Genomic DNA, 57,671 nt, shown 5'->3' with positions numbered 1-57,671 from the left:
TGCAGGGCGAGTGACTGTATCGTTTGTTGCAGCAGATGAAACGGTCACGGGTTTTTTTGATTTTAACTCAAGCGGCGGAGGCGGAACGGATTCTGGCGTGTCAGGAGATGTGACGTTAACGGTTTCAGTGGTGGATAAAGCGAATCTCCCTTTCACTGAAGGCAACCCTGTAACTCAAGACAACCCTGGGTTTATTAGAGCGACGTTGCAAAAAGACGGCAATGCTTTGGCGAGACAAATTGTATCATTTTCAACAGAGTTCACAGGTGAAATTAAAAATGGCACGGAGCGAGCGATTACAGATGAGCAGGGTCTGGCAGTACTTGAACTCGGCAGTGGTCAGTCAAAAGGAGCTGGTCGAGTAACGGTCACTTATCAAGATACCAGTACCAATGAAAGTATCAGTAAGTCGGATGTGTTTTTCTCATCTGGAGACACTAATCTTGAAGATGATACGAAATTTGTACTCGATGTTAAATTATTAACGGGGTGTAATGCTAACTGGGATGCTAACCGTGATGAGGTTTTGATTGACCCGTTAAATGCAGCATCGGGTTGTCAAGTTGTAAACTCTATTTCATCTAATGATTTAGCAGATATATATATACGTTTAACCAGCGCGCAAACAGGCGACGGTGTCGCGGTCGGTTTGGTAAATGTAGAAACAGGGTTAGGAACAACCTTACCTTCATCAGGCAATGCGTTAACAGACAATTTTGGTGTAGCTTTGTTAAAGCTGCAACCAGGCAATGAAGGTGGTGCTGGCACCTTAAAAGTAACGTCAGCGCAAGCTGACAATGTCGAAAGTACCATTAATTTCTCAGTGGGCATCGCTGACCTGGAATTATCAATCGATAACGGCTTGCCGATAGAAAATGGCAATGTGGTTTCGCTAAATGCAGGCGGCAGCACCGTTATAAGCGTCACGTTGCGCGACGAGTCTGGCAGCCTTTACAACATTCCCACTGATGTGGAGTTTTCATCGACGTGTGCAACAGCAGGTCAAGCCACATTAGATGCCATGGTTAAATCTGCTAACGGTATTGCAAGTTCTACTTATCGCGCAGTTGGGTGCCAAGGTAATGACGATGTCACGGTTAACGTACAAACTGGCGGTAAAAATTTCAACATACGTACGGTTATTCCTGTGCTATCAGCGCCAGTGCAAGCCATTAAATTTGAAAGTGTCACGGAGCAATTTATTGCCCTTCCGCCAGGCGAAGGGGGGATCCCAACGCAGTCTATAGTAAAGTTTACATTACTTGATGAAGACTCGTTAGCTGTACCTAGAGCGCGAGTTGATTTTAAATTATCGGATAATCAAGGTTTGGCAACGCTCACGCAAAGAACCAGTAATACCAACACTGAGGGCTCAGTGCAGACCACCGTTAAGTCTGGTATTGTGCCTGGGCCTTTGGTAGTACGTGCTTGTTATATTCAACAAACTGATCTAGATATATTGGCAGTTTCGGCTCCAACTGACGATTATTCTTGTTGGGCAGAAGATGTTGAACTTTGTAAAAATACGCCAGCTGATGCGATTTGTCCAACAGGAACATTGCATTTATATCCATTGTCAAAGCAAGTTTACAGTGTTTCTTCCCAAATAATATTAAGTTCTGGTGTTACAGATCAGAATACATTCGATGCAAGTGCGGATATTCTTAATAGTAACTCGTTAAATCACAATAATGTTATTTCAAATATCACGGTATTCTTTGGTGATCAGTTTAATCAATTTAATGCTGATGGTGTAACCGCAACGGTACTAGCCGAGCAAGGGGCAATAGGTAGCATTGATGGGACAAATACCTTTCAATGTATCACTGATAATGCATCGTGTACGGTGCAATGGCGAAGCCAAGGCGATAGGCCATATACTGATGCGAAATGGGGGAATCGCATCGGTGCGACTAACCCAAAAACGGGTGAAATAAACTGTGATCTCTATTTTGGTACCGCAGCCCCATGTTGGACTCGTATTCTTAGAGCCAAAAACGACCCCAATGGTGTGGTGATGGGAGGGCGTGTCAGTATACTTGCGGTTGCTAAAGGACAGGAGAACTTTCGTGACGAAGAGGCGAGCGATGGTATTACACGCAGAAATGGTTTATTTGACATTGGTGAGTACCGTCAAGAATTTGATTTAAGCGAAGCTTTCTTAGACACAAACGAGAACTCCGTGTTTGATAAAGAAAACTGTAGCAGTAACGGTACAGGCCCTTGTACACCTACAACAACGAAAAATGGGGGGCATGATGACGATTGGCGAGATTTGAACAACAATGGCGTATTTGATGCTGCTGATGGCAAATATAATGGCTTGCTATGCTCGGAAGCTGCACAAGCAGCAAACGAGTGTACGCGTGATTTGATTGAAGTACGAGATAATCTTGAGCTGGTTATGTCAGGAGACGTACCATATGTTCGTTTTTCTATTCCTAAAACGGCTTCGGGTGTTGAACCATACTTAATTCATGTTCCTGCAAATTGCCAATCTGTGCCATTTGATCCAACATCAACGAGAAGCGGCTTAGTGAAAGCGACTATAGAAAACTCTGATAACTCAGGGTTCTGCGATGTTAATACGATTGATTTATCGACGTCGACAATTGACGACCCAAATAGCGCAGACCCAGATGTAACAGTCGATGAAGGTGTAACGGGATTTGTTGTTTACATTCATTATTCTGATGTGTTTGGTAACCCTTTACCGGCAGGTACAGAAGTGACGATTACGGCAACGAATGGTGAGTTAAGCTTGAATTCACATCAGGAAACAATCCCAAATACGAACTCTGACCGTACTATGTTTTCGGTTGTCACCCTTACTCGAGAATTAGAAGGGAATAAAAAGTTTGATGGAGCACTATCTATTGAGTTTTTAATAAAAAATGGTGATACAGAAACAAAAATTACCAGAGCGATTAGTATAACGGATGATCGATAGCGGTCGCTTTAGAAAAATGCCAACCAGTCAGGTTGGCATTTTTGTATCTATTCCTTTATATTGCGCAGCTTAATTTAGGGTTTATAGTTTTTGAGTAAAATTGCAACAAAAGTTGTGTAATTAATCAGTGATCAGCTAAAAGATTGTATTTAAAGCTTGTAACAATAGGTGTTTGTAGATATACCTATAAATATTAGTCGTCCGTGATGGGCAAAAACGTAGACAAGAACGGTCAAAAATAGGCAGCTATGGGCAAATCGTTAGTAATTGTAGAGTCTCCCGCAAAGGCTAAAACAATTAATAAATATTTAGGTAAAGACTTTATTGTTAAGTCGAGTGTCGGTCACGTACGGGACTTGCCGACGTCAGGTGCAGGTAAAACCAAAGGAGTTGCCACCAAAAGCCCTGCGGAAGTGCGCAAAATGGCGCCAGAAGAAAAGGCCATTTACAAAAAAAACAAAGATTATGCGAATCTTGTTGCACGCATGGGAATTGACCCAGAAAAAGGCTGGGAACCTCATTATGAGGTACTGCCGGGTAAAGAAAAGGTAGTCCAAGAGTTACAAAAACTCGCTGAAGACGCTGACCATATCTATCTCGCAACCGATTTGGATAGAGAAGGGGAAGCCATTGCATGGCACCTCGAACAAATTATCGGTGGTGAACCTGAAAAATATAAACGCGTGGTGTTTAATGAAATTACCAAGAATGCGATTCAGCAAGCGTTTGAGGCACCTGGTCAGTTAAATACCGATATGGTTTATGCACAGCAAGCACGTCGTTTTCTAGACCGTGTTGTTGGCTTTATGGTCTCACCACTATTGTGGCAAAAAGTGGCGCGCGGGTTATCGGCAGGACGAGTGCAATCTGTTGCTGTGAGGCTGTTGGTCGAGCGTGAACGCGAAATCAAAGCGTTTATTCCTGAAGAGTTTTGGGATATTCATGCAGATGTAACTGCCAGTACACAACCAATTCGATTGGAAGTAACCAAGTTTCAAGGTAGTGCATTTAAACCTGTGAATGAACAGCAAACGACTGCTGCGGTCACTGTGCTTGAGAAGAGTGATTATAAAGTTGTTAAAGTTGAAGAAAAGCCCAGTAAAAGTAAGCCAAGTGCGCCTTTTATTACTTCAACAATGCAGCAAGCCGCCAGCACGCGTTTAGGATATGGCGTAAAGAAAACCATGATGCTAGCACAGCGTTTGTATGAAGCCGGTTATATTACGTATATGCGTACTGACTCAACAAACCTGTCGAATGATGCTGTGTCTATGTGTCGCGAGTATATTACGGAACAGTTTGGAGATAAGTATTTACCAGCTAACCCGATTAAATATAGCGCGAAAGACAACGCACAAGAAGCACACGAAGCGATACGTCCATCTAGCGTGACGGTATTGTCAGGCCATGTTGAAGGCGTTGATGCTGATGCCAAAAAACTGTATGAACTCATTTGGCGTCAGTTTGTGGCATGTCAAATGACGCCTGCAGAGTATGATTTAACCACGATGTCTGTTGCCGCAGGTGATTATACATTGAAGGCCAAAGGCCGAGTGATGCGCTTTGATGGTTGGACTGCGGTTCAGCCTTCGGTGCGTAAAAAGAATGAAGAAGATCAATCATTACCAGCCGTTGCTGTTGGCGATGAGATTAATTTAGTCGCGTTAGATCCGAAACAGCACTTTACTAAGCCACCGGCACGTTTTAGTGAAGCAAGTTTAGTAAAAGAGCTAGAAAAGCGCGGCATTGGTCGCCCTTCAACCTATGCCGCGATTATTTCAACCATTCAAGACAGAGGGTATGTGCGTGTTGAGAATCGCCGTTTCTTTGCTGAGAAAATGGGCGAGATAGTGACAGACCGTTTGGTTGAAAACTTTAATGATCTAATGAATTTTGACTTTACTGCGAAAATGGAAGGTCGTTTAGATGATATCGCAGAAGGCGAGCGTGTTTGGACGCAAGTCCTCGATAAGTTTTATGCAAACTTTTCTCAGCAGCTAACAACAGCTGGTGGTGAAGAAGCAGAAGGCGGTATGCGTCAAAATGTCATGGTTGAAACTGATATAGACTGTCCAACGTGTGGCAGAAAAATGGGTATTCGTACTGCGTCTACAGGCGTGTTCTTAGGCTGTACAGGTTATAACTTACCACCAAAAGAACGCTGTACAACGACGATGAACTTGGTGTCTGGTGATGAAGCCGTTGCAGCTGATGTGGAAGATGTTGAAACCGAAACCTTAATGCAAATGAAGCGTTGCCCAGTTTGTGAAACTGCGATGGATTCATATCTTATTGATGAAACACGCAAGATACACGTTTGTGGTAATAATCCTGCATGTGACGGTGTGGTTGTTGAGCAGGGTACCTTTAAAATTAAAGGCTATGACGGTCCAGTTATCGAGTGTGATAAATGTGAATCAGAAATGCAATTAAAGTCAGGCCGCTTTGGTAAGTACTTTGGATGTACCAATGAGGAATGTAAAAACACCCGTAAATTGCTTAAAAGCGGTGAAGCTGCGCCACCAAAAGAGGATCCTGTTCACCTGCCTGAATTGGAATGTGAAAAATCAGAAGCCTACTTTGTGTTGCGAGATGGCGCATCGGGGATCTTTTTAGCAGCGCATACATTCCCGAAATCTAGGGAAACCAGAGCCCCTAAAGTCGCTGAACTTAAGCGTTTTAGAGATCGGATCTCACCAAAGTTTTACTATTTGGCAGATGCACCTGAGCAGGATGATGATGGTAATTTGGCCGTTATTCGTTATTCTCGAAAAACGAAAACTCAATATGTTATGACTGAAGTTGAGGGCAAAGCCACTGGTTGGAAAGCGACACTTGATAAAGGTAAGTGGGTGATCGAACAAAAAGTGACTAAAAAGAAAAAGAAGTGATTTTAGTCATTAAAAAATAAAGCCGGGTTTATCCCGGCTTTATTGTATCTGATATAGGTTGGCTTTTGGCAATGTATTAAAGTGCAGAGTGAGAAAAAGTGGGAGGAGTTTTGGGTGGTTAAAAGCGAGGTGCTTAGCTATCAAGTTGACATTGTGCAGAGGCATCATTACTCTCATGTTTCTGTAATGATACACAGACCAAAACTAAAGCCAACTAAGCTGATGTTTAATGCAATTAGGAAAAATTAATAATGCATTCAGTAAAAAAATTCAAATTAGGTCTAGCACCGTTATCTATACTTTTTACCTGTTTAGGTATGAATGTGGCTGTGTTAGCAGACACGCATATTGACGAAAAGCCGACATTAACACCGTGCTACGTAGAAAACCTCGCAGATAGGTTACTTTGTGGCAGTATTAAACGACCACTCTCAGATGATAAGGCAAATGCTGGCGAAATTGACATTCATTTTGCAATTATTCCAGCAATTAAACAAAGTAACCCCACGGAAGCGGTGCTAGGTTTTGCTGGTGGACCAGGACAATCCGCGATTGAATTGGCTGCAATTTTCAATCGAAATTTGCGTTACGCGCGTGAGAATCGAGATATTTTATTAGTAGATCAACGTGGTACTGGGAAATCGTATAAACTTCAGTGCGAATCAGATGATTTAGTTGCTCAGTTTGCTTTTAATGATATGACAGCAGACCTGAATGGTTTAGGAAAAGAAGATACACTCCGTTGCAAAAGCGAGTTGAATATCGACTTAAGTTACTTTTCTACCCCCATAGCAGCGAAAGACTTTGAAGCGGTTCGTAAAGCATTGGGTTATAAAGGGCTGCACTTGTACGGTGTTTCTTATGGTACGCGTATTGCGCAAGAATATACTCGGCAGTTTCCAGATGCGGTATTAACTAGCACATTAGATGGTGTTGTGCCGATGCAGCAAAGCTTATCAGCGATAGGCAGTGCAATTGACGCATCAATGGCTGCGCTTTTTACTCGTTGTGCATCAGATAAAGCGTGTACGAAACAGTTCCCTAATTTGGATAAGCAGCTTGAGGTGTTGTTAACTAGGCTCGATGAAGCACCGGCAAAGATTACAGTGAGGCATCCTCGTACGCATGAAAAAGTTCAGCTGGTGGTTACAAGACTAAAGCTATTTTCAGCGCTTCGGATGGCACTATATAGCCACAGCACACGTGCTTTGATCCCTTTGACGATAAAACAAGCTTTAGCTGGTGATTATTCACCTTTGGTTGGGTTACTGTCATCATCCGATATGAATGACAGTATGGCACTTGGGATGCATAGCGCTATTGTTTGTGCTGAAGATTGGCCTCGGCTAACCGCCGCGTCAAGACAGCAATATGGACAGAATTATTTTGGCAAACTGATGATTGAAGGACTGGATGTCAGTTGCCCTATTTGGCAGGCTCAAGCTGTTGACGAGCGCTTTTATAAGCCATTAAATAATGATACGCCGACTTTGTTACTCTCTGGAGGAGTCGACCCTGCAACACCACCTAAGTGGGCGGACTTGACGATGGTTGAAATGAAAAATGCGCGCCATTTAATCGCACCGACTGCAACCCATGGCGTGGTATCACAAACATGTGCGGCAAAACTGGTCAGCGAATTTATTAATAAAAAAAGCGCTGAGACATTAGATGCCAGTTGCTTAGAGAAAAATAACACAAAACAATTTTTTATGAATTTAAATGGCGCGATACCGCAAGTAGATGTAAGCAATGATCCTGAGAAAAAAGGAGATAACTCATGATATCAGTCAATAATTTAACGAAGAAAATTGGTTCGGTGAATGCGTTAAACGGTCTGAGCTTTAGCGCCCAAAATGGCAAAATAACAGGGTTGCTAGGGCCAAACGGTGCAGGAAAAACAACCTGTCTTCGTACGGTGTTTGGGTTATTAAAAGCAGATAGCGGTAACACAGAAATTGATGGGATTGATGTTGCTAAAGATCCAATGCAAGCAAAGCAGCAGTTGGGTTTATTCCCAGATCCATGTGGTTTATATGAGCGTTTAACACCTCGTGAATATGTCGAGTTTTTTGCACAACTCAGTGGTATGGATATCGATGGTGCCAAAGAAGCAACAACTGACGTGTTATCGAAGTTGAAAATGGAAGATATTGCAGATAGACGTTGCCAAGGTTTCTCGCAAGGGCAACATATGAAAACTGCACTTGCCCAAGCAATTGTGCATAAGCCCACCAATATTATCTTAGATGAGCCCACTCGAGGACTTGACGTAATGAGCACACGTATATTGCGTGATTTGCTGCAGATGCTAAAAGAGCAGGGGCACTGTGTGCTTTTTTCGAGTCATGTGATGCAAGAAGTAGCGGCTTTATGTGATCACGTTGTGGTGATGGCGAAAGGTAAAGTAGTCGCAGAGGGATCTCCCGAGTCTTTATGTGAACGCACAGGCAAACAAACGTTGGAAGAAGCATTTATAGAACTGATCGGCAGTGATGAAGGAATAGCAGCGTAATGAAGTTACTTACTGTATTGTTTAAAAAAGAAGTGCTGGATGCAGGCCGTGATAAACGCTCAGTGATGGCTGGATTATACTATGCGATAGGCTCGCCTATTTTGATGTGTGTGTTATTTTCGATAATGTTAAAGCAATTTGCATCTCCGGATGAGCTCAAGATCACAATTAGTAACGCAGATGTGGCACCATCCCTCATTCAATATCTAGATGCTAAAGAAATAAAGCATAGTACAGATGAAGATGTTAAAGCTATAACCTTAGAGATCAGCGAGAATTACCGGCAAAAAATGAGTGAAGGGCGCAGTGCCCAAGTGACGATTATTGCGGATAAATCTGATGATAAGTTACGCAAATCGATTGCTCAATTAGAACGGTCACTGATGCAGTACAACAGCGAAATTGCGAGTCTTAGACTATTGTCGAGAGGGATTGACCCAACAGTAATGCGAGCCGTTAATGTGCAGGTGAATGATCAGGCAACTCCAGAGTCAAAAGGGGGGATGTTTCTAGGTATCGCGACCTTGTCTATTGTTCTTACACTGTTTTACGCGGCGATGAATCTTGCGATTGATACCAGTGCAGGTGAAAGAGAGAGAAATTCACTGGCGCTGCTCCTGAGTCATCCGTTGAGTAGTATGCAAATCGTATTGGCCAAGTCAGGCGCAATTGCAACATACTCAATGTTAGGGTTAGCACTCATTCTTGTGGTGTCTAAATTTGCTTACGCCATGGTGCCATGGGAGCAATTAGGGTTCAGTGTAAACCTCGGTATTGATTTTATATTGCTATGTATGGTGATTGGATTACCCATTGCGCTCATGTCTGCCAGTTTACAGGTATTTGTTTCTTTTATGGCTAAGTCATTCAAAGAAGCGCAAACGTATGTAACGATGGTATTGTTTGTGCCAATGGGATTGAGTATGGTAACGACGTATGACATTGGTACTGAGGTTGTTCAGTGGTTACCGATTGCTGCCCAGCAACACGCTATGATTGAGTTTATTAAAGGTAACCCGTTACCGGTGCCACAGCTAGTTATATCTACTATAGTGACTTTGTTACTCTTTGCACTGTTTAGCTGGCTAAGCAGTCGTATGCTAAAAAGTGAGAAGGTGGTATTTGGCTTATAGCTGACTTTATTTGACATAAAATATGAAAAAGCACTGCAATTGCAGTGCTTTTTCATGCTTGGTTATCCACAGAAAAAGTGGATAACTTGTCATTAAGTTGGGGTTGGTTAAGTTATATTGTTAACTTTATCAGCGAGATATTGGGGATTAAGGTTAATCATAGATTATGAGCATAGACCGTTATTCCACCAATCGCTTAAATTTGCTGCAAAGGTTTAAATTATTTTGTTAAATATGGACGCTAACTAATTTTATTAATGGAGTGGTTGAATGATAAAAATTAAGCTGGGTGTTGCTGTTAGTGTACTTTACAGTATAACAACCGGGATGTTGTCTTTTAGTACTACAGCGCTTGAAAAGCGAGAAGTCTACGTTCAAGCTTCGGCTGGTAGCTTCAATGATGCCGCAATAAACCAATTATTTGCGCAGCAGAGTGCTTTAAAAATGCCAGTGAATTTTGCAGGTACGCCCAGTCATACCTTTGAGCAAGCAGATAATACAAATACATGGGCATTTAGTGCTGTTGAAAATTCAACGATTCCAGGAAAGTTGGTGGATGCTACCATAACAGCGGTACAGCAATACCGCATAGTTGATGTCATTGGATTTATAACGACGCCAATTGAGATGTGTGCACTGATGCATATTGATGATGTTAATAATAATAAGGAGATCAGTGTTATTGCATCACACCCAGCAGCACTGAAACAAATTAAAGGGTGGAAAGCCAAGGTAGGTGTACCTGAGCTGGCCGTGCCAAACGGAACATCTGCAGCGGCTGAACGAGTGTCAAAACGGCTATTAGGTATCGGCGGTGTCGCAGTTGGTTCTTGTGTTTTGGTAGAAACGTACCCGAACTTATCTGTCATAGCAAAGGGCATTCAAGACAACAAACACAATGAAACAAGTTTCTTATTGATGAAAGTTAACAAGCGGACTGAGATGATCACCATAAACCAAGCACGGAAAGCGCTAAGTCATGCAATTACCCTAGGTAGAGCACTCTAAGCTGGGTTAGGTATTATCAATTCATGACTCAATCCATGAGTTACACGTAATAAATGGGGCTTAAGCTGTGATTCTGGTAAGATTGAAAATATCTCACAATCGTGTCGATTGTGAAGAACTAATTGAGTGTTCAGGATCTGTTTTGAATAATAATGATGTTTTACGACGTGTACGTTATACCTTTGATTTAAGCGATAGTCAGGTAATAGAAGTGTTTTCCTTGACGGGTGTTAAAGTGACAAATGAACAAGTGAGAAGCTGGCTCAAACAGGACGCTGCAGAGGGTTTTACTGTGTTGGCTGATCTAGAGTTATCGTCGTTTCTCAATGGCTTTATTGATTTGAAGCGCGGTAAACGAGCAGGTGAGCAAGCAAAGCCAGAAAATAGCTTGAATAACAATATGATTTTTCAAAAACTGCGGATTGCACTCAACTTGAAAGCAGAAGATATATTAGACCTTCTGCAATTGGTCGATGTTCAAATGAGTAAACATGAGCTGAGTGCATTTTTTCGTAAACCCGGTAATAAGCATTATCGAGTATGCAAGGATCAGATGCTCCATCACTTTTTACAAGCACTTCAGTGTCAATTTAACCCATCGGTTGACAATGTAGAGTGAATGAACAGCGCAGAGGCGATACACCTCTGCTACTGCAATAAACTTCATAGATATTCAATACCTGATTACAAATCTCCATACTGATGACGCGTTGTGTAGTATGGGTGTGGTTTTGCTCTTAAAGCCGAGGTTATAGGTCCCAAAAAGGTTGAGTCATTGATAAGTCAAATTGATTTAATTTTGTCGTGTGATTTTTTGTAACGGATAGAGTTATTAATTTTTCTTGCGCTGCCTTCCCATATAACAGGTTATGAAATTGGAGCGTGTTTTTCTGATAAGTCACGGGAAACATACCCATAATTATAATGTCTGTAATTTCAACCAGATCACTATTATTTTGATATTTATGAGGGCGTTGTGGTGCAAGCACGATGTTGTGTAAGAGAATCTTTTGCGTATGTGCCATAGTGAATATGGCGTTTTTTATTTGTGCGATCAATGATGAACGATGATTGTTGAACTCAATCAGTGTGACTTTACCGTCTTTATCACTATCCAACCCATCAAATGCTGAAATGGGTAATGACAGGACCATGTACGCCCCCGCATTGTTAAAATTTAATGTTCCATTTTGCGCCACCATTAAGTGGGCCGAGGAAGTTTGAGGTACAAATAGGCCCGTATAGAATATCAATATGGCGAATAAGTTAAAAGGCAGTGGTATATTCATGAGTGGCTCCTTAATCGAATCACTTAAGTGACGCTATTTAATTAACACAGGCGTATTTTATAAAGCGCCTTTAACACAGCGTTGAAAGTATGGGTAACTATCTGTGGCGTAATAGTGATAAATACCATTGGGGAATTCAGGCGTGACACCTTCTCGGCCGTTGCACTCATCTAAATCACCAGAGCCTGCAACGTAAACCCAATCCTCGGCAAATGTACCCAAAGGGTACGTATCAACGGAAGGACGGGTGCTATTTATGTTAGTGATCAGCTCATAACTTCCTTGTAGTGTTTTTAACGACGATGAGCTGTCATTTGCATCTGTGTAACCATATCTTGCGTATATAGGGAAGCCATCAGCAGCCCAGCCAATTAACGTCATGGTGGTTTCATTTCCGCCACGCAGTGCAATAAAACCCTCAGGCATGCCATGGTAGTGATAAGCGCCATTGGGTTGCACATGTGCATTGTTTTGGTCTGTACCAAAGTTAAAGCTCGTTTGACCGAGTGCTTCAATATGCCAACTTCCTGTGTTACCAACCAAACTACAACTATTACCTGAATCATCACAAGAGCCTGCAGTGTTTGCGTCAATTTTTACGCCGTTGAGTACATACCCTGTTGCGCCTTGTGGTCCCCCTAATGTCGTTGCTGTTGCGGTATGTGCTGGGGTTAAGGTATACGCAATGGAAACAGACTGCTCAGTTATTTCATTAGGATTGTTTTGATTTGGAAAAGTACCGACCATATGATCTGGAATACCGTTTGCGACCAGCGTTCGTTGTGTGCCTGTACATGCCCAGTCGGCGTTACTGGAGGTAGACACCGATTCTGAACTATTAAATTCATTGTAATGATAATCACACAAAATGGCGTCTGTTGAGTTGCTGTTTGATGTGCCTGTGTCTGTTGATATTGGGGTTGTAACTGTGGTGTCGGTACTTTGGGTTGCGGTGCTGCTTGCACTAGTAGAAGACGTGTCGCCACTACTGGAACCACACGCAAGCAAAAAGATAGATAGGCTACCTATAATGGCGTTTACGATACTATGTTTGAGCAAGTATGATTTTTTCATGTAATAAAATCCTCTGAAAAATGGGCATATGCAAACAATAGAAATGAAATGTGCAAATAGTATGCAAGGGCATTTAGTGATTGTGGTTTATTTCTATCCAGTAGATAGCTATTTTCACTCGTAATATATTTTGTCTGATTATTGATAGTATTTGTCATATTGGATAAGTGACGGGTGAGTTTGTTTAGTTATCATCATGCTAATTAAATCGAAATGGACGATAGGAACGTACATGCGTATTCACTTTTTGATACATGAATCATTCGAAGGACCTGGCGCTTTTGAACATTGGGCTGTCGATAATAGGTTTCATATAACGCGTACAAAATTTTACGAGGGGGAACGTTTACCTGAGCAGCTTGATTTTGATTTTTTGGTGATTTTAGGCGGACCACAGTCACCAAAAACAAGCGTCAGTGATTGCGCACATTTCAATGTCATTGAAGAAGTGCGTTTTATACGTGAATGTATTGCTTTAAATAAAGCTATTGTGGGTATTTGTTTAGGCGCACAATTGATTGGTGAAGCGCTGGGCGCTAAGTATGAGGTTAGTCCTCACAAAGAAATAGGTTACTTACCAGTCACAATAACAGCGGCAGGTGAAAACAATGTATTATTTGATCATTTCCAATCAACGGAAGTGGTTGGGCATTGGCATAATGATATGCCTGGGTTATTACCAACCTCAAAAATACTGGCGAGTAGCTTGGGGTGTCCGAGGCAAATCGTTGAATATGCAGATCTAATTTACGGTTTTCAGTGTCATTTAGAGTTCACCCAACAATGTGTAGAGTCGCTAATTATCGCGTCCTATGACGAGTCGCTATCGAGCACGCATCAGTGGGTACAAAAAGCAACAGATATACTGACCTTTGACACACAGCATATGAATAATTTACTCAGTGAGTTTTTAGATAAGTTATCATTGAAATACCAACGCACGCATGGTGATTAAATACTCGCAAAACTCAGCGTAATAAAGAAAGGAGTAACGGAAGTGGAAGTACTACTATATATTGCAGCATGTTTACTTATTGCAGTCTCAGGTGCACATTCTTATTTGGGGGAGCGTTACATTTTAAGTCGACTATTCAAACGAGACAATCTCCCTAAGCTTTTTGGGGGCACTGAATTTACCAGACATACATTGCGTTTTGCATGGCATTTAACCTCTATCGCATGGTGCGGTTTTGCTGCCATTTTATTTGTATTGGCGCAGCCTAGCATTACTAAAGCAGCCATAGCGAACATTATAATGGCGACGTTTACTTTACATTTTTTAATGGCTTTGCTTGGTTCAAAAGCAAAGCATCTATCTTGGTTGGTGTTTTTGTTAGTTGCGCTATGTTCAACGCTTGCAGTGCAAATAGGTTAAGTATTTTCAACTACGTGTGAATATCACGAGCTCATAGCTAGTCTTTTTATTGCTTCCTGCAATAAAGAGCGTTTTTTAGCGAATATAATATGGTAGACAACCCTATTTTCAGTCACTTAGTTTGCTTTAAGCCATGTATTTAGAGTAAATTAAGCGCTTATTTGATAAACGCGATTCAATTATAAAAACACCATAAGGATGATGAATGCGCCTCTTTTTATTACTCGTAAGTTTATGTTTTATATTGCTGCAAACTTCGTCAGCAAATGAGCCTCTGCAAAATACGGGTCAAAAACACACTCAGCAATTGAGTGCAATTCAAACAAAAATGGCCGTTTTAGATGAACAGTTAAAACAGCAAAAAGACCATGCCAAAGGGATTAAACAACAACTGGGTGGTGACTTCAAAAAGTTGGAAGAAACACAAACTAATTTAAAAATACAGTTAGCCAACATTAGTAATCAGATCATTCAGCAAGAGAAGGTTTTAAATTTTCAACTTGCTAAGCAGGAACAAAGTCAAAATAAAGAATTGAACGTTTTTGATGGGCGTATATCCGATTTATCTTATGAGTTAAATTTTTACAGTATCCTGATAACGATAATTGCTCTGATTTTAGGTTTTTCTACTTCATTTATTGCCATTTATAAAGCGAAAAGCGAAGCAAACATCGCCTCAAAAAAACATATGTCAGAATGGTTAAAAAACAACAGTGACGAATTAATAGCGCAAGCACAAGTAACATTCCAAGAAATCAATCAAGAGTTAAAAGGCAAGTTTGATAAGTTTGAACGTGATGAAAGTGAGCGGATGCAAAAATTCTCTGAAATCAGACAGGTGAAAGCAAAACTTATCGATTCTTTAAGCTTAGATATACAGAGCTTAACGTATAAAAGTTTCGAACATACCCGTTTGAATGTGGATGACTGGCTTGAGATTGGTACTGAACTTTTCTCTAACAATCAATTTAGCCTTTCTATCATCGCATGGGATGTTATAACCTCAAATATTTTTGAGGAAGTCGATGACTTAACCCTTGCAAGTGCGCTGTCTTATAAATCTACATGTCTTGATAAACTCGCGCAGCCTGAAGCAGAAATTAAAACCTATGATGAACTGATTACTCGATTCATTGACAACGACAATGACACGATACAAAGGCGAGTGGCTTTCGCAATGTTTAATAAAGGCGTGACGCAAGGCCAATTAAATCAGTCTGTAGACGCAATTAAAACCTATGAGGTACTCATTGCTCAATTTAAAGAGTTCGAGAATGAAGCTGTGCAAGAATCTGTTGCTAAAGCTATGTTTAATAAAGGGATTAGGCAAGGTATATTAACCCAGCCAAAAGAAGAAATTAAAACCTACGAGGCACTCATTACTCACTTTATAGAATCAGATAATGAAGCAGTGTTAGAGCAAGTAGCTAATGCAATGTTCAGTAAAGGGATAACACAAGGCCAGTTAGATCAACCAAAAGATGAAATAAAAACCTATGAAGAGTTAATCGCCCACTTTGGTGAATCAGACAACGAAGCCGTGCAAGAGCCGGTGGCTGAAGCAATGTTTAATAAAGGGGTTGTACACGGTGAATTAAACCAGTCAAAAGAAGCAATTAAGGCCTATGAGACATTAATCACTCATTTTGGAGCATCGGATAACGAAGCTGTGCTGGAGCTGGTTGCTAAAGCAATGCTTAACAAAGGGGTTAGGCAAGGTAAATTAAACCAATCAAAAGATGCAATTAAAACTCATGAGATGTTAATAACGCGTTTCATTGCGTCAGACAATGAGACCATGCAAGAGCGAATAGCTAATGCAATGCTTAATAAAGGGGTCACACAAGGCCAGTTAGAACTGCCAAAAGAAGAAATTAAGACCTATGAAGAGTTAATCGCCCACTTTGGTGAATCAGGCAACGAAGCCGTGCAAGAACGAGTGGCTAAAGCAATGCTTTATATAGGGATTTCGCAAGTTCAACTGAACTTACCAGATGATGCAATCAAAACCTATGAGGGGCTCATCAGCCGCTATGGTGATTCACACAACCCAGAAATAACGGTAATAGTGCTACAAGCAAAAAAGCGTTTAGATGAGTTATAACCCAACTAGCGCTATCAATGTAGGGCTTAGTAAGTTTTATGAAAATAAAGTTAAGACAAGCCTATTCTTCAAGTTTAAAGGCACAAGTGATGATGTAAACAGCGAATGTGAGCCGAGAATGTCTGAAGTTATCCACAGATTTTGTGGGGAAGGTGTGCATTAAATAATTTATCTATCTAATAAATAGAGTGTTTACGATGTTATATTAGTACGGGATAATACAGCGATTGCTACACAAGATATATACTACAAACTTAACAATGACACTCACTGTGACATTTAAAAATAAAAAGTATAAAGCTTGTTCTTTGTGTTCTGTTTATAAAGGAGTTTTTATTTAATGTGTGAGCTATTGGGTATGTCTGCGAATGTACCGACAGATATCTGTTTTAGTTTTTCAGGCCTACTAGAGCGCGGTGGTAATACGGGGCCGCATAAAGATGGCTGGGGGATCACGTTTTACGAAGGCAAAGGCTGTCGGACATTTAAAGACCCTGAACCAAGCTGTCAATCTGAAATCGCCAAATTAGTAAAAGCTTACCCAATTAAGAGTGTGTCGGTTATTAGCCATATTCGCCAAGGCAATCGCGGCCGAGTGTGTTTAGAAAACACTCATCCTTTTACCCGTGAGCTATGGGGGAGAGAGATCACCTACGCACACAATGGGCAGTTATCTAATTACACTGATCTGAAACCATCCTTTTATCGCCCTGTGGGTAATACAGACAGTGAATTGGCTTTTTGTTGGCTGCTAGATAAAATTAGAGAGAAGTATCCGAAAAAACCCTCAAATATGGCGGTGGTTTTTCGATATGCGGCTAAGTTGGCGGCGACATTGAAGGACAAAGGTGTATTTAATATGCTACTGACTGATGGAGTATACGTGCTGGCATATTGCACCAATAACCTGCATTGGATCACTCGTAGAGCGCCATTTGGCAAAGCTACTTTGATTGATGCTGATATGGTGGTTGATTTTAAAGAAGAAACCACGCCAAATGATGTAGTGAGTGTAATTGCAACACGGCCACTCACCAATGATGAGCAATGGCAAAAAATGGAGCCCGGAGAGTTTGTGTTATTTAAACTGGGTGAAAAAATATAACGGCTATCATGGCGTATATCTATTTATATCTTTTTAGCTAAGTGTAATTAGAGACAATAAAAATAGATGATACCGCAACTCAGCAAGTTACGGTATCAATGTTGAATCACTTACTTAATGTCGTACTTGGTCATTTGAACTTGAAATTGTTCAATGCCTTTTTTCCCTTTGTACATCTTTACCAACATATAGTCATATTCTGGCGCCAGCCATACCGTTGCTTGACGTTTATCGTTGTCATATAACCTTTTTATTCTGATGGTTTTGACATTGCCTATGGGTAGGGTGATGGTCTCTTCACCCTCAACTTCAAAGTCATAGTTGCGCTGATTGCCTTTTTTATCCACAATTGGGTAACTCAGCTTAGTTTTCCCCGCTTTAATATCACGACGTAGTTGAATTTGATAGGTTTGCGCATCTTGTTGCTCGGTTTGCCACGTAATATCAAGTGGGTACTTCTTTTTGTTTGACGTAATGGTTTTCTTTGTGTGGTCGAAACTGACTGTATATTCTTTATCAGGCCCAGTGCCGCTGCGAGTCATATCATAATGAATGGGCTGGGTGCGGTTATTGTCAAACGTAAACATCGATATTTCTGTGCGTTTATCATTAAAGATCATCCACTTAATATCACTTTGATATTCTAGCTGATATGTATTTCCATCAATTTTACTGAGGTCACGAGTGGCTGATCCTTGGACAGAGCCTTTACGAAGAATTTGGTATTCTGCGTGGTACGGAGTGAGTGTATTTGCAAGTAATGAGCATGAAAAGAAAGCGCTTAACCCGACAAGCCAAGCGCTAATTTTTTTATTCTGGGTACGCTGTGCCTTGAATTGGAAGGGGTTGGTCATCAAAAACGGCATAATCTGCTTCCATTGTTAGTCTGTGTTCGCTGAACCACTTGACCACCAAAGGATAAATAATATGCTCTTGCTCATGAACGCGCTTAGCGAGTGTGTCTGCTGTATCATTGTCTAAGATAGGTACCTTAGCTTGTAATACAACGGGTCCACCGTCTAGCTCTTCCGTTACAAAGTGTACGCTTACACCATGAACATCGTCTTTAGCATCTATTGCTCTTTGATGGGTATTCAGCCCTTGATACTTAGGCAACAAAGAAGGATGAATGTTCAACATTTTTCCCTTAAATTTTTGCACCAAGTGTGGGGTTAGAATACGCATAAATCCAGCTAATACAACTAAATCTGGATTAAAAGAGTCAATTAATGCGGCCAGTTCAACATCATAGTCTTCACGCGATGGATAATCTTTATGGCTCAGAATGCAGGTTTCTACTCCTGCATTTTGAGCACGAACTAATCCGTATGCATCAGCTTTATTGCTGATCACAGCGCAGATCTCGCCATTAATATCGTTGTTTTGGCAAGCATCGATGATGGCTTGTAAATTAGAGCCACTGCCAGAGATCAATACAACTAAGCGAGATGGCGTCATTAGTCTTTACCAGCAACGATTTCTACTTGTTCTTCACCAGCAGTCGCATCTTGAATTTCACCAATATGCCATGCTTGCTCACCTTGTGCGTTAAGTATGTCAAGGCTTGCTGCTAATTTGTCGGCAGGAACCACTAAGATCATACCTACGCCACAGTTAAATGTACGGTACATCTCGTGTGTACTGATGTTGCCGTTTTCTTGTAACCAATTAAAGATTGCAGGCCATTCCCAGCTATCGCCTTTTACTACCGCTTTTGCTGATTCAGGTAACACGCGTGGGATATTTTCCCAAAAGCCACCACCCGTAATATGTGAAAGGGCGTGAACGTCAACATCTTTTAGTAATTCAAGAATTGATTTTACGTAAATACGGGTTGGTTCAAGAAGGTGTTCGCCCAGCGTTTTACCTTCAAATTCGGCATTCGTATCGGCACCAGACACTTCAAGTACTTTACGAATTAAAGAATAACCGTTTGAGTGAGGGCCACTTGAAGCAAGTGCGATTAATTGGTTGCCCGCAGCTACTTTAGTACCATCAATGATTTTAGACTTTTCAACAACACCAGTACAGAAACCAGCCATGTCATAGTCTTCGCCTTCGTACATGCCAGGCATTTCAGCAGTTTCACCGCCGATCAGTGCGCAACCTGACAGTTCACAGCCTTTACCAATACCAGTTACTACATCGGCTGCTGTATCAACATCTAATTTGCCAGTTGCGTAGTAGTCCAAGAAAAATAGGGGTTCAGCACCTTGGACAATCAAATCGTTTACACACATGGCAACAAGGTCGATACCTACAGTGTCATGTTTTTTTAGGTCAATCGCTAGACGAAGCTTAGTGCCAACGCCGTCAGTACCAGCGACTAGTACAGGCTCTTTATAACCAGTAGGAAGTTCGCACAGTGCGCCAAAACCACCGATCCCACCCATTACTTCTGGACGACGAGTTTTTTTCACTACGCCTTTAATGCGCTCAACTAATGCATTACCGGCATCAATATCTACGCCTGCGTCTTTGTAGCTAAGAGACTGTTTTTGATCGCTCACGGGTTTTCCTCAAAAAATTGCTTTATGGATTGCTTAGAAACGCGCGTATTTTACAACAATTGACTAGGGGCGGCTAGCGTAAATATGACAGATCCCACCAGCAAGCGGTTGCACATATTTGTTTTTATTATATTTACTATTAATAACAATGAATTAGCTTGTGAATGCGATTTGGGTGGAGGTGGTAATTTACAAAGTAGGGACATTGACAGGCTGGTTTCATATGTGTCTTATGGCAGACACAGATGAAACCATTTAATTACAGACTAAATAAAATACGTATGGAGAGAGTTAGCGGGTATTTTATTTAGGTGATTATGCTTTAGCCGTGAGTATTGCACGCAAAGGGGCAGGGTAACCTTCGATGGTTTTAGTGTTATCATTAGGATCTAAAAAATCGGCTAATGATTCAGTTTCCATCCAAGGTGTTTGACGCTGTTCATCAAGTGAGGTTACATCGTTATTCACCACATTCACGTCTTTGAAGCCAACACGCTCTAGCCATAGGGTCAGTGCTGCGGTACTTGGAATGAACCAGACATTACGCATTTTAGCGTAGCGATCAGTTGGTACAAGTACCGTATTCACATCCCCTTCGATCACGAGTGTTTCTAATACGAGTTCGCCACCGGGACGTAATTGTGCTTTCAGTTGTGATAAAAAGTCGATCGGAGAGCGTCGGTGATACAGTACACCCATAGAGAATACCGTATCAAAACTTTTCAATGCAGGTAGTTGTTCAACCCCTAATGGCAGTAAATGAACACTTGGATCTGGGTTGAAGTGCTTAATCGCTTGAAATTGTGATAGGAATAAATCTGAAGGATCAATACCCACAACGAAGTTTGCTCCCGCACCACGCATACGCCATAAATGATAGCCAGAACCACAGCCAATATCGAGCACAGTGCGCCCTTGTAACGGACTGATATGTTCAACCAGTCGATCCCATTTCCAATCGCTACGCCATTCGGTATCAATATGAATACCATGAATATTAAAAGGACCTTTTCGCCACGGCATCATTTTCTTTAGCAAATGGGTTAATTGCTTGGTATGGCCGTCTGAGAGCTCGTTGGCTAACCCGAACTCGACTTTATCTGTTACATTGATGTGCTGCGTATTTGATTCAGGCAGATTTTTGAGTACTTTTTCCCACTTGGGCCAGTCCCCGTGCTGCGCTTCTTTTTGCCAATGACTTAATTGAGCTGGAAGTGTTTCTAACCAATGACTCAAAGCGGTTTTCGCAATGGCGGCATAAAAGTCTGTAAACCAAGAATTCATATGGACTCCGTTATTTGATGGCCACGAGTGAGCAAAAGTTAAAGCATTGATACCAAACTTGTGTTTGGCTAAAACCAATATTATGTAATCGCTCAATGTGTTTTGATAGGGGATCTGGGCGCATAACATTTTCTATGGCGGTACGCTTTTGACTTATTTCTAATTCGGAGTAACCGTTGTGACGTTTAAAATCGTGGTGTAAATCAATGAGTAAGTTATCAGTTAAATCATTTTCACCTTTCACTTTTTCACTTAATAATAATACCCCACCAGGTTTCAGGCTAGCATAAATGTGTTTAAGCACAGCTTCACGTTGTTCTTGCGGAATAAACTGTAAGGTAAAATTTAACGCTATTACACTGGCATTTTCCAATGTAAGCTCGGTGATATCACCTAATACCACATTAACCGGCACATCAGATTTAAAGCCTTTTAAATGCAGCTGACAACGCTCAACCATGGCTTTTGAGTTATCGACGGCAATGATTTGGCAATTTTGCTTTTCGATATTACGGCGCATGCTTAACGTAACTGCGCCAAGTGAGCACCCTAAATCATATAGATTCGAATTACTTTGTGCATATTGACCCGCGAGTTTACCCATCGTACTTACGATTGTCGCGTAACCAGGGACTGAACGCTGGATCATATCTGGGAATACTTCAACCACGTTTTCGTCGAAGCTAAAGTCTTTTATTTGTTGCTCGGTGGCATAAATACTGTCTTTGCCAGTCACAATTTATCTCTCTTTCTAAATAATCTCGCTATTTTAGCATTTTATACTGGATAGTCAGTGATAATTTCAGTAGCTTGGCTACTATTAATGATAAGAAGTAAAAAAGAGACTAAAAATGGCGAGAAATAAAGTGATTAGCACAGAAGATATCCTATCCACATTGTGCAACTCGGTGACTGAAGTATTGTCTTCCGCAAGTGGCAATAAAATTGCTTATTCAGCAATGGTTCAAAAAATCACGCGTACGTGTATGCGCCCAGATATAGGCTGTTTTGTGTTGTTTGATGGCGGTTTTACGGGGTTGGTAGTGACTAACTTTACCGCGCAATCGGCAATGGAAATTTATCAAGATTATATGCGTAACATGGGTATGCCTGAAGAAGAAATAGCACATAGTCACTTATCTGATGATGTATCAAATGTGATGGGTGAGTTGATGAACCAAATTGTGGGTGATTTTACAGGTAAAGTGCGTACGCAGCTACACACATCTATCACGCAAAACCAGCCAAAAATGATGGCAATAAATAAACAAGTGCAAATTTCTGTTGATACAACTATGGATAGACCGCAAGCACGTCGCGTGACATTTACCACACAAAACCAAAATATATTTTATTTAGAGCTTGCGATGGATAAAACTGAGTTTATTAAATTACATGATTTTGATATTGCTGAAGCTGCGGACCCAGATGCAATTATTGCTAATCAAGCTGCTGAGAGTAAAAATAAAAAGTCGGCGGCGCCTGAAGAAATAGACAGTGATGATGACTTTATGGCGGAACTTGGGTTATAAAGTGGCTCAAGCCCAGTTGTTTGTAAATGGTTAACAATTGATTTTTAAGGCAATTTTAATAAAGCTGTTTTTTAACACAAAGGTGAGATGCACTTTTTGTTATCGAGCAGCTTTGTCAGTTTAGGGCTTGTCATTCATTGGTGAATGTGAGCTATGTTCTTGGGGCATGTTGGCTTTTTACGTTAAGTTACTTGTCATAAAAGCTTAAACCTTGTTTTTGTAGTACCAAAAATAAACGTAGGTCCAATTCTAACTGATGGTAATCAGGCTCCATATGACAACATAGCTGATAAAAAGCTTTGTTATGATCTTTTTCTTTAAAGTGCGCTAATTCATGAATAATCAACATTTTTAGGAGCGGCTCAGGGGCACATTTGAGTTGTTCGGCAATGGCAATTTCGTGTTTGGCTTTGAGTTTCCCTCCGTGTTGTTGGCGTTTAAAGGTATGTGTACCAAGTGCGTTTTGTACTAAGTCTTTTTGTTTTTTATAACCGACGCTTGACAATTTTGGTGCATTTTTTAAATATCGTTGTTTAAAACGATTAGTGTACTCAAATAGGTGTTTTTCAGACTTTAGCTGATGCGCAGTGGGGTACTTATTTTTAAAGTAATCCACGAGTTTGTTTGAGCTGATGAGTTGTGCTACTTGTTGCTGAATGTTGTCAGGGTAATGTTGAAAATAATCTAAAAAGTTCATAAAACGGCAGGTTGGCTAAAAGTCAGCGGTATTATATGCTATTGAATATTCAGAAAACGAGTAGTTTTAATTAATATGTATAACGCGAGTTGTTTATGTGGTGCCGTAACAATAGAAATACATGGCGCTATTACCGACATTATTCATTGTCATTGTTCTTTATGCCGAAAGTCTACAGGGAGTGCGTATGCTACCAATGGCTTCGTAGACACTGAACAGTTTAAAATTACGCAAGGCATTAATCACATAGCACATTTTGAGTTTAAAACTGGTAGGAAGCGCCATTTTTGTCGTCATTGTGCATCACCCCTATATAGTTCTAACGCAGAGAATACGAAGAAGGTGAGGCTGCGATTGGGGATTTTAGATTCACCAATAAGTGAGCGGCCCATATCTCACAACTTTGTGACATCTAAAGCTGATTGGGATGAGATTAATGCGGATTTACCTTTAAATGACAGGTTTGAAGCGACTAGAAGCATAAAATAGCCCACTTGCTGTGAGCTATTTTGGGGTAACATGATTAATGTTCAGTCTCTAATGTACAGCAATCTGATGCGCGTGAATTACCGCCTCGTTGAATGAGGTGTGCATTTGCTTGTCGTGTTTCATCAGTGCAGCAGATGTGATCAGCAGAAATACCGCCGGCCACCTTTTTCGTCGCAGCACTTGGGAGTAAATTAGTATCTTGAGATAGTGTTTTAATGTTCTTTTTTTGTAGTTTTAATAACATGTCTATTTCCTTGATGTTTTTTTATTCAAGAGCAGTTTATGCATGTTGCACCTAAAAAAGCAATGTTAAATCAGAATAAGTCATTTTGACTGGGTTCCAAGTTTGCGGGGAAGTCCCCTAATATCGCTGCAGGGTGTGCTAAATCGGCGATAAATTGTTTGGCCAACAATGGCGCATCAAAATTATCGGCAGTATGAAAAAACAAATAGGGGGTTTTACCCTCGTTTAACCAGCCTCTAATTTTATCTAACCAGGGGTGATAGAGCTTTCTATTTGCTGCTAAGTCGGAGCAGCCAACATATCGAATAATAGGGGCATTTGCAGTGGCTATAACATGGAGGGGGACTTTCGGCTTCTTTCTTTGTGCATCAATGATAGCTGCAGTATTGGGTGGTTCGCTAAAAAGTGGGCGAGTATCCATCATGATCCGGTTGTATTTTTGTGTCATTAAAAACTGATTAAATCGCATTTCACTCTCTCCCTTATCAAAAAACCCGAGATGGCGAACTTCAATGCCTAACGGCAGGTCGCTAGGTAATAAGCGAGTGAAGTTACTAATGGTGGCGAGAAAATCAGGGCTACAGCTTTTAGGTAGCTGCAGCATAATTTGGCCGATGTTTTGATACAAGGGCTCAAATAGTGTAAGCCACGCGAGTAACTCACTTTGACAATGCTGTAATGCCATATCGTGGGAAAAGCGTCGCGGTATTTTAAAGGTAAACTTAAAGTGCTCTGGTACGTTTTTTTGCCACTTGAGAACTGTCTCAGGGGTTGGATCTGCGTAAAAGCTAGTATTGCCTTCTACTGAGTTAAAAATGTGACTGTATTGCTCGAGCATCTGTTTTGGTTGACAGTCACGTGTGAAAAATCGACCTTTCCAATGTGCTGAACTCCACTGAGGGCACCCAATATAAAGCATAAAATACAAGATCCGTGAACGATAAAGTATATTAATTGTATCAAAACACATTAATCGATGGGAAATTTGCATACTTGTGTCGATCAAGGATGACTTTAAGGGGGAATTTTATATAATTGGCGGTAATTTTTTCAAATTAACCTTATTGGTTGCAGCACGATGCAGCCGACTAACAGGAATACTATGCGCTCGATATATTGTGGGAACTTAAATAAAAGCCATGTTGGCGAAGAAGTAGAACTATGTGGCTGGATAAACAAACGCCGTGATCTAGGTGGTTTAATCTTTATCGATTTACGAGATCGTGAAGGCCTAGTTCAAGTGGTGTTTGACCCAGAAATAGAAGGGTTAATGGACACTGCAAATACACTTCGTCAAGAATTTTGCGTGCAGGTAAAAGGTACTGTTCGAGCGCGCCCTGATAGCCAAGTAAATAAAGATATGGCAACAGGTGAAGTTGAAATACTTGGTACAGGTTTGAACATAATAAACCGCTCAGAACCATTACCACTAGATTTTAATCAACAAAACTCAGAAGAACGCCGTTTAAAGTACCGTTATTTAGACCTTCGTCGTTTGGAGATGAGCGACCGTATTAAGCTAAGAGCAAAAGCCAGTAGCTTTGTCCGTCGATTCTTAGATGGAAATGACTTCCTTGATATTGAAACGCCGGTATTAACGAAAGCAACACCTGAAGGTGCGCGTGACTATTTAGTACCAAGCCGTGTGCATAAAGGCAGCTTTTACGCGCTACCACAGTCACCACAACTGTTTAAACAGTTGCTGATGATGTCGGGTTTTGATCGTTATTATCAAATAGTAAAGTGTTTCCGTGATGAAGATTTGCGCGCAGATCGCCAGCCAGAGTTCACTCAAATCGATTTAGAAACTTCGTTCATGAGCTCAGATCAAGTGCGTGCTATGACAGAGCGTTTAGTGACTGAAATGTGGCAAGATCTCCTTAATGTGGACCTAGGTGCATTTCCTGTTATGGCCTACAGCGAAGCAATGCGTCGTTTTGGCTCTGATAAGCCTGATTTACGGAACCCGATGGAATTGGTAGATGTTGCTGATTTAGTCAAGGAGGTTGAATTTAAAGTCCTAGCGGCACCTGCTAACGACGAAAAAGGCCGTGTTGCAGTGTTAACAGTACCTGGTGGTGCCAAACTTTCTCGAAAGCAAATTGATGAATACACTAAATTTGTTGGTATTTACGGTGCGAAAGGTCTTGCTTGGATGAAAGTGAATGACCGTGATGCGGGCATTGAAGGGGTTCAATCACCGATTGCTAAATTTTTAAATGAAGAAGTGATCAACGCTTTACTTGAGCGTACTAACGCAAAAACTGGCGATATTATTTTATTTGGCGCAGATAAGCGTAATGTTGTTAATGAAGCAATGGGTGCATTGCGCCTAAAGGTAGGTCTAGATCTAGAACTCACTCATTTAGATAAGTGGGCGCCACTATGGGTGGTTGACTTCCCGATGTTTGAAGAAGACGATGAAGGCACATTACATGCGGTTCATCACCCATTTACTGCACCAAAAGATATTTCTGCTCAAGAATTAGAATCAGCGCCAGCTGGCGCTATTTCTGATGCCTATGACATGGTAATCAATGGGTATGAAGTGGGCGGTGGTTCGGTTCGTATTCATACTGCCGATATGCAAGAAGCAGCGTTTAGAATTTTAGGTATAGAAGAGCAAGAGCAACAGGATAAGTTCGGATTCTTACTAGATGCACTGAAGTACGGTACACCACCACATGCTGGCTTGGCATTTGGTTTAGACCGTTTAGTTATGCTGCTGTGCGGGACGGATAATATTCGTGATGTGATTGCGTTTCCTAAAACTACACAAGCATCTTGTCTATTAACAGATGCACCAAGCGTTGCAAATCCAGATTCGCTAAAAGAGTTGGCAATTGCAGTAGCAAAGGTTGAAAAAGAAGTAGTTCAATCTGACGGTGAGTAATCGTTATTAAGGAATACGAGTACCAAAAAAAGGCGACTAGATATAGTCGCCTTTTTTTTGAGGGTTGACGTATTTAACTGGTAATTCATACAGTATTTTGGCATGATGCAAAAAAACGATGTAGGATTATGCTTTGGCAACTATTTTGGGTATTGACCCCGGCTCTCGATTTACAGGTTATGGTGTAATAGTGCATCAGGGGAGTAAATTTCAGTATTTGGGTAGTGGTTGTATAAAAATAGGTGAGTTTGATTTTCCGACCCGTTTAAAAATGATTTATCAAGGTGTGACGCAGTTAATAGAGCAGTTTCAACCAGACAGTTTCTCTATTGAACAAGTGTTTATGGCACATAATCCAGATTCAGCCCTAAAACTCGGTCAAGCGCGTGGTGCCGCTATTGTGGCCGCAGCGATGCAAGATATAGCTGTGCATGAATACTCTGCTAGGCAAGTGAAACAAGCTGTAGTAGGTAACGGTGGGGCTAAAAAAGAACAAGTCCAAGAAATGGTAAAACGCATTTTAAAATTGCCAGGTACACCACAAGCTGATGCTGCAGATGCATTAGCAATTGCTATTTGTCATGCTCACTCAGAGCAAAGTTTAATTCGTTTGGCTGGTAGTGCAACAAAAACTGTGCGCCGAAGATTGAGGTAAAGTAAATGATTGGAAGACTTAGTGGGACTTTATTAGAAAAGCAGCCGCCTGAAATATTGCTTGATGTATCGGGTGTTGGTTATGAAGTACAAATGCCAATGACGTGTTTTTATGAGTTACCAAACTGCGGTGAATCGGCTGCAATTTACACACACTTTGTCGTCAGAGAAGATGCACAGTTATTGTTTGGGTTTAATCATAAAAAAGAACGAGCGTTATTTCGTGAATTAATTAAAGCCAACGGGGTTGGGCCCAAACTTGGCTTGGCGATTTTGTCAGGTATGTCTGCAGAGCAATTTATCCATTGTGTAAATAACGAAGATGCAACAACGCTTGTTAAGATCCCGGGTGTTGGTAAAAAGACAGCAGAACGTTTGGTGCTTGAAATGAAGGATAGACTTAAGAATTTTGGTCACGATTTACTAACCCCATTCAGTGATGGTGCGGTTATTGCTCCACAAGAAAACCCGACAGTTCAAGATACTCCGGCAGATGATGCCGTTGCTGCATTACTGGCTTTAGGTTATAAATTAGCACAAGCACAAAAAGCAGTGAAGGCCGTTTCAAAACCAGAAATGGGGACTGAAACACTGATAAAAGAAGCTCTTAAGTCAATGATGTGATAACCCATGATAGAAGCAGACCGATTAATTGAGCCTGAAGCTCAAGGCAATGAAGATAATGTGGATAGGGCAATTAGGCCCAAATTACTTGCCGATTATACGGGTCAAGACCATGTAAAAAAGCAAATGGCCATTTTTATTGAGGCCGCTCGCTCAAGAGAGGAAGCTTTAGATCATTTATTGATTTTCGGTCCTCCAGGTTTGGGCAAAACGACATTGGCAAACATTGTCGCAAACGAACTCGATGTCAATATTAAAGCGACATCTGGACCGGTACTTGAAAAAGCAGGAGATCTGGCTGCTTTATTGACGAACCTTGAAGAAGGTGATGTATTATTTATAGATGAAATACACAGATTAAGCCCGCAAGTGGAGGAAATACTGTATCCAGCCATGGAGGATTACCAATTAGATATTATGATTGGGGAAGGACCTGCGGCACGCTCTATTAAGTTAGAATTACCGCCTTTTACATTAATTGGTGCTACAACCAGAGCTGGTTCATTAACGTCTCCTCTACGAGATCGATTTGGTATAGTTCAGCGACTGGAGTTTTATTCAGTTCCTGATTTGTCTACTATTATTTCTCGCTCTGCATTTTACTTAGATTTAGGAATAAGCCCTGAAGGTGCCGATGAAGTCGCGCGTCGCTCCAGAGGGACGCCTCGTATTGCGAATCGCTTGTTACGACGTGTAAGAGATTATGCACAGGTTAAAGGTGATGGCAAAGTAAGTGCCGATATTGCGAATTTAGCCTTAGAGATGGTGGATGTTGATAAGCGTGGTTTTGATTATATGGACCGCAAGTATTTGATGTCCATAATTGAGAAATTTATGGGGGGCCCTGTTGGCTTAGATAATTTAGCGGCAGCCATTGGTGAAGAGCGTGAAACCATTGAAGATGTTATAGAACCATTTTTAATTCAGCAGGGTTTTATTCAACGTACGCCAAGAGGGCGTATTGCCTCCAATGCGGCATACTTACATTTTGATTTGGTTATACCTGATAGGTAAAGGTTTACGAGGCAAACTCTAAACAATGGAAAACTCAGCTATTTGCTGAGTTTTTTGGTTTTAGACATAGGTTAGTTACCTTTGGGCTTAATTTTTAATTTTCAGAGGTTTAAGTATGAATATAGGGGAGTTGAGCCAAAAAAACGGAATTTTGGACAAAAAAAAGCCCGCAAAAAATGCGGGCAAAACAACAAGTTGAAGGAAGTAATCCAGGGGTTGATAAGTTAACTCAGGTTTTATCCTTAGCGCGCTTATCACAGCAATACGACAAATCAGAATCCTATTGCTAGCAACTGTGCTTTTGCATATATAGATGCTGTGTGCTCAGTACAGGGTGTATATTAAAGAGGTTTTAGGAATACATCAAACTAGAAAAATTATTTTTTCACATTAGATTTTTTAATCCGATTGGTTTTTAAATTTTGTTTGGTGGTGAATGATTAATCAATAATTTAACTTAACGTATTGATAGGCATGTATTTTATTGTATTTGCTTTTTGTTTTGTGTATTAGTTTATTTGTTGTTAATTGGTCTTACCATTGTGTTTTTGGTGGTTTATTCTTATTAAGTGCATAAACTAAATGTTTTATGCAGCTAGCATTCATAAATACGCGTTTATTATTCACGGTACATTTTGATTAAATTAACTACCTGTAGTGTCTTTATGTAGTAAATGTTATTTTTCGGTTGGTTTATCGCCAATTAGCGTAATTTCATGGTAATGAGATTGTCAGCGTAACTATGTGTGGGTAAACTAACTGAACCTTTATAGTCGCTTACAGTCAATGTTGTAACGAATTGTACGGGTATCTATATCCGACACACCATTTCTTAGGAGTATAATAACGTGGAATCGGGACTAAATTTTGTTGATCTTATTTTAAAAGCCAGTGTGCTAGTTCAACTTGTGATGTTGGCACTTGTAGGCATGTCTATTGCGTCTTGGGCGATTATATTTCAGCGTAGGTCAATTATCTCAAACGCGATGATAGATGCGAAAAGGTTTGAACAAAAATTTTGGTCCGGGATGGACTTGAGCAAGCTTTATAATGAAGTGACGGCGAGAGTAGGGAACCCTGAGGGGTTAGAAGCGTTATTTGTATCTGGCTTTAAAGAGTTTGCAAGACATAAGAAAAACAGCACTCACTCGACTGGGCTTGTAATTGAAGGCACGCATCGCTCGATGCGGGTGGCGTTATCTCGTGAAGTGGAAAAGTTAGAATCAAGTTTGTCTTTTTTAGCCACAGTTGGCTCTATTAGCCCCTATGTTGGCTTATTTGGTACTGTGTGGGGGATCATGAATGCGTTTATTGCATTGGGTGAAGTAAAACAAGCCACTTTGCAAATGGTTGCGCCGGGTATTGCAGAAGCACTTATCGCAACTGCCATGGGTTTATTTGCGGCAATTCCTGCGGTTATGGCTTATAACAAGTTTGCAAAAAATGTTGAGAAGCTTGAGACTCAATACATTAACTTTATGGAAGAGTTTGCCAATATATTGCACCGTCAAGCTGCAAGCTCTGCTGAGGTAAAGCAACATGTATCAGCGTAAAAAGCGCCGCCCCGTCGCAGAGATTAACGTGGTGCCCTACATCGATGTGATGTTGGTCCTACTGATCATATTTATGGCTACGGCCCCCCTTATTACCCATGGTGTTAAGGTCGATTTGCCTCAAATGCAAGAGTCTGATTTAGTTGAAACAAAAGATGCGCCACCGATTATTGCATCGATTGATGCCGAAGGCAGGTACTTTGTAAGCGTGGGCACTGATCCAGAAGCGCCGATGGATGCGGTTGAAGTGGCGGCTGTTATTAAACTAAAACTACAACAAAACCCAGATACACCGGTCATGATTAAAGGTTCTGGGCATGTATCTTATCAAGAAGTGTTATTGTTGATGGATTTTCTTAAAAATGCAGGTGTGCCGTCGGTTGGTCTTATGACGAAATCTTTTGAGGAAAGCTAATGGGAGCATTGCAAAGCGGAATTATAAAATCAGTGTTACTGCATTTTGCTTTGGCGGGAATGCTTTTTGCGTCCGCCAACTTTCATACCCCAGAACCAACGGTAATGGAAGTGACTTTAAACCCTGAGCTGAGTGAGCCTAGGGAAGAGAAAGTCGTCTCAGCAATTTCTGTTGATCAAAGTGCTGTGGAAAAGAAAATTGCTGAGTTGAAAAAGCAAGAGCAGAACAAAAAGCGCGCTGAAGAAAAACGTATCAGAGATTTAGAGCGACGGGCAAGTCAAGCAAGAAAAGACAGAGAAGCAGAAGCTCGCAGAATTAAAAAGCTAGAACAGCAACGCAAAGCAAAAGTGGCGGAAAAGAAAAAAGCGGAAGCGCAAGCGAAGAAAGCCCGAGAAATTGAGAAAAAGCAACGTGCTCAAGCAGATAAAGCGCGTGCTGAAAAATTAGCGGCAGAGAAAGCGGCTAAAGCGGCATCAACCAAGCGTAAAGCTGAAGAAGATGCACTGAAAAAAGCAGAAGATGCCCGTAAACTTCGTGAAGCTCAAGAGAAAAGAAAAGCAGAAGCTGCAGAAAAAGCACGTCAAAAGGCATTGCAAGAGCAGTTAATGCAGGAACAACTAGCACAAGAGCAAGCTGCACGTAATAAATTACGAAAACAACAAGTATTATCAGAAGTTGATAAATATCGCGCACTCATAATGCAACGTATTCAAGCTAATTTACTGATAGACGAAAAAATGAAAGGCAAGCAGTGTCGAGTGAATATTCGACTAGGGTTTAACGGCCTAGTTACAGATACACGCTCACTTGGTGGCGATAAACTGGTTTGTGAAGCGGCACTGCGCGCGGTGCGTATGGCTGATACATTACCAGTTTCGAAAGAAAAAGATGTTTTCGAGCAGCTTAAGAACATTAATCTAACAATTAAACCCAATTTATAAAGGAAGTCTATGTTCAACCGGATAAAAGCATTATTAGTTATTGTTGCTTTTGGCATGCAAGGGCTGGCAAATGCCGCGCTTGAAATTGTGATAACCGAGGGCGTTGATAGTGCTCGGCCCATCGCTGTTGTGCCTTTTAAATATGAAGGTGTTGGTGAAAAACCGATGCGAGTGAGCGAAGTCATTGCAGCTGATTTAACACGCAGTGGTAAATTTAAGCCTCTGTCGTTTACTGAACTTCCTCAATTGCCAAGCACAGATGAAGAAGTGGACTATAGCGCTTGGGTAAATAAAGGGGTTGAAGCGGTTATTGTTGGCACTGTGACACAGCAACCCGGTGGGCGTTATTTGATCAAGTATGAATTAATTGATGTGATCCGGGCACAGATCACCGGCGGAGAGACACGCATGATGAGTAATGGTCAACTGATGAAAAGCCAAGATCATGTGCAAGAAGCACGACAAAGTGTGATATCCAGTGACGGTTTTAGGCAATATGCGCATCAAATCAGTGATGTTGTGTATGAGTCACTTACAGGGGAACGAGGTGCATTTCGGACGAAAATTGCCTACGTGATTGTGCGCGACGAGGCTGATAAGCCTTACCAGTTAGTTGTTGCGGATTATGATGGGTTTAACGAGCAGGTGTTATTACGTTCTAAAGAGCCTTTGATGTCGCCGTCATGGTCACCTGATGCCAATAAATTAGCATATGTTACGTTTGAAAATCGCCAATCACAAATCTATGTGCAAGATATTTATACTGGTAAGCGAGATCTCATCACGAGTTACCCTGGTATTAATGGTGCGCCACAGTTTTCTCCTGATGGAAAGCAATTATTAATTGTACTATCTAAAGATGAGGGAGGGGCCACAGAGGTTTATCAATATAACTTGCAAACACGCACAGAACGCCGTTTGACGCGTCATCGTAGTATAGATACTGAGCCAAGTTGGCACCCAAATGGCAAAGATATTGTGTATACGTCTGAAAGGGGTGGTAATGCCCAGATTTATAAGTTAAATTTACAAACTGGTAGGTCAAAGCGTATTACCTTTGACGGCGATATGAATTTAGCCGGTTCGGTTACCCCTGATGGGAAGCATCTGGTCATGGTAAATCGAACAATTGGTAAATATCATATTGCTAAAAAAGAATTGAGATCTGGACTGTTTCAAGTATTAACGCGAACCCGTTTAGACGAATCTCCGAGCATAGCGCCAAATGGCTCGATGATTATTTATAGTACGCTGCATAACAATAAGCAGGTATTGGCTTTGGTGTCTATGGATGGGCGGTTTAAAGCGCGACTTCCGGTTTCTGATGGGCAAGTGAAAGCTCCTGCCTGGTCGCCATTTTTACAGTAATTTTGCTGGTTAGAATTTAAGATATAGGAATATACTCGATGCAACTTAACAAAACATTAAAAGCTTTATTAGTGGCTTTGCCAGTAATGACGCTGGCCGCGTGTAGCTCATCTTCAAGTGTAGACGAAAGTGCTGCAAATGAAAGCAACCAAGCAGCAACACAAGAAAATAATAACGTTGACGTGAATACTATTTCACGCGTTAAATCAGCAGAAGAAAAGCTTCGTGAAAAATATGAAGCGCTTCGTCAAGAGCAGATCATCTACTTTGATTTTGATAAATCAACAGTGCAGGGTGCGTATGCTGAGCTTTTACAAGCACATGCTGATTTCTTGGTTAAAAACCCAAGTGTAAAAGTATTGGTTGAAGGTCATGCTGATGAGCGTGGTACGCCAGAGTACAATATTGCGCTTGGTGAAAGCCGTGGCAAAGCGGTTGCTAAATACCTACAAAGCTTAGGTGTGTCTGACAGCCAAATTTCAGTTGTGAGTTATGGTGAAGAAAAACCAATGGTTAAATCTCGCACTGAAGAAGCTTTTGCTAAAAACCGTCGTGCGGTTTTAGTTTACTAATTTGATAAGAGATATTATGAAGCCAAATCATATTTTGGCAGCCATAATGATTCTGAGCGGGAGCACCCAAATTTTGGCTGCTCCCGCTCCTGTTTCTACGGCTGCAAATACGCAATCTTCGATTGAGCAACGTATCGCACAATTAGAAAGCATGATGAAGACTCGAAACCTGCTACAAGTTGAACTACAGCAGCAGTTAGGGCAGCTACAAGATGAAGTAAGCCAAGTTCGTGGCGTAACGGAAGAACAAAGTTATAAGCTTGAGAAAGTATTACAGCGCCAACGAGAGCTATACCAAGAAATTGAAAACCGTGTTTCAAAGGTGTATGAACAAGCAAGCACGGTGGCGGTGACTGAAGAGGTTGTAGACACATCTCAAGCCATTAGTAATGACTTGTCTGAAAATGAAGCGTACGACAAAGCGGTTGCGCTTATTATGAAAGATAAGCGTTATGATGCAGCGATCCCTGAATTTCAGTCATTTTTGACGAACTTTCCCACATCGGTATATATACCTAATGCGCACTATTGGCTAGGGCAGCTATTATCTATTAAGAATGATGATGCGAATGCCATAGTGCACTTTAAAACGGTGGTTGATAATTTTTCAGAATCGAATAAGCGACCTGAAGCGATGCTTAAGCTGGGCACCTTGTATGAAAAGCAAGGAAAGGCAGAATTGGCGAAAACGGTATTAACTACTTTATTGAATGAATACCCAAGTACCACTGCTGCAAAAATGGCCACAGAGCGTTTGTCGAAGATCTAAAAGCTCGATTTTTTGCCACTATGGTTTAAAATTAGGCGCTTAGGCATAAAAACTGAAAAAAACTACGTATTTAAGTTGCACTCATTTTTTAAATAAGTATTATAAGCGCCCGCAGCAGGCGATTGGTTCAAACCAAACTGCTGCAACTAAGTGGGTCATTAGCTCAGTTGGTAGAGCAGTGGACTTTTAATCCATTGGTCGATGGTTCAAGTCCATCATGACCCACCACTTAGTTTGCAAAATAGTCAGTAGTATAAGAGCGGGTCATTAGCTCAGTTGGTAGAGCAGTGGACTTTTAATCCATTGGTCGATGGTTCAAGTCCATCATGACCCACCATTTTGCAAGTTAACTTAAGTGATATTCAGAGCGGGTCATTAGCTCAGTTGGTAGAGCAGTGGACTTTTAATCCATTGGTCGATGGTTCAAGTCCATCATGACCCACCATTCTTTGAAGATATTGATTTCCCGAGCGGGTCATTAGCTCAGTTGGTAGAGCAGTGGACTTTTAATCCATTGGTCGATGGTTCAAGTCCATCATGACCCACCATTCAATATTAACAAAACTGATATCCAGAGCGGGTCATTAGCTCAGTTGGTAGAGCAGTGGACTTTTAATCCATTGGTCGATGGTTCAAGTCCATCATGACCCACCATTTAAGTTAGCAGTACTGATAGTTCGAGCGGGTCATTAGCTCAGTTGGTAGAGCAGTGGACTTTTAATCCATTGGTCGATGGTTCAAGTCCATCATGACCCACCATTTTGCAGTTAAGTAGTTTGATATCAGAGCGGGTCATTAGCTCAGTTGGTAGAGCAGTGGACTTTTAATCCATTGGTCGATGGTTCAAGTCCATCATGACCCACCATTCACTATGTTAACAATCCTGATATCTAGAGCGGGTCATTAGCTCAGTTGGTAGAGCAGTGGACTTTTAATCCATTGGTCGATGGTTCAAGTCCATCATGACCCACCATTTTATGTTAACATTCCTGATTTCCAGAGCGGGTCATTAGCTCAGTTGGTAGAGCAGTGGACTTTTAATCCATTGGTCGATGGTTCAAGTCCATCATGACCCACCATTTTATGTTAACATTCCTGATTTCCAGAGCGGGTCATTAGCTCAGTTGGTAGAGCAGTGGACTTTTAATCCATTGGTCGATGGTTCAAGTCCATCATGACCCACCATTTCTAAAAAATTTCATATATTCTTAATTTTTCTATACCAAAAGCGTCATTGACTATGATTGTTGCGTCTATTTACGTATAATTCGCGCTAATTATGCAATGTGGACTATAGTGGTCGAAAAATGAGTCTAGCTGAACAAATCATGCCTGAGGATTATATCTTTCCTCCAAAACCTGCGCCTTTAACTACTCAAGAACAAGATGAGTATAAAGCGAGGATCAAAACCTTACTAAAAGAAAAGAATGCGGTACTCGTAGCGCACTATTATACCGATCCTGAAATTCAAGCCTTGGCTGAAGAAACCGGTGGGTGTGTTGCTGATTCTTTGGAGATGGCCCGTTTTGGTGCAAAACATGACGCTGATGTGATTGTGGTTGCCGGTGTACGTTTCATGGGTGAAACAGCTAAAATTTTGACCCCTAACAAAACGGTGGTGATGCCGACGTTAGCAGCAACGTGCTCGTTAGACGTTGGTTGTCCAATAGATGAGTTTTCGGCATTTTGTGATCAACACCCAGATCGTAAAGTGGTGGTGTATGCAAATACCTCTACAGCGGTAAAAGCGCGTGCTGACTGGATTGTAACATCCTCATGTGCTTTAGAAATTGTTGAGCACTTAGATGAGCAAGGCGAGAAGATCATATGGGGCCCTGATAAGCACCTCGGCGCTTATATCCAGAAGAATACCGGTGCAGACATGATCATGTGGAATGGTGCCTGTATCGTTCATGATGAGTTTAAAACAAAAGCACTCAAAGACATGAAAGCGTTACAGCCTGAAGCCGCCGTGTTAGTGCACCCTGAATCGCCGGCAGAAATTGTTGACTTAGCTGATGCAGTAGGCTCTACAAGCCAGTTGATCAAAGCCGCGCAAACAATGGACAACAAACAGTTTATTGTTGCGACGGACCGCGGTATTTTTTACAAAATGCAGCAGCTTTGCCCAGATAAAGAGTTTTTCGCGGCACCAACCGCGGGTGAAGGTGCAACATGTAAAAGTTGTGCCCATTGCCCGTGGATGGCAATGAATGGCTTAAAGGCGATTGAAGAGTCATTGGTCAGCCCTGAAGGCAAAGAAGTGTTCGTTGATATGTCATTGCGTGAAGGCGCATTACGGTCATTAGATCGTATGTTAGACTTTTCAGCGTCATTAAAGCGTTAAACTGACTGTAAGTTGAGCAGTTAGTTCAGCTAAAGCAAAAAGCGCTTGCTAAAGTGCGTGGCTTTTCATAGTATTAGCCCCGCACTTAGGTGTATCGGAGAGGTGGCTGAGTGGCTGAAGGCGCACGACTGGAACTCGTGTATAGGCTAACCCCTATCGAGGGTTCGAATCCCTCCCTCTCCGCCATGTTTTATAGAAAAGCGCTGTATAGCGCTTTTTTGCATTTTAAGGCCTACTCCAGCATTTTTAAGAAACTTTCACCTACCTAGCAGGCTTTAATTCATCCAATTCGCCAGCTTATCATGTATTTATTTTGGCAGTTTACAGACCGTATTTAGTTAAATTTCATCGGGTAAATTTATAAAAAGTACTAAATAGATAGTATGGCTCTGATCCCAAGGAAACCTGATGTTGAACTCTGTAAAGGATGCTTCACCTTTTTTATTAAAAGATTAAAAGATTAAAAGATTAAAAGATTAAAAGATTAAAAGATTAAAAGTAAGTAACAAAGCCCCACTTTTTACAAAGTAGGGCGCATAAACTACCGAGTTGTACTTGATGAGAATACAAATGAATAATATGACGCATAGGACACACTATTTGCGGTGCCTGTGGACAACAGGCTTCTTGGCGCTTTACTGCCAGCTAGCTTCAGTTTGTTGAACGCATCAACAACAGCCGTTTGAGTTTGCGAAGCCGTCGCGGCATATTTGTGGCAATCCATACAGCTGTCCTTGTTTTGCACAAATGTCTCCAACGTGGTATTTGCAACAATACGTGTTCCATTGCTTGGGGTGATGTCTCCAGTTGTCAATGGGGGTGTTGCACCCGCTTGAATCGTACTTGGGTTATTAGGCCATTGCACATCAATAAGGCGATAATAGTTAAACACAGAATTAGCTGGTAATAAGCTCCAAGCGTAAGCATTGACATTGTTAGCTGTTGACTCAACAGGAGTAACCCGATTGACCTGCAAAGGGGCTGAATAAGGGATACAGTTATCTGGACTGCGCGCAGAGGTGGTGTCACATGGGATCTGCGGGGCCATATTGGGCGTCCAATTAGGCTTACACTGATAGTAAATGTCTTGCTTAGGATCACACTCAGGGTTATACAAAGTATAAGATGGGCGTGGCTTGCGATTTGGGTTACTAGGTAAATTAACCGTATGTTTACCGGCATCAGGTGTGTTATCAACCTGCTCGAAGGTTGTCCAAAGCATTTGGGGCGCGCCAGGTAGATGTCTAATAATATGTAGTCCAATAAGACCGACGGTGACAGGTTTGTCTTGCTTTATGGTATTTTCGTCTGCGCCCGGTGTAAGTAGCACTGCCTGAGTGGTTAAATAGCGATAATTCAATGAACCATCTTCGGGTAATTTGATCCAAGCTGCTTTGATTTCCATCGCACCAACATTACCGCCAAATATCTTAGTTTTGCCCTCACAGGTCTTATCATTGCTATAGCCCGAAGGTAAACGAAATCCGCCAGCCCCTTGCGCACATGCGATTTGACCGGCCGCCCACGTTAAGTTTTTACCCGTTGGATTGGCATTGTAAATATAGTCCACTTCGTCGGGGTTTAAACGAATATCATAATACACGAGGTTGCCACGTTGATCAGTTAACCACTCGCCGGTTGCTTGACCTATTGAACTTAAATCAAGAGGCCCTGTTTTTGACACTCGATGCAAAACCAACGGGCGTTTTTGCTTGACCTTTTTTGCTAAGGTATTAGTTTGCGTACTGCTAAAAACTTCTGTTGATTGCAAATAGCTTTGCCACACAGTTAAGTCACTGAGGGTGGGGTTACCAAATGCACTGGCTGTTGAACTGGCGTTTGGATAACCTGGGTTATTAGGGTCTGCTGGCCAGTTTGCATAAATGAATTGCTGCCATGCCGTACAATCGGCGTTAGTTTGATTGCGAGAATTAAAGTTATTCGGAAGCTGTGGAGTAAGCGTAACCTGGTTTGTACCAAAAGCAGTGCATGGATTAGTAACGGGATCAGCCATGGCCGTTTGTCCATTTATACCAACTATGGCCAGTAGGATACATAGCCTGCGCATAAAGGCCCTTGCGGGCCTGACATATCGGTTATGCATTACCTGGCTCCTTGATTTTTGGCTGCACGTGTATCAAGGACGCCATGGTTTGTGGTTGCGCGCCCGAATAGCTCACTTCAATTGCTCTTAAGCCAGCCACGGATGATTCTTCAGTGGTAACAGTAAGTGAAAGCGAGGTATATATACCTGGACCTGAGTTGCCTGGGACAGCGTAGGTCACCGTATTTTTATCTACTACACTGACAGTGGTCGTTGGATCATAACTCCCATCACTTGATCCGGTTAGCACTTTGACGATTGGCTGCACACCGGCCGGAAGTTTATTGACTGTGAGTGCAATATTTACAGTAGTGCCAGCCGTTGCGACAGCTGGTACGATAATACTGTTGCTTGCTAATGAAAGCTCTGAGCCTGCGGGGTTAGTTTCATTTACAGCATAATAAGCGTCCCATACATGTTGCTGCATTGCTTGCAGTGGCGCACCAGCGGCAGATGGACCTGCACAAGGAACCTGAGGCGGCATTTTGCTTGCACTTAGAGGTCTTGCAAATAAACCGATGTCTATTTGTTCCGTTATTTGTGATCCCCATTGAATTGGCGCACCATTGATCTCAATATCTGCAAGTGTCAGTGTTGGGTCCATTGCTAACCATGCTGATGGTATTTGGCAAATAGCATGCAAAATTAGATTACCTGGAAATGCAGAGCTTGTAATAGGGTCGTTGACTTGTGTACTCCCCCTGATAATTTGCCAAATGTCAGACGGTTTTGCATCAGCAGGGACATTGACCCCTTTCTTTACTCTGCTTGAGAATGTCCATGAGTCTAAACTTTGTGGCTGTTGAATATATAAGCCAAATGGGTTGGCTAGGTTAACCTTAAAATATGCATCCTCAATGAATTGTCCACCGACTATCTGGTTAACCGTTTGGCCGATATGTGGATCGCTATGGCGATATGCTTGACCGAACTGACCGCAACAAAGGAGTTGTTGTTGGCTTTCGTTGCCGCTTTCATATTGCGGTGTTGAGAAGCCAGCTAAACCTATTTCTGTTTGCAGTGTATTAGGCGTACTTGTTAAGTGCATAACCCCACCATTCATATTGGCACTTTGACGGTTTGAAATAGGACTATTGTTCCATTTGTTCAAAGGGTTATAAACCGGGTGGCCACTAACAGGGTCAATTACGATATGGCCGTGTTGATCTTTTAATGTTAAGTCATCAACCGACACCGTGATCTGACAGCTTGCAGGGGCGTCAAAGTTAAGTGTGTCTTGATACAGTCTGGCAACAGTGTCTGGGCTTACCGACCAAAGTGCATGCCAGTATTCAGGGTTTTCACAGGCAAAATCTACCCGTGTGATGTTACCCTCCCCATTTTTTTGAACAGCCCATTCGCAATACTCATCTTGCCAGCCTCTAGGACCATATGGCAAAAATGGGTTTAGTGTACCGCTCCAATCTGCTTCAGGGCAAAAGACGGCGGGGATATCTTGTAATGCTTGAGGTTGCCCGTTGTTTGTGTAACTTCCTGTATCTGCTAACTCTCGTAGTTGAGTTAACGACAAATTATATGGGTTAGGCGGACTTACCGGCGTTGAAGCCGAAAAATATTGTTGTAAACGGCCAGGGAAGGCATTCCAAGTTACGGGTGCTGAAGCGGTGCCATTTGGAATTGTGGTTGTCGCAGGGTTATAAAAGTAAGCCTCACTACTGGGCGTTGCTTGCTCCACAAATGCATATAAGTAGGTGTTCCAAATAGTGTTAAGTTGCGCTTGTTGAACAGGGCTATTACTTAAGTCTTGTATAAAAGCGGGTGTGTTAAAGGTTAAGTCGCTTGAAACATCATCATTATTGCTGTGTAATTTAGTATCAGTCATTGCAAATCTCCTTATTTAGGGGGCTACGTTGTATTTTCAACTCTATAAAACAACGACAGTTGAAAATTAATAAGCTGTTTACGTGCCTAATACCGTAGTAGGTAAATTGCAATTTGCGTATTACACGGGATTACAGTAATGCGACTCAGGGTTGGGCGTTGCTATTTAAAGAGGAGTGAGGTTCCCAAAGCTTAGTAGCTATGTCTACTCATAGATTGCATCTTAAGAAAATGTGCAGTTGAACTCTGTTAATGACTAAATAGTTACGTCAATAAAAATACAACTAAAACAAAGTTCACATGCACAACAGGTTTATCACACAAGACCACATATTGCAGACTCGCTGATTTGGCTGAGCATATTACAAGCGCTTTAGCTGCGACAGTGCAGCGAATATGTTTAAGTGTGCGATCTCGACAATTAGAGCGTAAGTGTAGTTACCTTTGGTTGGCTAATATTTTGGATTACATAGCGCATTGACGGTGGAACCGTGAGGTATACTGCGTTCCTTAAGAACTACACTATGAGTGATTGTTAAGACGTATTGAATTTTTTCTTGTTTATTCGGCCGTTTAAGGATAATAAATAAGAAACACGTAATGTACTCTAGGTCACGGGTTTTGATTAATCAGTTAATAAATTAGCCAATTAAAAAAGGATATAATGTGAAGTGTTTAGTGGTATTAGCACACCCTTTAGATAACAGTTTATGCCAGCATTTAGCGGACAAAACAATCAGTCACTTAAAATCAAAGGGCTATACAGTCACGGTAAAAGACTTGTATGCAGAGCACTTTGATCCGGTATTGAGCAAAGAAGAACGCGCAAGTTATTATCAGTCAACATTTGACACACAACAACTCACTACAGATATTGCACAGCTTACTGAGGCTCAGTCATTGGTGCTTATTTTTCCAACTTGGTGGTTTGGATTTCCTGCTATTTTAAAAGGGTGGTTTGATCGTGTTTGGGCGCCAGGTTATGCCTATGAGCATGCATCAGATTTCGGGCCAATCAAGCAATGTTTAACTAACTTAAAAGAAATGAAAGTCGTCACCACATTAGGCTCTCCCTGGTGGGTTGATACATTTATTCTAAGAACACCGGTGAAAAAAGTGCTTAAGTTGGCTTTATTGGGGGCATGTGCGAGTAATTGTAAATTTCAAATGTTGTCTTTATATAAAAGCGAGCAATTGTCTCAACAAAAAATTGATAAATTTATAATGAAAATACGATCAAAATTCTAATCGGCGATATGTAAAGAGGTGCAGCGGTAACCTAGTAAGGCTACATGTTTTCATACCGCTAAAGGTTGCAGTATACTGGCGGGCATCGACATTTAGAATGAGTAGAACATGATTGTCTTCAAAACGAACTTTGGTGATATTGAAATTACGTTAGATTTTGAAACCACGCCAATTACAGCAAAAAACTTCTTACAATATTGCCAAGACGGTTTTTATCAGGGCACTATTTTCCATCGGGTTATTAAAGGCTTTATGGTACAAGGCGGTGGATTTACCGCTAAAATGAAAGAAAAACCGACACGTGATACCATCGTTAATGAAGCAAATAAAGGGTTGAAAAATACACTAGGTACCATCGCAATGGCACGCACTGATGCTCCACATTCAGCTTCTGCGCAATTTTTTATTAATGTTACTGATAACGCGTTTTTAGATCACTTCGCGACGACCAATGAAGGGTGGGGGTATTGCGCCTTTGGCAAAGTAACAGCGGGTATTGAGGTGGTCCACGCGATTGAAAAGGCAAAAACCGGCATGGTTGCAGGGCATGATGATGTACCATTTGACCCAATAGTGATTGAGGCAGTTGAAATTAATACGTGATCATTGACAGGCTTCACAGCAACGCATGGCGCTATGCGACGTGAAATGAGTTGCAAGGGATATAAATACAACCGGTTTATATCCCTTATTCTTTGTGTGTTAAAAGAGGGTTTTAACACATGTGCTTGCTACAGAATTCTTAGTGCCCGTAGAAGCGAATACTCCAGCCGGTTAAGTTTCCAGGTTGTGTATTGTTTGATTGAAATTTATCAGCACGTTGTGGCAAATTTACAATTGAGTTATCATTAAATGTCCCACTGGGAACATCATACGTTCTTTCACTCCAGCTGTCTTTTGCGTTGGTATCAATAATCCGCAATGTCCAATCCCCTTTAGCAGACTCGCCATAAAAGTGGTTTGATAGCAGTAATGTGTTTTCAAACTTAGACCCTTCAAGGTCGGTGCCTGCATGCAATAACACACTGCGTGTGTTACTTGGAGAGATGAGTTCAACAGATAAGTCACCAAGGCGTTCGTGGTCTAGATTGAGACGTACTTGAACCCCTTCAATCGTTAAGCTTTCTGTTTGTGTATGGACTGAATCTGTGGCACTAAAATCGTCATCAATAGTTGTGTCAGATGTGGTCGCAACATCATATTCTCGTATTTTCAATGCAGGTAAAATAGGACCTGTTTGCAGTGCTTTTTCTACAGCTGCATCTACATTGACTAGGCCGAAACCGTAATCGTTATGAAACGCTAGACCAGCCCCGTTCACTTGCCAACTAGGGATAGCCTCGAAATCAGCGATCATACGGGCTTCACTATCAGCATGTACTTGTGTTGCCGTCGTTATCATAAGGTGTTTAACGTCACGCCATGATAATTGGTGATTCGCTGACATGATCAGTGCTGTGGCTCCTGACAAGGCTGGCGCTGCGGCTGACGTACCATTCATGCCATTCGTATATACCGGGTATTCACATTGGTTTTGAGCTTGATCTTTACACCATTTTGGTAAGTCAGTGGTAACGATTGCAGGGCTATGATCACCGTATTCGCCTGCCGGTGCAGCCAGTAATACAGCAGAACCACCTGAAGAGTAATTCGCTAATGTGCCATTGGCATTCAGAGCAGATACTGTGACATTCCAAAAGTTAGCATTACCAGGGTCGGCAACGGACGTGTTATAAGCCGGTAAGGCATAAGCATTAGGGTAAACCAACGTCAGCTCACCTTTTTCACGGTCGCTCCATCGGCCGCCAATGAAGTGATCGTTCCCCGCAGATTTAATAGAAATAGCACCGCGCCCACCGTGGCTTTGAGTTGCAGCAGTTTGTTGTACACTGGAGATATTGTCGAAAAAGCCACGATACGTATTGTAGATTGTCGGATCACTAAAGGTATATCCAATACTTTGGTTAATAACTCGTGCATCAGTGAATTTATTCATTGGGTGCACAGCGCCATCCATGTCCATAACCGATCGGATGGCTAAAGCTAAGCTCGGAACATTTGCTTGGTTACCAATTAAATTTGCACCAGTTAAAGTCGCATAAGGTGCGACACCACGTCCTCCTTTATCATTGAACGCTGATGCAGCGGCAATACCAGCCACCATGGTGCCGTGGTTATCGACTCGGTTTCGTCCAGCTGAAAAATATTGGAATAGGTATGGGTTTGGATTAGCTGTGTCACCTTGGGTGACGTTTGCAGTAAGGTCTGGGTGATATGTTGCAAGTCCATCGTCTATGATTGCAATGTTAATGCCTTGGCCAAAAATACCGCGTCGATGAGTAAAGTCTAGGTTTAGGTCAATACCTGCTTTACCAGGGTTTGCAGCCCCAGCGGTTTGCCCTGTGTTTTGTAAGTGCCATTGCTGGAATACGAGCGGATCGCCCTCGGCTAATTGGTAGGTGTATTCCCATACATGTTTAGAGGGGTCATAGCTCTCATCATTATTATTGAAGTTTTGTGCATGGGCTTGACCAAGCGCTAATATCATCCCGGACACAATTAAGTTGAGTTTATTTTTTAAGATCATGGTAATTTCCTGTCTACGTTTTATTATTGGTTGTAGTTAAAAACGGTAACTATTTTAAGAAATAACAGAAATCGGGAAAATATGAGGTAATTTTTAATTGTTTGGAACGATTTTAGGTATAGTATGGACGAAGGCTGTTTGCTGAAAGTACAGCAGAGTAAGTATTATTCATTGATACGATTAGTGCCAAATTAGCGTTCAAGAGACTGCGGTAACAGTGTTTAGCGTTGTGAATATGGCCAGGGTTAAGGAAAGTATTATCAAGCCAAATATAGGTTTGTGATTTGATTGGAGAGTGGAGTATGTCATTGGGAGAGTTATTCGCGCTTTTTGGTGCGATGTTAGTTGTTGCACTGGTACCAGGGCCAGCGGTATTTGCAGTTGTGGCAAGAACGTTTTCATCTGGGTTTAGCCGAGGTTTGATGATGATCATTGGGATCACATGCGGTGATTTCATTTTTATATTACTGGCGTTATATGGCTTGTCTGTGATATCCGAAATGATGGGGACTGCTTTTTTATTTATTAAATATGCCAGTGCTGCGTATTTAATATGGCTAGGATGGAACTTGTTAAGGTCTAAGCCCACAGAGCAAGATACGCATGAGTTGCCAGAATCTTCCCTGTTCACAAACTTGATAACGGGTTTAATGATAAATTTGGGTAACCCAAAGGCGATCGTTTTTTATGTGGGACTGTTTCCTGCATTTATCAATGTCAGTCAGGTAAATACCGTTGATGTTTTATCAATAATGGCCGTTGCAACGGTTGCTTTTGGCAGTGTTAATTTATGCTATGCATGGTTGGCTTTAAGGGCGAAAGGGCTGATAAAAGCCCCTAATGGGGCATCCCTAATTAATAAATTGGCAGGTACAGTTATGGTGACAACGGGTGGCATAGTTGCTGTTAAAGCCTAGTTAACCTCAGCTCTGGATAAGCGAATTTGCCCAATAAAGCTATTTTTCTCACTGTCGGCGTTGCTTTCATTTGTAATAGCCCGCTATTACTGCATAAAAGCGCCTTGATATTGAATAAAATATCATCATTGGATTGTACGTAAGTTTGTTTATAAAACATCTTCTATTCCAAAGCCCTTATCCAAACCTGAGGTTAGTTAAAAATACAGAGGTTAGTTAAAAATACAGAGGTTAGTTAAAAATACAGAGGTTAGTTAAAAATACAGAGGTGAGGGTAACGAATGCAATCGCGTCGGTTGATAGTATAAAACCATTCACCTAAAGCAATAGCGGAGCCACTTATTCATTATGACTAAGTGGCTCTGTCATGTTAGTTAAATGTTTTGCTGAAGCCCATATAGTAAAAGCGGCCTCTAAACGAATAGAGGTTGTCATCTGTTGATGTGCCATTGGCTTTTAAAAATGGCGGGTTTTTATCAAATAAGTTGTGAACACCAAAATGAATGTCAACATCGAGATTATCTACATAATAGCCAGCTTGGAGATTATGGAATAAGGTTGAGTCCATTATATCGTCAGAGGCAGCTTCAATTTTTGAATTATAGGTTGCGTCCCAAGTAATTCGGTAGTTGTCTATAGACCAGTCAACTTGCGTATTTACTTTATATTCAGGAATACTGCCAAATGCAGAGTCATACATTCCTACAACATCTCGAAATGCGGTATCGCTGGTATCTTGAACCTGAAACTCATTCATATAGGTTGCATCTAGGTTGAATCGCCAAGTACCAAGGTTGTTTTCCAAGAGATAATTCATATTTAAATCAAAGCCAGACAAATTGCGTGATGCAATATTGTTGGATGAAGAATAAATGGTTTGAATATATCCAGTGCCATTATTACTGCGAATAACTGCATTCGCAAACTCTGGGTTACCGCTGACAAATTGATCGACAACATAGCGAGAACTGGAGAATACAACGTTAGATTGCTCTATCTCAAAGTAATCGAGCGTAATCGAAAGGTCATCTAGCGGGGCTAAAACGAGCCCTAAGGTCATGTTGTCAGACTCTTCAGGCTTAAGAGCTAGATTTCCACCGCCGATGATATCATTACTTTGAATTTCATTTTTGCTGAACGCGGGGTTTAAGTTGGCACACCCTGCAATACTGGTGTTAACGTAGTTTGAGTCGTTATTTGGGTTGCATGGGTCGTAAATATTGGTATTGATGCTGGATGTTCTGCCTTGATACATTTCAGCCATGGTTGGCGCTCTAAACCCTGTACTGTAACTTCCGCGTAATTTTAAGGATTCTATAGGCTGGTAAATAATACCAAACTTAGGATTAGTGGTAGTTTGGTCTATATCACTGTAATCACTATATCGTACAGCAGCTTCCAAATTGAGATCTTCAAAAACGGGAATAGCCAGCTCCATATAATACTCTGTAATTTCTCTGACTGGTGATACAACCGGTGTCACAGAGCCGCCCCAAGACACATCGAATGTCGCTGTACGCTGAGCTTGGTCAACGGTGAGAGAGAGTTGATCTTCGCGATATTCTGCACCAGCCGAAAACATCATTTCGCCTGCAGGTAGCTGCATTACAGGGCCCGCAATACTCGCTTGAATAAAGCTTAGATCATTTTTGTTTGTTCGTGACGGTGCAGTCGTGTTGATAAAATCTAACATTTGTGGTGTCACTGAGCCTTCAGGGCCAAAGACGTTGAGCGCGACACAATCAGGGTCTGCAGCAGTTTCACATTCGTTCGACAGTGCGCGTTCAATTTGTATTAATGAAGGCTGCGGGCCTCCTTCTTGAACTAGTTTTGCGCTTTGACTTGAATATACTAATTCCCAATCGTAGTCTTCAGCGACCATGCCTTGAAGGCCAAAAGTGTACCGTTGAATCGTATTGTTTGATTTATATATGCGAGACCCATATTCACTAAAGCGTTTAGCGACATTACCCGCAATGCCAAACGGGTTGTATTTTTGCTGCGCACCAACACCAAAGTGGTTGCCATCAGCATCTGGGTAGCGTTTAAAGGCATTTGGTGTATCTACATTGGTACTATACCAACCAGTATCAGTGCCTGGAGGCGCTTGATTACCTTGCACAAATCCATCGTGAAATGACAATTCAGAGAAAAAAGTGACATTGTCGGATAGCTGATAGTCGACAAAGGCGTAAACACTGGTTGTTTTGTTGTCGTTGGCACCAGATTGCGCTTCTCGATAGTTATAACCTTCTTTTGTGTAATCCCATGCGATAGCTTGGCTTGGATTCGCTGCATCGGGCACGGTCCAAGTGCCATCACCTAATCCAAAGCCCGTTAATTTTGGGTTGGGTGCTGTTCCAGAGCGACCATTACCACCACCAAGGTAACTTTGATCCGCATCTTTTGTCATGTAGCGGTCTTTTTCTTCCCATCCGTTGTTATTACTTGTGGATGCTGCAATTAAGATGCTGGCTTTGTCGGTAGATATACCTGTCACAAAGCCGACTTTTCGCTCGTCAGCATCTCCACGCGATGAACGACCATAATGCCCCGTGATTTTAAAACCCTCATACCCTCGACTGGTGATGATATTAACTACGCCCGCAATGGCGTCTGAACCATAAATAGCAGACGCCCCATCTTTTAATACTTCAATTTGTTGAATAGCTTCAAAAGGGATGGATGAAAGATCAACTAAGCCGTCTTCATCAGAGCCTACGAGACGTCTACCGTTTAGGAGGACAAGTGTATTAGTGGCTTCGATACCACGTAAAGTGGCTGTTTGAATGTTGTTGCTGCCTGCGCTACTTTGATTGTTTTCTGTTCGCCCTGTCAGTGCAGGAAGACGCCTTAAAGCAGAGCTGACATCGCTGATCCCAAGGTTCGTTAAATCCTCTTTACTTACCACGGTGATTGGTGATGTTGACTCAACTTCTGCTCGCGCAATTCGGGAGCCTGTAACCATTATTTTTTCAATTTTTTGCGAGTCTTCTGCTGCGATAGTCGGTGTTGTCATGCCCGCCAAGATGGCTAAAGAGAGCGATGATAGTTTAAATATTTCAGGTTTTTTCATAGTAAGCCCCAATTCCTTGTTTTGTTATGCAGATTGCTTTTTATTGTTTTGTTTCACATCGTTTTGTTTGTTAGGTGTCGATAGTGAAGTAGCAATATGACATATTGAATACAATATACACAAGTGCCTATGAGTTTAAAATATGACCTGTTTATAGAGTTTATCCGTTCTAAATACAACTAAATAAATAAAATCAGTATGTTAAGGTTTATTTCTTTTCCTTGGGTTTACGTGGAGAAAATGAGATTTGTGCATTTTTCCCTGCGGGTACCATCTGGTATTGGGGCTTAATGAAGTTAGTATGGACAACACCTAGACTTTTGGGAAAGCGAATATTTAGCAGATGAATGGATGAGAGTGAATGTTCAGCGCTTACGATAAACTCTTTGAATTTAGGATGTGATGGTGCGGTTTTAGGGTGTGGTATTGAGACTTGTTTTAACGTAACAGTTTGGTTATTAAGTATCAGTGATGTTTGTGATGTTATGAGTTCTCCTAAAAAAGTATCTTGTTGCTTTTTATTTAATTTTAACGGCATGATGCGTTCGATATCGCCTAATAACCATGCTTCGCTGTTTTGTAATTTCGCTGTCCAACGTGCTACATCGACCCAGATGCGGATCTCAAGGTGTCCATCTCTGAGCGTGACTCGGGCATTGGTTTCGTGTAATTCATGAGCCGTCACAGAGGAGGTAAGCAGCACCGAATAGCTGAAAATGAAAAAAAATAACCGTACTGAAAAACTGTGTTTAATATAAAAAGTGGCGCCTTTCGTCATAGCTACCTCAGTTGTAGGTGTTTTTTATAATACGTTATTGGAACTGATGCACGGCGATATATAAGCATCACATAAAACAGAGATCTGCGCTTCAATCAAACTCAGCTTGATTGGTATGCCTAGTTTGTGGAGCTCGGCAAAAGGTACCTCTTTCAACCATGCCACCATTACTGACTGTTTTTTGCTCAAAATCATAGCAATAGGCTTGTGTACTTGAAGGGGTATACGTTACATAATATTGCTGTCCATTATAGGTATAACTCATGGTGCGGCTGCCGGTGTTACTGATTGTATGGGTTAGGTTTTCAACACCCCCTTGTGGAGGGGTGAGGTTTGCTCTTATGGCGCTATTAGGGCCACTTAGTGGGGCAACTCTAGGTAGAATATTGGTATTAATTTCGCCAACCAGGCACTGAAAAATGTAAGGTGGCTGAATAGATGTGTGATATCGATACCCATAAATCTCATCATTTTGTCCGTTACATACATCTAGAGTGCCTGAGCTTATCACACTCCCATCAGGGTTATTATGACCATAGAGGGGATAACCATCATAGGCCCACCCAATAATTGTTTGATCAGTGATACCTACAATACTATTCATCATACAAGTGGGTGCTGTGTGGTAGTGGTAATCGTCTCCTCGGCCAGCATGACCACCACAGTTATCAAGTTGACCTGTAACCAGGGTGTCTTTGCTTGGATCGTAATTATAGACATCTAATTCTCCAGCGCTTGAGTAATCATAAATGGGCACACCGTTAACAGCGACTCCTAACGCGGCATCCATAGTGGTTAACTTGCTTGCGCGTTGTGGCAGCAGCTTTATCGGAGCCGCATAATTCGTTGCTGGTACGGGGATCTGCTCATTGGTGCCCGTAATACCATTCATTAAATTATGAGTTGGATATGTATCAGATGATATATACGCGTGATCAGTATCACAGGTCACATGTACTGTACTATTGAATCCAGAATTAACAACCGACTGCTGAATCATTTCGCATCGGGTTAGATCTGTCTGTATATCCCGCTCGTAGTTGACTGAAAGTTCACTTGATCCCAGTGTGATGTTACTGATTGCACTAAGTAGCGTAGAGCGGTCGACCTGTGAGCTATTACTTAGATCGGGTGCAGCTGATAACGCATAAAGTGTAAATTTATAAGATTTTAGACCTGTTTCCAGCGAACAAGGTGCTGCGTATGCATTGAGGTTATTAATATTATTTACCCCAAGGCTACCCTGGGTTTCATTTGCCGATACACCGTTAATGTCTTTGTCTATATTGTACATAACCCAATGTGACTGAATATCGTCTTGTGCGGCGGTATGGTGCATAACCAGTGCAAGCTCTACGGTATTGTCTGGTATTCCTTGCCAATTTAGAGGAGGAGAGATGCCTTCACCGTCGCAGGTATAAGTGTTGGGTAACATTCCTCCGTTCAGCATAGTAGAACTCCCGAGCGAAAAAGAGACTGGATCTGTGACTGTAATATTCGCTTGTTCAGCGATACGAGGGTTGCTGGTAGTTACGGTAATAATCGCTTTACCAGATGAAATGCCGTTGACTATCCCTGTATTAGAGACGGTTGCAATAATCTGGTCGCTCGATGACCATGTGATATTTTTATTGGTCGCGACACTCGGTGATATCGTCGCGATTAATGTTGTAGTTTCACCTGTTGATACATTTAGTTCATTGCTTGAAAGTGTCACGCCAGTTACAGGGATTGCTTCAGTGGTGACCGTGATATCAGTTTGCGCGGTAAATTCGCCATCATTGGTGGTGACTGTTATCGTCGTACTTCCTTCTTTGTGAGCCAAAAGCGTTCCATTAGCAGTAATTGAGGCGATAGCTGTATTACTCGAAGACCATAACACACTTTTATTTGAGGCATTATTTGGCGAAATATCCGCCTCAATGGTTAAGGTATCATTAATGCCTAATGTCGTATCGCTGACGGTCAGCGAAACTCCTGTCACTGGGACAAATGACGCAGGTACCACAATATTTGCTTGTGCAGTGAAAGCACCGTCTTGCGTGCTGACGGTAATAACAGCACTACCAACAGAATTAGCTGTGACAGAACCATTATTATCTACGCTGGCAATTATTGAACGACTTGAAGACCACGACACATGTTTATTGGTGGCGGTGTTGGGTGAAACCGTTGCAATTAATTCAACGGATTCACCGATTGCGACAGTGACATCGCGTGTTGATAATGCAACCCCAGTGACAGGTGTTATCTGCTCAACAACGACGAGATTCGCGTGGGCTGTAAATTCACCATCATTGGTTGTCACTGTTAGTATCGCACTGCCTGCTTTATTTGCGGTGACAAGCCCTTCATTTGAAATTGAAGCCACGCTCGGATCGCTTGTAGACCAGGTCACACTTTTATTAGACGCATTGCTCGGTGAAATAGTGGCTTGCATACTGAGGATATCGTTGACAGTCAATGTTGCATCATTGATGTTTAATGACACGCCAGTGACGGAAATTGTTACTTTAGGTACGATGATATTGCTTTGAGCCGTAAAGGCGCCATCGTTGGTGGTGACACTAATAATCGCACTACCTTCAGAGTGAGCTGTAACTAACCCGAGGCTATTTACATTAGCGACTGCAATATTACTTGAGGACCAGAATACATTTTGGTCTGACGCATTACTTGGTACCACAAATGCGCGTAAACTGAGGGTGTTATTAACATTTAGAATAGCGTCGGCTAAAGACAGGGCAATTCCGCTAACTGAGACTGTGGCAGCAACTACGGTTATAGTTGTTGTGGCGCTGAAAGAACCATCGTCGGTTGTGACGGTGATAACCGCACTACCTTCTGCAATTGCGGTTATCAACCCTGTGCTGGCTATGTTTGCCACACTCACATTATTAGACAACCAGCGTATATTTTTATTGGTAGCCGTAATGGGTGTAATAGTCACTTTAAACGCAACAGTTTCGCCTACAGCCAATGTGGCATTGTTGGTTGATAAAGCCACACCCGTTACTTTAACTACGGAACTGCTATCGTTCGAGTCTCCTGCTGGGCTATTAGAGGCCCCACCACAAGATATTAATAATACGCTAATAATTATGCAAAAAATAGGATAAGTAAGCTGCGCCATAGTAATACCTTTTGGTTTTGCAATTAAGTTTAGTCGGGTTACGACAGTTACGGTAATTTACTTATGTACACTGTGATTCATAAATGCGGAAAAATAATGAAACAGTGCGTTGCGTTATTTACATAGAGGGTCTTAATTCTTAAAAAGATACGGTATCGGTTGTTTTGAGAGCTTGTATTTATAAAATACGAGCTCTATTTCTGATAAAAGCTTTACTGTCTCTTTTGTAAAGATGGATTCGCTAAATAAAACTAATTTTGATATGTTTATCCGTGATATTTCGCGAGGTAATAATATGTCAAATGTAGTCAAACGATTCTTAAATGATCCTGAGCTGTTATTAAATTCAGTGGGAGAAGGTATTTACGGCTTTGATCTTTCAGGAAACGCCGTATTTATTAATCCAGCAGCCGAGAGAATGACTGGGTGGACTGCTGACGACTTGCTGGGAAAGAAAATTCATCAGTATCACCATCACAGTCATGCAGATGGTACACCATATCCAGCAGATGAATGCCAAATCTATTGCACAATGTTTGATGGGAAGCATCGACATATTAAAGATGAAGTGTTTTGGAGAAAAGACGGAAGTTGTTTTGCAGTGGAATATACATCTACACCGGTTTACAGAGAAGGCGAATTAATTGGAGCGGTCGCGATATTTCGCGATGTATCTAAGCAGCATGACACTGAGCGAGCATTGCGTGATGCCTTGTCACAAGTACAGTGCTTAAGTGAGCAGCTAAAAGATGAGAACTCCTACTTACTATCGGAACTAAATGCTGATTGGCAAGATTCAGGCTTGGTCGGCAGTAGCCATGTTTTTCAAAAGATGCTTGAGCAAATTAAGTTAGTTAGTAAAACAGACAGTAATGTATTGATTTTAGGAGAGAATGGCACAGGGAAAGAGCTGGTGGCGAGAAACCTGCACCGACTAAGTAATCGTGAGTCTATGCCGTTTGTGAAAGTAAATTGTGCTGCCTTTACCCCAAGTTTACTTGAATCTGAGCTATTCGGACATGAGAAGGGTGCGTTTACGGGAGCGAATGATAAACGTAAAGGTCGCTTTGAATTGGCAGATAAAGGGACCATTTTCTTAGATGAAATAGGCGAGTTACCCCTAGAGGCACAAAGTAAATTACTACGGGTATTGCAAGAACGAGAATTTGAACGGGTAGGAGGAAGTGTCACATTAAGTGTAGATATTCGTGTCATTGCAGCAACCAATCGAGATTTATGGTCTATGGTTGAAAGCGGTTCATTCCGTATGGACCTATATTATCGGCTTAATGTTTTTCCTATTAAGGTTCCTGCTTTACGTGAGCGAAAAGAAGATATTTCAGTGTTATGTGCTAACTTAATTTCGCAACTCAATATACGCTTAGGTAAGCAGCTTAAGGGGGTTGCGAAAGAAACACTTAATAAACTCCAAGCATATGATTGGCCAGGAAATATTCGAGAGTTACAAAATATATTAGAGCGGGAAGCAATATTGGGTAATCACAGGCTGTTGCATTTAAGTCAGCCGTTATTGAGTGATGATAATATTCATCAAAATGGCAGTTTATTACTGGCAGATGCAGAGCGTTCTCACATTTGTTCTGTATTGAAATTGTGTGAGTGGCGTGTGGCTGGAGAAAAGGGGGCAGCGCATAAGTTAGGTTTACCTGAAAGCACACTCAGATCAAAAATGAAAAAGCTGGGTATTGCCCGAAATTCGCGATATATCGCGACAGTGCGTTAAATATCACGACTTGAGGTGTTGTTAATTTTTAATTTTCAAAATATATCAATAACTTACTGAAGTTTCAGTTTGGTCTGAAACTTGCAAATATCAAGCTGTCTATTGTCAAAGTAAAGCAAGTACTATGAAGTTTGATATAAAAGAAGAAGATATGATTATTAAGCCCTATAAAACCGATGGGCCAATCTATATTCGAGAGCAAAAAGGTTTTTTTCAAAAGATCCGTCGTTATTTGAGTTGGGTGTTAATGATTGCTTTTATTGCAATACCCTTTATTCCATATGATGGAAAGCAAGCCATATTACTGGATGTGGCAACGCAGCAGTTTAGAATATTTGGGGCAACATTTTTACCTCAAGACTTTATGATTTTAGCGTGGATATTTATGTCAGGGGCTTTTGCGCTATTCTTTGTCACTAATTGGTTAGGTCGAGTCTGGTGTGGTTACATATGCCCTCAAACGGTGTGGATGCTTTTGTTTACATGGGTTGAGCACAAAACGGAAGGCACTCGAAATCAACGTATAAAGCTGGATAAATCTGCTTGGTCTATTGGGAAAGTACGCAAAAAAGCAATCAAACACAGTTTATGGTTAGCGATCTCATTGTTCACAGCAACCTCTTTTATGGCTTATTTCATTCCAGTAAAAGTGCTTTATTCAGAAATGTTTACCCTGCAATGGTCGGGAATAACAAGCTTTTGGGTTTTCTTATTTGCATTTTGTACATATGGAAATGCTGGTTTTTTGAGGGAAAAAATGTGCACAGTGGCATGTCCTTATTCGCGCTTCCAATCAGTCATGTTCGACAAAGATACGTTAGTGGTGACATACGATAGTGTCAGAGGAGAACACAGAGGACCTCGTAAACGTAAGGACGTGCCAGCTAAAGTAGGGCTGGGTGATTGCGTAGATTGTAATTTGTGTGTTGACGTATGTCCGGCCGGTATAGATATTAGAAACGGTTTGCAGTACGAGTGCATTAATTGTGGTTTATGTATTGATGCGTGTAATGACACGATGAATAAGTTTGGTTATGAGAAGAATTTGATCAGTTATCAAAGTGAAAACCAAGCTGAAGGTAAAACCACCAATCCATTCAGGCTCAAACTATTAGGTTATGCCTCTTTAACCGCTTTGCTTCTTGTTACGATGGTTATTTGGGTGTTTAATCGCACGCCAATTGAAGCATCAGTGATCAGAGATAGAAATGCATTGTATAGGATGAACTATGAAGGTTTAGTTGAAAACCCATACACACTGAGCATTATAAATAAAACCCAGCAGACGATGAGTTACCATATTAGTTTGAGTGGATTGGATAGTGCTGAGTTAAAAGTTCCCACACGGATAACAATTGAAGGCGGGCAAATGGATTTAGTGCCAGTTACTGTTATTGCCGATGGTTACGAGTTAACGAAAAAGTCGACTGCGATTAAATTTACGATTGATGCGCTTGAAGATAGCAGTATAACGATTACGAAAGACAGTTACTTCTACAAAAATTAGTTTCTAGTTAATACTTCCCCCCAAAACTTTGCGCGGTTACTTCGGTACCGCGTTTTTTAATTGTGCGTTTATGCACAGTAGGTTTTCTTTTATGTGCATATCAATAACTAAAAATTATCGGTAAGCTTACGTCAACAGTTAGAGTTTAATTAGAGGGTTTTCATGATCCGTAATTCAAGAAATAGCTATGGCTGGATAGCCATTGTGTTTCATTGGCTAAGTGCTTTCGTTATTCTTGGTATGTTTGCATTAGGGTTATATATGGTCGATTTAAGTTATTACGATCCCTGGTATAGGGATGCATTAACGTTGCATAAGTCGATTGGAGTGCTGGTGGCTGTATTAATTATACTGCGTTTAATATGGAAATATTGTAATGCGCAAGTTGGCGAAATTGAAAGTCATAGAAAATTTGCAAAGCTGCAAAGTAGGTTAGCATCTTTAGCACAAGTGGCGATGTATCTATTTCTGTTCGTATTGTTTGCTTCTGGCTACTTAATTTCAACCGCTGATGGGCGGGGCATCGACGTATTTAATTTATTTATGCTGCCGAGTATGGGCGAAATATTTGATCAACAAAGTGATATAGCAGGGTTAGTTCATTTATATGTGGCGTGGACATTGATAAGTGTTGTGTCTATTCATGCATTGGCTGCGCTATATCATCATTTTATCTTAAAAGATTTAACATTAAAAAGAATGTGTATTCCACAAACGGAGAAATAATATGAAGAAATTAATTATAGTTGGTGCTATAGCGAGCTGTTTAGCATCCAATATGGCGAGTGCAGCAAATTATGTGATTGACACTAAGGGCGCTCATGCTTTCATTAATTTCAAAATTAAGCATTTAGGTTACAGCTGGTTACACGGTCGTTTTAACCAATTTGAAGGCGAATTTAATTATGATGCTAAAAAACCAAATGACTCCGCGATAAAACTTGTTATCGATACTGGTTCAATTGACTCAAATCATGCAGAACGCGATAAACACTTAAGAGGGAAAGATTTCTTAAATGTAAGTAAATATCCCAAAGCGAAGTTTGAAAGTACAGATATTACGTTTAATGATGCAACGAAAGGCACGGTAACAGGTAATTTCACTTTACATGGGGTAACAAAGACCATTCACTTCGATATTCAAAAGTTAGGAGAGGGGAGTGATCCGTGGGGGGGATATCGCACTGGTTTTGAAGGGAACACAAAAATTAAACTGGCAGATTATGGGATAGAGTATGATCTAGGGCCTGCGTCAACACATGTCGATCTTGGTTTATATATTGAAGGGATCCGAAAGTAATTGAGTTAGTGTAAATGGCTGTTCAGTTGTGCTTTGAGCTCATTGGGCAGCCATTTTAACATTACTTCATTGAACTTCTGGTTT

At 41.4% G+C, this 57,671-nt stretch carries 48 protein-coding genes and 11 tRNA genes (2 of these 59 running past the window's edge); 42 read left to right on the top strand and 17 right to left on the bottom strand.

The features are described 5' to 3' along the window. From PAUR_RS11530 to PAUR_RS11500, 7 genes are all read left to right on the top strand, one after another. Nucleotides 1-2,950 carry the 3' portion of an Ig-like domain-containing protein gene (locus tag PAUR_RS11530; RefSeq protein ID WP_192507888.1) on the top strand. It extends 350 nt beyond the left edge of the window, so the window shows 2,950 of its 3,300 coding nt (coding positions 351-3,300); its start codon lies off the left edge, out of view; it ends in the stop codon at nucleotides 2,948-2,950. A 248-nt stretch (nucleotides 2,951-3,198) separates the two neighbouring features. Next, nucleotides 3,199-5,841, top strand: coding sequence for a type I DNA topoisomerase (gene topA, locus PAUR_RS11525; protein ID WP_192507887.1), 2,643 nt, complete (start codon nucleotides 3,199-3,201; stop codon nucleotides 5,839-5,841). Between the two features lie 251 nt (nucleotides 5,842-6,092). Beyond that, nucleotides 6,093-7,625: an alpha/beta fold hydrolase gene (locus PAUR_RS11520; protein WP_192507886.1), complete on the top strand. Its 1,533-nt coding sequence runs from the start codon at nucleotides 6,093-6,095 to the stop codon at nucleotides 7,623-7,625. Then, a complete protein-coding gene (locus PAUR_RS11515) occupies nucleotides 7,622-8,356 on the top strand; it encodes an ABC transporter ATP-binding protein (protein ID WP_192507885.1) in 735 nt (244 codons plus the stop codon). Before PAUR_RS11520 ends, PAUR_RS11515 begins: the two co-directional genes overlap by 4 nt. Further along, nucleotides 8,356-9,489: an ABC transporter permease gene (locus PAUR_RS11510; protein ID WP_192507884.1), complete on the top strand. Its 1,134-nt coding sequence runs from the start codon at nucleotides 8,356-8,358 to the stop codon at nucleotides 9,487-9,489. The genes PAUR_RS11515 and PAUR_RS11510 overlap by 1 nt, the downstream gene beginning before the upstream one ends. 270 nt (nucleotides 9,490-9,759) lie before the next feature. Beyond that, the gene (locus PAUR_RS11505; protein WP_225738342.1) at nucleotides 9,760-10,497 is read left to right on the top strand and encodes a prephenate dehydratase domain-containing protein; all 738 of its coding nucleotides are present in this window, start codon (nucleotides 9,760-9,762) and stop codon (nucleotides 10,495-10,497) included. A 142-nt stretch (nucleotides 10,498-10,639) separates the two neighbouring features. After that, entirely contained in the window at nucleotides 10,640-11,116 is a 477-nt protein-coding gene (locus PAUR_RS11500; protein ID WP_192507883.1) for a YehS family protein, read from the top strand. A 130-nt stretch (nucleotides 11,117-11,246) separates the two neighbouring features. On the opposite strand, the gene PAUR_RS11495 is transcribed toward PAUR_RS11500, so the two are convergent. Together PAUR_RS11495 and PAUR_RS11490 are read right to left on the bottom strand one after the other, a co-directional pair. After that, complete coding sequence (locus PAUR_RS11495; RefSeq protein WP_192507882.1) at nucleotides 11,247-11,786, bottom strand: hypothetical protein; 540 nt, start codon at nucleotides 11,784-11,786, stop codon at nucleotides 11,247-11,249. Nucleotides 11,787-11,843: 57 nt separating this feature from the next. Continuing rightward, the gene (locus PAUR_RS11490; RefSeq protein ID WP_192507881.1) at nucleotides 11,844-12,860 is read right to left on the bottom strand and encodes a YHYH protein; all 1,017 of its coding nucleotides are present in this window, start codon (nucleotides 12,858-12,860) and stop codon (nucleotides 11,844-11,846) included. 232 nt (nucleotides 12,861-13,092) lie between these two features. On the opposite strand from PAUR_RS11490, the gene PAUR_RS11485 reads away from it, so the two are divergent. The 4 genes from PAUR_RS11485 to PAUR_RS11470 all read left to right on the top strand — a co-directional run bounded on the left by PAUR_RS11485 (nucleotide 13,093) and on the right by PAUR_RS11470 (nucleotide 17,444). Further along, the gene (locus PAUR_RS11485) at nucleotides 13,093-13,815 is read left to right on the top strand and encodes a glutamine amidotransferase-related protein (protein ID WP_192507880.1); all 723 of its coding nucleotides are present in this window, start codon (nucleotides 13,093-13,095) and stop codon (nucleotides 13,813-13,815) included. A 42-nt stretch (nucleotides 13,816-13,857) separates the two neighbouring features. Next, a complete protein-coding gene (locus tag PAUR_RS11480) occupies nucleotides 13,858-14,235 on the top strand; it encodes a hypothetical protein (protein WP_192507879.1) in 378 nt (125 codons plus the stop codon). A gap of 205 nt (nucleotides 14,236-14,440) precedes the next feature. Further along, a complete protein-coding gene (locus PAUR_RS11475) occupies nucleotides 14,441-16,339 on the top strand; it encodes a tetratricopeptide repeat protein (RefSeq protein ID WP_192507878.1) in 1,899 nt (632 codons plus the stop codon). A 340-nt stretch (nucleotides 16,340-16,679) separates the two neighbouring features. Beyond that, nucleotides 16,680-17,444 carry a class II glutamine amidotransferase gene (locus PAUR_RS11470; RefSeq protein ID WP_192507877.1) on the top strand — a complete coding sequence of 255 codons (765 nt, stop codon included), beginning with the start codon at nucleotides 16,680-16,682 and terminating at the stop codon, nucleotides 17,442-17,444. Between the two features lie 110 nt (nucleotides 17,445-17,554). On the opposite strand, the gene PAUR_RS11465 is transcribed toward PAUR_RS11470, so the two are convergent. The 5 genes from PAUR_RS11465 to cmoA all read right to left on the bottom strand — a co-directional run bounded on the left by PAUR_RS11465 (nucleotide 17,555) and on the right by cmoA (nucleotide 21,974). Then, entirely contained in the window at nucleotides 17,555-18,310 is a 756-nt protein-coding gene (locus PAUR_RS11465) for a DUF3108 domain-containing protein (RefSeq protein ID WP_192507876.1), read from the bottom strand. Continuing rightward, nucleotides 18,255-18,902 (bottom strand): phosphoribosylglycinamide formyltransferase, encoded by a 648-nt coding sequence (purN, locus tag PAUR_RS11460; RefSeq protein ID WP_192507875.1) that lies wholly within the window; start codon nucleotides 18,900-18,902, stop codon nucleotides 18,255-18,257. The genes PAUR_RS11465 and purN overlap by 56 nt, the downstream gene beginning before the upstream one ends. Further along, on the bottom strand, nucleotides 18,902-19,954 hold the full coding sequence (gene purM, locus PAUR_RS11455; RefSeq protein ID WP_192507874.1) for a phosphoribosylformylglycinamidine cyclo-ligase: 1,053 nt from the start codon (nucleotides 19,952-19,954) through the stop codon (nucleotides 18,902-18,904). Before purM ends, purN begins: the two co-directional genes overlap by 1 nt. A gap of 315 nt (nucleotides 19,955-20,269) precedes the next feature. Further along, on the bottom strand, nucleotides 20,270-21,238 hold the full coding sequence (gene cmoB / locus PAUR_RS11450; protein WP_192507873.1) for a tRNA 5-methoxyuridine(34)/uridine 5-oxyacetic acid(34) synthase CmoB: 969 nt from the start codon (nucleotides 21,236-21,238) through the stop codon (nucleotides 20,270-20,272). Between the two features lie 10 nt (nucleotides 21,239-21,248). Further along, complete coding sequence (gene cmoA, locus PAUR_RS11445; RefSeq protein ID WP_192507872.1) at nucleotides 21,249-21,974, bottom strand: carboxy-S-adenosyl-L-methionine synthase CmoA; 726 nt, start codon at nucleotides 21,972-21,974, stop codon at nucleotides 21,249-21,251. Between the two features lie 115 nt (nucleotides 21,975-22,089). Here cmoA and PAUR_RS11440 point away from each other — a divergent pair, with 115 nt between their 5' ends. After that, nucleotides 22,090-22,770 (top strand): DUF3334 family protein, encoded by a 681-nt coding sequence (locus tag PAUR_RS11440; protein ID WP_192507871.1) that lies wholly within the window; start codon nucleotides 22,090-22,092, stop codon nucleotides 22,768-22,770. 187 nt (nucleotides 22,771-22,957) lie between these two features. Here PAUR_RS11440 and PAUR_RS11435 read toward each other — a convergent pair whose 3' ends face one another. Further along, entirely contained in the window at nucleotides 22,958-23,467 is a 510-nt protein-coding gene (locus tag PAUR_RS11435) for a M48 metallopeptidase family protein (RefSeq protein WP_192507870.1), read from the bottom strand. 75 nt (nucleotides 23,468-23,542) lie between these two features. Here PAUR_RS11435 and PAUR_RS11430 point away from each other — a divergent pair, with 75 nt between their 5' ends. Continuing rightward, nucleotides 23,543-23,956, top strand: a complete 414-nt coding sequence (locus PAUR_RS11430) for a GFA family protein (RefSeq protein WP_192507869.1) — start codon at nucleotides 23,543-23,545, stop codon at nucleotides 23,954-23,956. A 34-nt stretch (nucleotides 23,957-23,990) separates the two neighbouring features. Here PAUR_RS11430 and PAUR_RS11425 read toward each other — a convergent pair whose 3' ends face one another. After that, nucleotides 23,991-24,200: a hypothetical protein gene (locus tag PAUR_RS11425; protein ID WP_192507868.1), complete on the bottom strand. Its 210-nt coding sequence runs from the start codon at nucleotides 24,198-24,200 to the stop codon at nucleotides 23,991-23,993. A 70-nt stretch (nucleotides 24,201-24,270) separates the two neighbouring features. Further along, nucleotides 24,271-25,119, bottom strand: a complete 849-nt coding sequence (locus PAUR_RS11420) for a DUF72 domain-containing protein (protein ID WP_192508564.1) — start codon at nucleotides 25,117-25,119, stop codon at nucleotides 24,271-24,273. A gap of 183 nt (nucleotides 25,120-25,302) precedes the next feature. On the opposite strand from PAUR_RS11420, the gene aspS reads away from it, so the two are divergent. From aspS to PAUR_RS11310, 22 genes are all read left to right on the top strand, one after another. Further along, a complete protein-coding gene (aspS, locus tag PAUR_RS11415) occupies nucleotides 25,303-27,093 on the top strand; it encodes an aspartate--tRNA ligase (RefSeq protein ID WP_192507867.1) in 1,791 nt (596 codons plus the stop codon). Nucleotides 27,094-27,226: 133 nt separating this feature from the next. Continuing rightward, on the top strand, nucleotides 27,227-27,748 hold the full coding sequence (gene ruvC / locus PAUR_RS11410) for a crossover junction endodeoxyribonuclease RuvC (RefSeq protein WP_192507866.1): 522 nt from the start codon (nucleotides 27,227-27,229) through the stop codon (nucleotides 27,746-27,748). 5 nt (nucleotides 27,749-27,753) lie between these two features. Beyond that, a complete protein-coding gene (gene ruvA / locus PAUR_RS11405) occupies nucleotides 27,754-28,371 on the top strand; it encodes a Holliday junction branch migration protein RuvA (protein WP_192507865.1) in 618 nt (205 codons plus the stop codon). Nucleotides 28,372-28,377: 6 nt separating this feature from the next. Further along, the gene (gene ruvB / locus PAUR_RS11400) at nucleotides 28,378-29,385 is read left to right on the top strand and encodes a Holliday junction branch migration DNA helicase RuvB (protein WP_192507864.1); all 1,008 of its coding nucleotides are present in this window, start codon (nucleotides 28,378-28,380) and stop codon (nucleotides 29,383-29,385) included. Between the two features lie 848 nt (nucleotides 29,386-30,233). After that, nucleotides 30,234-30,938: a protein TolQ gene (tolQ, locus tag PAUR_RS11395; protein ID WP_192507863.1), complete on the top strand. Its 705-nt coding sequence runs from the start codon at nucleotides 30,234-30,236 to the stop codon at nucleotides 30,936-30,938. Next, complete coding sequence (gene tolR, locus PAUR_RS11390) at nucleotides 30,925-31,353, top strand: protein TolR (protein ID WP_192507862.1); 429 nt, start codon at nucleotides 30,925-30,927, stop codon at nucleotides 31,351-31,353. Before tolQ ends, tolR begins: the two co-directional genes overlap by 14 nt. Beyond that, nucleotides 31,353-32,294: a cell envelope integrity protein TolA gene (gene tolA, locus PAUR_RS11385; protein WP_404821684.1), complete on the top strand. Its 942-nt coding sequence runs from the start codon at nucleotides 31,353-31,355 to the stop codon at nucleotides 32,292-32,294. The genes tolR and tolA overlap by 1 nt, the downstream gene beginning before the upstream one ends. Nucleotides 32,295-32,303: 9 nt before the next feature. After that, the gene (gene tolB / locus PAUR_RS11380) at nucleotides 32,304-33,662 is read left to right on the top strand and encodes a Tol-Pal system beta propeller repeat protein TolB (protein ID WP_192507861.1); all 1,359 of its coding nucleotides are present in this window, start codon (nucleotides 32,304-32,306) and stop codon (nucleotides 33,660-33,662) included. Nucleotides 33,663-33,700: 38 nt separating this feature from the next. Next, complete coding sequence (pal, locus tag PAUR_RS11375) at nucleotides 33,701-34,234, top strand: peptidoglycan-associated lipoprotein Pal (protein ID WP_192507860.1); 534 nt, start codon at nucleotides 33,701-33,703, stop codon at nucleotides 34,232-34,234. A 16-nt stretch (nucleotides 34,235-34,250) separates the two neighbouring features. Then, nucleotides 34,251-35,003 (top strand): tol-pal system protein YbgF, encoded by a 753-nt coding sequence (gene ybgF, locus PAUR_RS11370; RefSeq protein ID WP_192507859.1) that lies wholly within the window; start codon nucleotides 34,251-34,253, stop codon nucleotides 35,001-35,003. Between the two features lie 152 nt (nucleotides 35,004-35,155). Beyond that, nucleotides 35,156-35,231 (top strand) — tRNA-Lys (locus PAUR_RS11365). 33 nt (nucleotides 35,232-35,264) lie between these two features. Next, a tRNA-Lys gene (locus PAUR_RS11360) sits at nucleotides 35,265-35,340 on the top strand. A 32-nt stretch (nucleotides 35,341-35,372) separates the two neighbouring features. Further along, a tRNA-Lys gene (locus PAUR_RS11355) sits at nucleotides 35,373-35,448 on the top strand. A 27-nt stretch (nucleotides 35,449-35,475) separates the two neighbouring features. Continuing rightward, a tRNA-Lys gene (locus tag PAUR_RS11350) sits at nucleotides 35,476-35,551 on the top strand. Nucleotides 35,552-35,581: 30 nt separating this feature from the next. Next, nucleotides 35,582-35,657: transfer RNA gene (locus tag PAUR_RS11345), tRNA-Lys, on the top strand. 29 nt (nucleotides 35,658-35,686) lie between these two features. After that, nucleotides 35,687-35,762, top strand: a tRNA-Lys gene (locus PAUR_RS11340). A 30-nt stretch (nucleotides 35,763-35,792) separates the two neighbouring features. Then, nucleotides 35,793-35,868, top strand: a tRNA-Lys gene (locus PAUR_RS11335). A 32-nt stretch (nucleotides 35,869-35,900) separates the two neighbouring features. Beyond that, a tRNA-Lys gene (locus PAUR_RS11330) sits at nucleotides 35,901-35,976 on the top strand. Between the two features lie 30 nt (nucleotides 35,977-36,006). After that, nucleotides 36,007-36,082: transfer RNA gene (locus PAUR_RS11325), tRNA-Lys, on the top strand. 30 nt (nucleotides 36,083-36,112) lie between these two features. Further along, nucleotides 36,113-36,188, top strand: a tRNA-Lys gene (locus tag PAUR_RS11320). Nucleotides 36,189-36,310: 122 nt separating this feature from the next. Continuing rightward, nucleotides 36,311-37,351 (top strand): quinolinate synthase NadA, encoded by a 1,041-nt coding sequence (nadA, locus tag PAUR_RS11315; RefSeq protein ID WP_192507858.1) that lies wholly within the window; start codon nucleotides 36,311-36,313, stop codon nucleotides 37,349-37,351. Nucleotides 37,352-37,447: 96 nt separating this feature from the next. Beyond that, nucleotides 37,448-37,537, top strand: a tRNA-Ser gene (locus PAUR_RS11310). Nucleotides 37,538-37,892: 355 nt separating this feature from the next. Here PAUR_RS11310 and PAUR_RS11305 read toward each other — a convergent pair. Then, a complete protein-coding gene (locus tag PAUR_RS11305; RefSeq protein WP_192507857.1) occupies nucleotides 37,893-39,455 on the bottom strand; it encodes a hypothetical protein in 1,563 nt (520 codons plus the stop codon). After that, on the bottom strand, nucleotides 39,448-41,298 hold the full coding sequence (locus PAUR_RS11300; RefSeq protein WP_192507856.1) for a hypothetical protein: 1,851 nt from the start codon (nucleotides 41,296-41,298) through the stop codon (nucleotides 39,448-39,450). Before PAUR_RS11300 ends, PAUR_RS11305 begins: the two co-directional genes overlap by 8 nt. Before the next feature lie 665 nt (nucleotides 41,299-41,963). Here PAUR_RS11300 and PAUR_RS11295 point away from each other — a divergent pair. Both PAUR_RS11295 and PAUR_RS11290 read left to right on the top strand, forming a co-directional pair. Further along, the gene (locus PAUR_RS11295) at nucleotides 41,964-42,545 is read left to right on the top strand and encodes an NAD(P)H-dependent oxidoreductase (RefSeq protein ID WP_192507855.1); all 582 of its coding nucleotides are present in this window, start codon (nucleotides 41,964-41,966) and stop codon (nucleotides 42,543-42,545) included. 108 nt (nucleotides 42,546-42,653) lie between these two features. Further along, on the top strand, nucleotides 42,654-43,148 hold the full coding sequence (locus PAUR_RS11290; RefSeq protein ID WP_192507854.1) for a peptidylprolyl isomerase: 495 nt from the start codon (nucleotides 42,654-42,656) through the stop codon (nucleotides 43,146-43,148). Nucleotides 43,149-43,287: 139 nt separating this feature from the next. On the opposite strand, the gene PAUR_RS11285 is transcribed toward PAUR_RS11290, so the two are convergent. Next, complete coding sequence (locus tag PAUR_RS11285) at nucleotides 43,288-45,132, bottom strand: S8 family peptidase (protein WP_192507853.1); 1,845 nt, start codon at nucleotides 45,130-45,132, stop codon at nucleotides 43,288-43,290. A gap of 284 nt (nucleotides 45,133-45,416) precedes the next feature. Between PAUR_RS11285 and PAUR_RS11280 the strand changes: the two genes are divergently transcribed. After that, on the top strand, nucleotides 45,417-46,049 hold the full coding sequence (locus tag PAUR_RS11280; RefSeq protein WP_225738341.1) for a LysE family translocator: 633 nt from the start codon (nucleotides 45,417-45,419) through the stop codon (nucleotides 46,047-46,049). Between the two features lie 370 nt (nucleotides 46,050-46,419). On the opposite strand, the gene PAUR_RS11275 is transcribed toward PAUR_RS11280, so the two are convergent. From PAUR_RS11275 to PAUR_RS11265, 3 genes are all read right to left on the bottom strand, one after another. Then, nucleotides 46,420-49,125, bottom strand: coding sequence for a TonB-dependent receptor (locus PAUR_RS11275; protein WP_192507852.1), 2,706 nt, complete (start codon nucleotides 49,123-49,125; stop codon nucleotides 46,420-46,422). A gap of 208 nt (nucleotides 49,126-49,333) precedes the next feature. Beyond that, nucleotides 49,334-49,903, bottom strand: coding sequence for a hypothetical protein (locus PAUR_RS11270; RefSeq protein WP_192507851.1), 570 nt, complete (start codon nucleotides 49,901-49,903; stop codon nucleotides 49,334-49,336). 91 nt (nucleotides 49,904-49,994) lie between these two features. After that, nucleotides 49,995-53,036 carry an Ig-like domain-containing protein gene (locus PAUR_RS11265; protein WP_192507850.1) on the bottom strand — a complete coding sequence of 1,014 codons (3,042 nt, stop codon included), beginning with the start codon at nucleotides 53,034-53,036 and terminating at the stop codon, nucleotides 49,995-49,997. 295 nt (nucleotides 53,037-53,331) lie between these two features. Here PAUR_RS11265 and PAUR_RS11260 point away from each other — a divergent pair, with 295 nt between their 5' ends. The 4 genes from PAUR_RS11260 to PAUR_RS11245 all read left to right on the top strand — a co-directional run bounded on the left by PAUR_RS11260 (nucleotide 53,332) and on the right by PAUR_RS11245 (nucleotide 57,587). Beyond that, the gene (locus PAUR_RS11260) at nucleotides 53,332-54,780 is read left to right on the top strand and encodes a sigma-54 interaction domain-containing protein (RefSeq protein ID WP_192507849.1); all 1,449 of its coding nucleotides are present in this window, start codon (nucleotides 53,332-53,334) and stop codon (nucleotides 54,778-54,780) included. Nucleotides 54,781-54,904: 124 nt separating this feature from the next. Continuing rightward, on the top strand, nucleotides 54,905-56,287 hold the full coding sequence (gene ccoG, locus PAUR_RS11255) for a cytochrome c oxidase accessory protein CcoG (protein WP_192507848.1): 1,383 nt from the start codon (nucleotides 54,905-54,907) through the stop codon (nucleotides 56,285-56,287). Between the two features lie 162 nt (nucleotides 56,288-56,449). Further along, entirely contained in the window at nucleotides 56,450-57,013 is a 564-nt protein-coding gene (locus PAUR_RS11250) for a cytochrome b (RefSeq protein WP_192507847.1), read from the top strand. 1 nt (nucleotide 57,014) lies between these two features. After that, on the top strand, nucleotides 57,015-57,587 hold the full coding sequence (locus PAUR_RS11245; protein ID WP_192507846.1) for a YceI family protein: 573 nt from the start codon (nucleotides 57,015-57,017) through the stop codon (nucleotides 57,585-57,587). Nucleotides 57,588-57,592: 5 nt separating this feature from the next. Here the strand turns inward: PAUR_RS11245 and PAUR_RS11240 are convergent, their stop codons facing one another. Then, a protein-coding gene (locus PAUR_RS11240; protein WP_225738340.1) for a TIGR02285 family protein crosses the window boundary here: on the bottom strand, nucleotides 57,593-57,671 show its 3' portion. 788 nt of this gene lie beyond the right edge of the window; only the last 79 of its 867 coding nucleotides appear in the window; its start codon lies off the right edge, out of view; the stop codon is at nucleotides 57,593-57,595.

This window comes from Pseudoalteromonas aurantia 208, assembly GCF_014858725.1.
Classification (GTDB): Bacteria; Pseudomonadota; Gammaproteobacteria; order Enterobacterales; family Alteromonadaceae; genus Pseudoalteromonas; species Pseudoalteromonas aurantia.
This window is presented reverse-complemented; position numbering and strand designations above follow the sequence as displayed.

Bases quoted from the DNA above. Each gene is read 5' to 3' on its own strand.
- topA (WP_192507887.1), top strand. From the start codon at position 3,199: ATGGGCAAATCGTTAGTAATTGTAGAGTCTCCCGCAAAGGCTAAAACA.
- PAUR_RS11520 (WP_192507886.1), top strand. From the start codon at position 6,093: ATGCATTCAGTAAAAAAATTCAAATTAGGTCTAGCACCGTTATCTATA.
- PAUR_RS11515 (WP_192507885.1), top strand. From the start codon at position 7,622: ATGATATCAGTCAATAATTTAACGAAGAAAATTGGTTCGGTGAATGCG.
- PAUR_RS11510 (WP_192507884.1), top strand. From the start codon at position 8,356: ATGAAGTTACTTACTGTATTGTTTAAAAAAGAAGTGCTGGATGCAGGC.
- PAUR_RS11505 (WP_225738342.1), top strand. From the start codon at position 9,760: ATGATAAAAATTAAGCTGGGTGTTGCTGTTAGTGTACTTTACAGTATA.
- PAUR_RS11495 (WP_192507882.1), bottom strand. From the start codon at position 11,786: ATGAATATACCACTGCCTTTTAACTTATTCGCCATATTGATATTCTAT.
- PAUR_RS11490 (WP_192507881.1), bottom strand. From the start codon at position 12,860: ATGAAAAAATCATACTTGCTCAAACATAGTATCGTAAACGCCATTATA.
- PAUR_RS11485 (WP_192507880.1), top strand. From the start codon at position 13,093: ATGCGTATTCACTTTTTGATACATGAATCATTCGAAGGACCTGGCGCT.
- PAUR_RS11475 (WP_192507878.1), top strand. From the start codon at position 14,441: ATGCGCCTCTTTTTATTACTCGTAAGTTTATGTTTTATATTGCTGCAA.
- PAUR_RS11470 (WP_192507877.1), top strand. From the start codon at position 16,680: ATGTGTGAGCTATTGGGTATGTCTGCGAATGTACCGACAGATATCTGT.
- PAUR_RS11465 (WP_192507876.1), bottom strand. From the start codon at position 18,310: ATGCCGTTTTTGATGACCAACCCCTTCCAATTCAAGGCACAGCGTACC.
- purN (WP_192507875.1), bottom strand. From the start codon at position 18,902: ATGACGCCATCTCGCTTAGTTGTATTGATCTCTGGCAGTGGCTCTAAT.
- cmoB (WP_192507873.1), bottom strand. From the start codon at position 21,238: ATGAATTCTTGGTTTACAGACTTTTATGCCGCCATTGCGAAAACCGCT.
- PAUR_RS11440 (WP_192507871.1), top strand. From the start codon at position 22,090: ATGGCGAGAAATAAAGTGATTAGCACAGAAGATATCCTATCCACATTG.
- PAUR_RS11435 (WP_192507870.1), bottom strand. From the start codon at position 23,467: ATGAACTTTTTAGATTATTTTCAACATTACCCTGACAACATTCAGCAA.
- PAUR_RS11430 (WP_192507869.1), top strand. From the start codon at position 23,543: ATGTATAACGCGAGTTGTTTATGTGGTGCCGTAACAATAGAAATACAT.
- PAUR_RS11425 (WP_192507868.1), bottom strand. From the start codon at position 24,200: ATGTTATTAAAACTACAAAAAAAGAACATTAAAACACTATCTCAAGAT.
- PAUR_RS11420 (WP_192508564.1), bottom strand. From the start codon at position 25,119: ATGCTTTATATTGGGTGCCCTCAGTGGAGTTCAGCACATTGGAAAGGT.
- aspS (WP_192507867.1), top strand. From the start codon at position 25,303: ATGCGCTCGATATATTGTGGGAACTTAAATAAAAGCCATGTTGGCGAA.
- ruvA (WP_192507865.1), top strand. From the start codon at position 27,754: ATGATTGGAAGACTTAGTGGGACTTTATTAGAAAAGCAGCCGCCTGAA.
- ruvB (WP_192507864.1), top strand. From the start codon at position 28,378: ATGATAGAAGCAGACCGATTAATTGAGCCTGAAGCTCAAGGCAATGAA.
- tolR (WP_192507862.1), top strand. From the start codon at position 30,925: ATGTATCAGCGTAAAAAGCGCCGCCCCGTCGCAGAGATTAACGTGGTG.
- tolA (WP_404821684.1), top strand. From the start codon at position 31,353: ATGGGAGCATTGCAAAGCGGAATTATAAAATCAGTGTTACTGCATTTT.
- tolB (WP_192507861.1), top strand. From the start codon at position 32,304: ATGTTCAACCGGATAAAAGCATTATTAGTTATTGTTGCTTTTGGCATG.
- pal (WP_192507860.1), top strand. From the start codon at position 33,701: ATGCAACTTAACAAAACATTAAAAGCTTTATTAGTGGCTTTGCCAGTA.
- ybgF (WP_192507859.1), top strand. From the start codon at position 34,251: ATGAAGCCAAATCATATTTTGGCAGCCATAATGATTCTGAGCGGGAGC.
- nadA (WP_192507858.1), top strand. From the start codon at position 36,311: ATGAGTCTAGCTGAACAAATCATGCCTGAGGATTATATCTTTCCTCCA.
- PAUR_RS11305 (WP_192507857.1), bottom strand. From the start codon at position 39,455: ATGCATAACCGATATGTCAGGCCCGCAAGGGCCTTTATGCGCAGGCTA.
- PAUR_RS11300 (WP_192507856.1), bottom strand. From the start codon at position 41,298: ATGACTGATACTAAATTACACAGCAATAATGATGATGTTTCAAGCGAC.
- PAUR_RS11290 (WP_192507854.1), top strand. From the start codon at position 42,654: ATGATTGTCTTCAAAACGAACTTTGGTGATATTGAAATTACGTTAGAT.
- PAUR_RS11285 (WP_192507853.1), bottom strand. From the start codon at position 45,132: ATGATCTTAAAAAATAAACTCAACTTAATTGTGTCCGGGATGATATTA.
- PAUR_RS11275 (WP_192507852.1), bottom strand. From the start codon at position 49,125: ATGAAAAAACCTGAAATATTTAAACTATCATCGCTCTCTTTAGCCATC.
- PAUR_RS11270 (WP_192507851.1), bottom strand. From the start codon at position 49,903: ATGACGAAAGGCGCCACTTTTTATATTAAACACAGTTTTTCAGTACGG.
- PAUR_RS11265 (WP_192507850.1), bottom strand. From the start codon at position 53,036: ATGGCGCAGCTTACTTATCCTATTTTTTGCATAATTATTAGCGTATTA.
- PAUR_RS11260 (WP_192507849.1), top strand. From the start codon at position 53,332: ATGTCAAATGTAGTCAAACGATTCTTAAATGATCCTGAGCTGTTATTA.
- ccoG (WP_192507848.1), top strand. From the start codon at position 54,905: ATGAAGTTTGATATAAAAGAAGAAGATATGATTATTAAGCCCTATAAA.
- PAUR_RS11250 (WP_192507847.1), top strand. From the start codon at position 56,450: ATGATCCGTAATTCAAGAAATAGCTATGGCTGGATAGCCATTGTGTTT.
- PAUR_RS11245 (WP_192507846.1), top strand. From the start codon at position 57,015: ATGAAGAAATTAATTATAGTTGGTGCTATAGCGAGCTGTTTAGCATCC.